The organism is Magnetospirillum molischianum DSM 120 (assembly GCF_000294655.1).
GTDB classification, from domain to species: Bacteria; Pseudomonadota; Alphaproteobacteria; order Rhodospirillales; family Magnetospirillaceae; genus Phaeospirillum; species Phaeospirillum molischianum.
On the sequence record NZ_CAHP01000012.1, the window covers coordinates 55,237 to 112,907 of the forward strand.

Genomic DNA, 57,671 nt, shown 5'->3' on the forward strand with positions numbered 1-57,671 from the left:
ACGATGGAGATCGTCATATTTGGCCTGGCTTTGTGCCTTGGCCACCAGGGCGACGCGGGCGGCGAACACCGAGTCCGGGCCAAGGATCGGATATTCCTTGTAGACGACCCGAACCTTGCCATCGGCCTTGACCGCTTCCCACAGGGCGTCGAAGGTCTGCTTGCAGAAGCCGCAATTGTAATCGAAGAACTGGACGATGGTGATGTCGCCCTTGGTGTTGCCGCTAACGGGGTCGTCGGCGCTGCGATAAACGTCGTCCTTGCGGGCTTCGAGCATTTTGTGAGCGTCGGCTTCGGCCTGGGCGCGCATCTTCTCGCGCAGAGCCTCAAGCGATTCAGCCAGAACTTCGGGGTGTTCCATCAGGTAGTCGCGGACGACCTTCTTGACCGCCTCGGCCTGCTTGGGGGTCAGCGCGCCGCTGTCCTGAGCTGTGGCCGGGGACGCGGACAAGGCGAGAGCCGACGTCAGAAGAAGGGCGGCAAGGGGCTTGGCGATCATGGGGGCTTCAACCTTCGAAACCATGAGGATGAGGGAGGCATATTGGCCGATGGCCGTCGCCGGGGCAAGCGCCCAGGCGGGAAAAAAGGCCGGACCTATTCGATGTTTTGGACCTGCTCCTTGAACTGATCGATCACGGCCTTCAGATCGAGGCCGATCCGGGTCAGTTCGACGTCGGCGGATTTAGAGCACAGCGTATTGGCTTCACGGTTGAATTCCTGGGCCAGGAAATCGAGCTTGCGCCCGACCACGCCGCCCTGGTCGAGCAGGGCGCCTGCCGCCGCGACATGGGCGGCCAGACGGTCCAGTTCCTCGCGCACATCGACCTTGACCAGCAGCAACGCCACTTCCTGGGCAACCCGTTCCTCGGTCAGGCCGGGAGCGGCGTCCAGCACTGTCGCCAATTGCTGGGAAAAACGCTCGCGGATCGCTTCGGGCCGCAGCGCGGCGCAGGCTCCGGCGCGAGCCGTCAATGCGGCGATCTCGTCAAGTTGGGACTTCAGGACGGCACCGATCCGCGCTCCTTCGTCGTGGCGCATCGCCACCAACTGGTCCAGCACGGTTTCCAGAGAGGCTTTCAGCGCGGTGATGCGGGTCTCGCGCCCGGCTTCATCCTCGGTGGCCTCTGCTTCTGTGGCGGGTTCGATCACGCCACGGAGCGCCAATAATCCGTCCAGCCGCGCCGGAGCCAGTTCGGGTCGCACCGCTTGCCAGTCCCGGCACAGATCGACCAGACGGGTCAGCAGGGCGGTGTTGATCCGCATCTCTCCGGTTTCGCTTTGACGCGACAGGGTCAGCGACAGTTGGACGTTGCCGCGTGCGATACGGCGTGCGGCCGCTTCGCGCACCGGAACGTCCAGTCCGTCGTGACCCGAGGGCAAGCGCAGGCGCAGGTCGAACCCACGGCCATTGACACTTTTGGCCTCCCACACCCAAGAGGTCAGGGAATCGCGCCCCTCGGCGCGGGCATAGCCGGTCATACTGGCGACGCTCACCATCGTTCTCCCATGCTCATCAATGTCATCGTGCCCCATCGGGCCGGGTTGTTGTGTTTCGGGTCATCGCCGTCATTATCCCTTGGCCGGAAGCCGACGGGTCAGACGGTCGGCCAGCGCATCGGGCAAAGCTGCGGCAATCCAACTCAGTGCCGCCATCGGCCAGGGAAAGGCGATGCGGCCGGTATTGGTTGCCAGCTTGCGCCGGATCAATCGGGCGGCGGCGTCGGCTTCCATCAGCAACGGCATCGTAAAGCGGTTGACGTCGGTCATCGGGGTGGCGACGAAGCCGGGGCAGATCACCGAGACGGCCAGCCCATCCGAAGCCAAGGCGCCACGGAGGGCTTCGCCCCACACCCGCACCGCCGCTTTCGAGGCGCAATAAGCCGGAGCGCCGCCAATTCCGCGAAAGCCCGCCATCGAACTCATGATCGCGATCTGGCCCCGGCGGCGTGGCCGCATCACTGCGACGGCTGGCATCACCGTGTTGACGACCCCGTTCAGATTGACGGCGAAAATCGCCCGCGTCTGGTCCACCCCCTCGGTTCCATCAGCGGTTCCGGCGGAAATGCCCGCATTGGCGATGACCAGATCGAGCGGGCGGCGACGGTCGCACGCTTCGATCCAGGCGGCAAGAGCGTCAGAATCGGTGACATCGAGCGTCTCCGCACTGACGTCCGCCCCCCGCTCGCGGCAGTCCTGCGCTACTTTGGCCAGTCTGGATTCGTCCCGTCCGGTCAGAAATAACGTGACGCCGACGCGGGCATAGCCTTGTGCCATGGCTGCGCCCAGACCCGATGAGGCGCCGGTGATCAGGATCGCGGCCGGGTCAGCGTAGGGTGATAGTGAGGGCATGGCGTTCCCCAACGATATCGAATGCGGCCTGATCGAAATCGGGTGGCCCTAGCGGCGCGCTGGCGTCGTTGGAGAACCCATAAGGCTCGGTGGGGACGCCGATCATGTTTTTGTCAAGACGGTCGTTGCCGTTGCGATCCTGGTACAGTGCGATGGCATAACGGCCGGGCGGCAGGTTGGGAAGACTCACGACGACCGTGCCATGGTCCGGGACTTGCGAGAATTTAGCGACCGGCGACTCGCGGCGGTCGAAACTGTCGGCATCGCCAAACACCATGCCTCGGACCGCGCCGTCCGCGGCGGCCCTGGTAATGGTGAGGGTCAGGTCGGCGGCCTGGGCCGCGCCCGCCGAGCATAGCATGATGAGCGACAGCAGGGCCGTCCGCATTCATGATCTCCGGGATTGTTTCTTATTAGGCGAGATTTTTCCGCCACTTAATGTCAGCGCACCCTAGACCGCCCGGCCCCGCCAGCGCAAGCCGCGTGCCCTATGCGTTGACCATGATCCTGTTGCGGCCGGTTTTTTTGGCGCTGTACATCGCCTGATCGGCCTCATCCATCACGAGGTCGAATTCGATCTCGCGTCCGCGTAAATGTGTGATCCCAATGGAAATCGTAACCCGGACTTCTGTTCCGTCTGGAGCGAAGGCCGAACACATCTCGACCCCTTCCCGCAATCTTTGCGCGATATCTATGGATTCTGATTCTTCTGTTTCGACGATCACGGCAGCGAACTCCTCTCCGCCGGTGCGGCCGAAAAGATCAACGTTGCGGAGCGTGTCATTAATGATGTTCGCGACGGTTCGCAAGACCGTGTCGCCAAAGGCATGTCCCCAGGTGTCGTTGATTGACTTGAAGTGATCGATGTCGATCATCAGAAGTGTGAACAGCCTCTGGTAGCGGATCGACCGATCCAACTCGCGCTGGGCCAGTTCAAAAAAGTGACGCCGATTGAACAGGCCGGTCAGATAGTCGGTTCTGGCCGCGGTTTCGGCCTGATTCTTCAGCTCTTTTTCTTCCAAGAGAGTGCGGTTAATCGCCATCACGGCCTGAGTCGCCTCGTGCGCTTCCCGTCGGACTTCACGCGCGCGCACGAATGATACCACAGCGAAAAGGAGTGCGATTAGGAATCCGTCAACGAATAGAACCTGGATGCTACTCCACTTCAAAATCTGGTTGTTCGGGAATAAGTAAGCTGGGATCCAGAATGCTGTATTATTTATAAATATAAACAATAACATGAATTGTATCGTTGATCTGCGTGGCGAGTGCTCTTTTCTCAATAAGAAGGATGTTACGACAAGATAGAGAAGCAAAAATTTTAGATTTATGCTGTTTATTGAATATGCAATCGGATGGTATTCTGTCGCCAGCAGAACGTAATCTAGGGCAAAAATAGATAATATCGCCCGTAATCCCCATATAATATAACGGGGTGGATCATATGGCTTGATCAATTCATGACAGAAGAAGAGGACTGTCGGGCCGATTGACAAGTACATCACGCCGGTAATGAAATCGACCAGCCAGGGGTGTTCAGCCGAGTTGAATGGTGCCAGATACCCTACGGTGGCGATGCCGAATAATGTGTAAACTAACTGATGGAATGCAAATAAAGCAAATACTTTCTGTCTGTCTAAAATGTAGGCGTGAATAGACCATAAGAAAAGGGTTGCCATCGATGTTACGAAAAAGACGATAAGGAGGTCTCTATCGTAATCTTTCTGATCGGCTTCTGCCGGTGTTAGCGCTTCAACATTAAGAACTGCGTGGCGTTCTCCTTCTATGCGCAGATAGACCGTTTCTTCTGGGCTGGCGACATCGATCAGAAAGCCCAGGGATATCTTGGGGCGGTCGCGCTCGCTAAATGGGTGGATGTTGCCGGTTGTCCGCGTTTTCCATCCGTTAGGGGCGGTGGGATCGGCCTGGTAGAGGGTGATATTGTTTATGTAGGTCGGACGGATGAACAGAACGACCTTTCCGTTCTCGTCTGGGGCTCGCACTCGTAGCCGTACCCAATGAACCGATTCGCCGATGTGAATGATCAGGGCGGACTTGAACGCCGTCGCCTCGCTTTTTGTGATGTCGTCGATGGTCAGTGTGCCGGTGAGATCCTTCACCGCCATGCGGGAAACGATGAGGTCGCCCGCAATGGCAGGAATGGCTGACAGGCATCCGAAGATCAGAACGGCAATGGCGAGAAGATGCTTCATTTATCGCTGAAACTTCTAAAAAGCGAATTTATCTATGTATTTATGTTCTGGAGGTTTTGCCTCCGTTACCTTGTGTCTCGGGGGTAGGGTGACCCATCAGTTGCCACGTGACCATGATAGCAAAAGTATTAGCATCCGGCGGGGGCATCCGGAAGCTGCATGACGATATAGCAAATTTGTCGATGCTCCAATCAACTCAGCAGCTATGAGTTGCGGCGCGGAAATGGTTCCGTCGCGGTGATGAGCGGGTGGCCGATGAGGGGCGGCAGGAGGATGTTGGTACTATTTTAGCGAGGGCTTGAGCGCCCGCTCCGGGGTGTCGTCGGCGGGCGTTCATCCATCGATCAGGTTTCGACCTGGGGCACGGTTCCCAATCGTTCGATGAAAACAGGTTCATCGTAATCCCCCATTTCCGGATCGGCGGTTTGGCGGACGACATCGACGCCGGCGACGTTGCCACTGTCCATGATCCTATGGGCGCGCAGGATCGCCTGTGCTTCGGTCGAGTAGGCGATGGGGGGCTGGGGTTTCAGCGCGCCTCTTTTGCCGAGTACGTAGGGTTGGCAAATGAACAGGGTTTCCTGGGCCATGACGAAGGTCCTGTGGACATAATGGGTGGGGCATGATTGATCTCTTTTTGTTCCAATTTCAAGTGCCATTTATTGCAGTACGATGAGTCCGTTAGGTGAACGCAGTTGCTCCTAACGCGAAGAATGCTCTTCGGCTCGGCGCGCCCGGTGGCAGCACCTCAATAGCGCGACCTTCTTTTTTGCCGCTCTTTAGGATGTATAAAAGCTGAGATTGTCAATCTTGGATTGATGCTTGCACTGCATTCTCAACTGATGACATCAGGAGATGCGAAGGTTATAATCCTGCTGGATTATCGCGAGCCTACGACGGTTAGGTCCGGCTGCGGCATCGTTTTCGGTTGGAAAACCCGTAAGGTAGCTTCGTCCCAAAGACTATAAACCAATCTATGAAAATGTGCGGCGTCATGGGGCGGGGGAAGTATGCTCAAAACATTCAATCGACCGCATCGGTCCAAGGCGGGGGCACCGGATCATGGGTGACGCATCTGGCCAGCCTTATGTCGAGGCATTAAAGAAAGCCTCGGCTAAGATCGCTGAATTGCTGGAGGAAAACCAGTCCCTGAAACATCCGGCGGCAATCGCCGTGGTTGGCATGGGGTGCCGTTTTCCCGGCGGCGGCGATCCCGATCAATTTTGGTCCCTGCTGGCTGGGGGCGGGGATGCGATCAGTGACATTCCATCCCAGCGTTGGGATGTCGGCCGTTTCTACGATTCAGATCCCGATGCGCCGGGAAAGATGTATGCCCGTAGCGGCGGCTTCGTCGGCGATGTCGCCGGGTTCGATCCTGCTTTCTTCGGCATCACTCCGCGTGAGGCCGAGGCGATGGACCCGCAGCAGCGGTTGCTGATGGAGGTCAGTTGGGAAGCGCTGGACGACGCCGCGCTGGACCGTCGCCGCCTTGCCGCTGCCCGCGCCGGTCTCTTCATCGGCCTGTCGAACTACGATTATATCCAGGCTCACGTCCATTCCGGCGCGGCCGACCGGATCACCGCCTATTCCGGCAGCGGAGTGATGTTCAGTACCGCCGCCGGGCGGCTGTCTTATTTCCACGATTTCCACGGCCCCTGCGTCACCATCGATACCGCCTGCTCGTCGTCGCTGGTTGCGCTGCATCTGGCGATTCAGAGTCTGCGTCGGGGTGAGACCGATCTGGCCCTGGCCGGAGGGGTCAGCCTGATGCTGTCGCCCGACAGTATGATCGCCTTGTGCAAGGTTAAGGCGCTGGCGGCGGATGGGCGTTGCCGTGCGTTTGACGCCGCCGCGAATGGCTATGGCCGGGGCGAGGGATGCGGGCTGCTTGTCCTTAAGCGTGTTGCCGATGCCAAGCGGGATGGAGACCGTATTCTGGCCGTTCTGGCCGGGTCCGCCGTTAATCACGATGGACGCAGCAACGGCCTGACTGCTCCGAACGGTCTGGCGCAACAGGCCGTGATTCGTGCCGCGTTGGACGATGCCGGTCTGGAACCCGAGGCGGTCGATTATGTCGAGGCTCACGGCACGGGGACCGCGCTGGGCGATCCGATCGAGGTCAATGCCCTCCAGCAGGTGTTCGGCAACCGCCCTCCGGGGCGCCCGTTGCTGCTGGGTTCGGTCAAGACCAATATCGGCCATGCCGAAGCCGCCGCTGGAATCGCCGGACTGATCAAACTGATCCTGTCGCTGCGCCACCGGACGATTCCGGCCAGCCTTCATTTCACCAATCCCAGCCCGCATATCGATTGGGCGTCGGGGACTGTCCAGGTTACCGCCGCGCCGACTCCCTGGCCCGACCAAGGGCGGTTGCGAGTTGCCGGGATCAGTTCGTTTGGATTGAGCGGCACCAACGCACATCTGATCGTTACCGCGCCGCCAACGGTTGGTTCCGCGGCTGCCGCGCCGGAACCGATCGACGATCCGGTTCATGTCTTGCCGCTTTCCGCCGCGACGCCCGAGGCGTTGGTCGCGGTTCGGCACCGCTTCGCCGCCGTTCTGGCCGGGGCGACGGACTCCGATCTGGCCGATATCTGCCATACCGCTGCGTGCCGCCAGCCGCTGCGCCATCGCGACGCGATCGTCGGCGGAACGGTGGCAGCCCTGCATGCCGGGCTGGAGAGTGCTCCTCTTCCCTTCGGCGCGGGTAAGGGCATCGGCAAGGGGATCGTGTTTCTGTTCAGCGGTCAGGGCTCCCACGATCTGGCGATGGGACGCGATCTGTATCGGCGCTATCCGGTATTCCGCGACGCATTCGACAGGTGCGGGGCGGCTCTGGGGCCAGCGTTCGGTCGTCCGCTGGTCGAGCGTCTGTATGGCGAGGGCGCGACCGAGGAAGAGCTTCGTCAGACCGAACTGGCCCAACCGGCTTTGTTTGCGGTTCAGTACGCTCTGGCCGCGCTGTGGAAGTCCTGGGGAATTGAGCCAGCCGCCGTGATCGGCCACAGTATCGGCGAATATGCCGCCGCTTGTGTCGCCGGGCTGTTCCCGCCCGAAACCGGGGTTCGGTTGGCGGCGGAACGCGGCTGCCTGATGCAGGCATTGCCGTCCGGCGGTGCGATGGCGGCGGTGTTCGCCCCTGCCGAAATCGTGGTGCCGTCGGTGATCGACCATACCCGCGAGGTGACCCTGGCGGCGATCAACCAGCCCGACGCCGTGACGATCTCGGGCAGTGAGGAGGCGGTGGCAAAGGCATTGGCCCGGCTGAGTCACGACCGGATCGACGGGCGTCGGCTGGCGGTGTCGCATGCTTTCCACTCGCCGTTGATGGAGCCGATGGTCCGCGATTTCGAGGCAGCGCTGGCTGGGATCGATTTTGCCGCCGCCACATTGCCATTCTACTCAACCGTTACCGGCGAGGCTCTGCCCCCCCGCCAGCGCTTGACCCCGGATTATTGGTCGCGTCAGATCCTCCAGCCCGTTCAGTTCCTGAGTGCCGTTCGCGCCGCTGCCCGCGACGGCTATACCGTTTTTCTGGAGATCGGCCCCAGCGATACGCTGGCGGCGTTGACCCGCTCGATTCTCGGTGCCGATGCGGCGGGGCCGGTTGTTAATTCGTTGCGTAAGGGGCGTTCGGCCTGGCCGGAAATCGCCGCCGCCGCCGCCACGCTGTTCCGCGCCGGGATTGATCTGTCCTGGCCGGGGATTAATGCACCGTTTCGCCCCCGTAAGGTCGCGTTGCCGACCTATCCATTCCAGCGCCAGCCTTTTTGGATGGACGTTGCCCCCGTGCGGGCCGGAGACGGCGCAATACCGCCCAATCCCGCCCCCAGTCCAACCCAGCCCGAAATATCGCATGTCTCGCCGACAAGGACGGAAACGATGGAGAGGTTGACTGAGCTCGCCGACGAACTGGCCTCGATCCTGGCCGAGATCAGCGGATTCGATGCCACGACGATTGACCGCGCCCAGCATCTGACCGACATGGGGTTGGATTCGCTGATGCTGCTGAAGCTGGGCCAGACGGTCGAACACCGCTTTGGCCTTGAACTGCGGATGAGCCAGCTCTTCGAGGAAATCGGCACTGTCAACGACCTTGCCGCCTATATCCAGCGCCACGCAACGGCAGCTCCGGCTCCGGTTCCTGCCCCCGCGCCCGTCATCCAGACCGCCCCGCCATCGGTTCCGGTCATGCCGGTCGCTCCGGTCGCTCTCCCGCCGATGGACGGGGCCGGTATCGCCCCGGTGCTGCAATTCCAATTGCAATTGCTGTCACAGGTCGCGGCGCAGAATCTCAGCAGTGTCACCGAACTGGCGCGGCAGCAAATGGCATGGTTGGGGCAGGGCGGCCTTCCCGCCGCGCCGCCTGCTGCTCCATCCCTGGCGGAGGCGGCGCCGGTCGTTCCGGCTGCGCCGCCGACTTCCCCGTCCGTGGTGCCGTCCACGAAAGTGAAACCACCGGCCAGTTCGATTGCCAAGATCCGCAACATCAATCTGGCGGGCAGCGGGCCGCTATCGGAGCAGCAGCGCACCTTTGTCTCCGGGCTGGTCGAGCGTCATGTCGTACGGACCCATTCCTCGAAGGAGTTAACCCAGGATTCTCGCGCCGTGCTGGCTGACTGGAAGCACACGCTGTCGTTCTGGGGGCAGCTTAAAGAGGCGAAATATCCGATTGTCTCGGCCCGATCCGAAGGGGCGCGTTTCTGGGATGTCGATGGCAACGAATATATCGATGTCGCGATGGGGATGGGCGTTCACTTCTTTGGCCACAAGCCTGCCCCGATCCATGACGCTCTGATCCGCGAGATCGAACACGGGTTGGAATTGGGGACCCAATCGGCTCTGACGGGTCAGGCTGCTCTACTGATCCGCGATCTGACCGGGGTCGAGCGGGTCGCCTTTGGCAATACCGGGTCCGAAGCGGTGATGGTCGCGTTGCGGCTGGCCCGCGCCGTTACTGGTCGCGACCGGATCGTGATCTTCAAGAATGGCTATCACGGCATTTTCGACGGAGTGCTGGCCTTCGACCAGGACGGCGAGATCGTGCCGGTCGGGCTTGGCACGCCTGCCGGAATGATCCGCGACGTGACGGTGCTCGATTACGGGTCGCCGGAGGCACTCGACATCATCGCCGCCCAGGCTGACAGTCTGGCCGCCGTGCTGATGGAGCCGGTCCAGAGCCGCAATCCCGATCTCCAGCCGCAGGCGTTCCTCAGTCGTCTGCGCCGTCTGACCGAACAGCACGGCATCGCTCTGATTTTCGACGAGATGATCAACGGCTTCCGCATTCATCCCGGCGGGGCACAGGCATGGTTCGGCGTTCAGGCCGATATCGTCACGTATGGCAAGATCGTTGGCGGCGGCCTGCCGATCGGCGTGATCGCCGGTAAGGCCCGCTTCATCGATTATATCGACGGTGGTGCGTGGCAGTACGGCGATCGCTCCGGGCCACAATCGGCGATGATCTATTTCGGCGGCACCTTCTGCCGCAATCCGGCGACGATGGCGACGACCCTTGCCGCGCTGACGGTGATGAAGGAAGCGGGGCCGACGTTGCAGGAGCGGGTAACGGCGCGAACCGTTGCGTTCTGCGACGCTCTCAATCTGTGGTTCGAACGCGAATTGGTGCCGTTGCGCGCCAAGCATTTTTCGTCGCAATGGCGTCTGGTGCCGTTGGGCGAGTCCGATTTCCAGCCGCTGGAGATCGAGCTGCTCTATCTGCTGATGATCGAGCGCGGTGTTTATACTTGGGAACGCCGGATCAATTTTTTCTCGGTCGCCCATGACGATGACGACGTAGCCCGCGTTCTGGAGGTGATCAAAACCTGCATCATCGATATCCGCGCCGCTGGATTCGCGTTCTCGCTCGATGCTTACCCCGACCCGCAATTTGGCCTTCCGTCCTCGGCCCAGCGTCGTCTTTATGCGCTCAGTCAGCGCCCCGGCGGACAATTACCCTATCACCTGCCGCAAGCGTTCTGGATCGACGGTCCGTTGGACATCGACCGGCTGGAAGACAGCTTCCGTATTATCATCCAGCGCCACGAAAGCCTGCGCACCGGCTTTAAGCTGATCGACGGTGAATTGGTGACCAGCCGCTTGGCCGAGCCGCGTTTCTCGGTCGAACGCCACCAGGCCGATTCGGCAGGGGCCGAACGGATCGCACACGATTTCCTTCGCCCGTTCGATCTTGCCGTCGCGCCGCTGCTGCGGGTCGCAATCGTTACGCTGACCGATAACCGTCACCTTCTGTTGGCCGATGCTCATCACATCGCGGTTGACGGTATTTCCTTTAATATCATCGCCGCCGAACTGATGGCGTTGTACCAGGGAACGGCGTTAACTCCGGTGGAGTACGATCTGAGGGGATGCCTGCGGCTTCAGGCCGATGCCGACCGGGACCGGCAGGGCGGACGAGACGAAGACTTCTGGCGTGAGACCCTGGCGGGCGATCTGCCACTCCTCGATCTGCCGCTTGATTTCCCGCGTCCGACCGAACCCGATTTCGCGGGCGATAATGTCGTTCTGACCTTGGATGCGGCGGTGACGCGACGGCTGAAGGAGCTGTCGCGGGCGACCGGAACATCGCTCTATATCGTGCTGCTGGCGGCCTATCAGGTGCTGTTGCACCGTCTGTCGGGACAGGATGACATTCTGGTCGCGGGCGCGGTGTCGGGGCGGCAAAAGGCTGATCTGGCCGCCGCGGTCGGGATGTTCGTCAATACTGTCGTTTTCCGTGGCCATCCTTCGGCAGAGCAGCCGTTCCGGCGCTTTCTCGATGAGGTCAGGCAGGTCTGCCTCGCCGTCTACGATCACCAGGATTACCCGTTCGAACGGATGACGACGCTGAACGGGACTAGGCCGCCCGACCGCAACGCTTTGTTCGACACGATGCTGTCCTACGAGAATGCGGGGGAACGGGCCTTCCGCATCACCGATCTGCAATTCACCCGCCGCGACATTCACCCGCCTGCCGCGATGTTCGACTTCAACCTCGACATCATCGAGGAGAACGAGGTTCTGACCCTGCGGTTCTGCTACGCGACGGCGCTGTTCCGGCGCGAGACGGTGGTACGCTGGGCTGGATATTTCGAACGGATCGTTTCCGACATCCTCGACGATCCCGACCGTCCGTTGGGTCGGCTTGAGATCGTGGGTGAGGCCGAAGCCGCGTTTCTGGCCACCTGGAACGATACTGCCGCCACCTATCCCGTCGATGCCACTCTGATCGGTTTGTTCGAAGAGCAGGTCGAAGCGCATTCGGATCGTATCGCCTTGGTCATGGGTGACGAGACGGTGACCTATCGGGCGCTGTCGGATCGGGTGAATCGTCTGGCCCGGCGTCTGCGCACCCGGCCTGCCATCGAGCCGGGCGCTTCCGTCGCGATCTATCTCGACCGCTCGATTGCCTTCGTCGTCAGCCTGCTCGCCATTCAGAAAGTCGGGGCGGCCTATGTCCCGCTCGACATCGATTACCCCGCCGAGTTGCTGAATGTCATCGTGACCGACAGCGGCAGTACGGCCGTGATTACACGGGCGGCGCTGGTCGGGGGACTGCCGTCTTCGGGTCAGGCGATCGCCCTTGATTTCGACGCGCTCGAACAGCCGGGCGACGACGAGACGACCGACGAAACCGCACCGGGGCCGTCACCCGACAGCATCGCCTATATCATCTACACCTCGGGTTCGACCGGGCGGCCGAAAGGGTGCCTTGTCACTCATCGCAATGTCGTCCGGTTGATGCGGAACGACCGCCACGATTTCGATTTCGGCCCCGACGATGTTTGGGTGACGACGCATTCGTTCTGCTTCGATTTCTCGGTGTGGGAACTCTATGGCGCGTTGCTGAACGGCGGGTCGGTGGTAATCGCCGCCCGCGAGACGATGCGCGATCCCGACGCGCTGCTTGATCTGATCCGCCACCATCGCGTCACCGTGCTGAATCAGACCCCGCCGGCGTTCCTGGGGCTGGTTCAGGCCGAATTGGCCTGCTCGACCCATTCGCTGGGCGAACATCTGCGGATGGTGATCTTCGGTGGCGACCGGCTGGAGCCGTCCGACCTCCGCCGCTGGATCACGTTGTATCCGCCCGAGCGGATCGCGCTGATCAATATGTATGGCATCACCGAGACCACCGTTCATGTCACCTATGATCGCTTGAGCGGTGCCGATATCGAGGGACGTCCAGGGATTAGCCCGATCGGGCGTCCGTTGCCCGAGACCAATGTTTATATCTGCGACCCGGTCCTGCGGCCTCAGCCGCTCGGTGTCGTCGGCGAACTTTATGTCGGCGGCAGCGGGGTTTGCGCCGGTTACCTCAACCGCCCTGAACTGACGGCGGAACGCTTCGTCACCGTCCCCGACGGGCCGTTGTCCGGTCTGCGTCTGTATCGCACTGGCGATCTGGGGCGGTTGCGGCCCGATGGGCGGCTGGTCTATCTCGGGCGTAACGACGCCCAAGTTCAGGTGCGTGGTCACCGGGTCGAAACCGGGGCCATCGTCCAAACCCTGCTCGCTTATCCCGGTATTGAAAAGGCGCTGGTGATCGACCGCGCCGTCTCGGACGACCGGCCCGGTCTGCGCGAACTGATTGCCTACGTGATCGGAGCAGCCGACCTGACCGCGACGTCGTTGCGCAATCATCTGGCGCTCAGTCTGCCCGATTACATGATTCCATCGGCTTTTGTCCGCCTCGAAGCCTTTCCTCTGACCGCCAACGGTAAGATCGACCGCGCCGCCTTGCCGTCTCCCGAAACGGCGCGGCTGGAATCCGGCAACGCCTATCGCGCCCCTCGTGATGCGGTCGAAACCGCGATCGCTGAGGTCTGGGCCGAAGTGCTTGACGTGCCCCGTGTCGGGATCGAGGACAATTACTTTGCGCTGGGTGGCGATTCGATCAAGGCGTTGCAGATCGTCAGCCGGCTGCACCGAGTCGGGATCAAGCTTGGCCTGGGGGCGATCTTCGCTGCCAAAACGGTTGCCGCCCTGGCTCCGCTGGCAGCGCATCCCGCCGCCGCTCTCTCCGAAGAGCCAGCATCGGACCCCGTCCGCAGTGCTCCACTGACGGCGATTCAGCGCTGGTTCGTCGCCGAGCATCCCCATGACCGCGCCCATTTTAACAATGCGGTGTTGCTGCGGGCGGTGCGGCGGCTTGAACCTGATTCGATCCGCCGCGCCGTCAACGCGCTGTGGTCGCATCACGACGCCCTGCGGCTGGTGCTGACCAAGCGGGGCGAGGCGGTAGAGCAGACGGTTCGGCCGGACTCGGCGCTGGCGCTTGACATTGTTGACCTGCGTGCCGATCCAGTCCCGCTTTCGGCCCTGACCAAGCATGCCGAGACGCTTCAGCGCGGGTTCGACCTGTCGGTGGGGCCGTTGCTGCGCGCCGTTCTGTATCGGCTGCCCGATGGCGACCGGGTGCTGCTGTTATGCCACCATCTGGTCGTCGATGGTTTTTCGTGGCGGATTTTGTTGGAGGATTTTGCGACCGCTTACGATCAGGCGGATACCCTGGAGGCCGAGCCGATCCGTTTGCCGCCGGTCAGTGATTCCTATCTCGATTGGGCCGAGATTCAAACGGCCCATGCCGCCAGTCCCGAATTGCTGGCCGAAATCCCATTCTGGGCCGGGATCGAGGCGGCCGACGTCGCGCCCCTGCCCGTTGATTTCGACGATCCGCGCCAGGGTGCGGGCGAGTTCCGTCAGGTTTCTCTCTCGCTTGATCCTGACGAGACCCGAATTTTGCTGACCGGCCTGAATCGCACGATGAAGTGCGAGATCAACGACATTCTGCTGACCGCGTTGGCCCTGGCGTTTCAGGACCAGTTCGGCGCGGCCCGGATCAAGGTCCAACTTGAAGGCCATGGCCGCGAAGAAATCGCGCCGGGTCATGACGTGACCCGCACGGTCGGCTGGTTCACCACGATCTATCCGGTTGTGCTCGATCTGGGCGAAGAGGCGGCATCGTCCCCTGCCGAAGTGGTCGAGCGGATCGCTGCGCAAGTACGCCAAGTCCCGCGCAAGGGAATCGGCTATGGATTGCTGAAATATCTGACGCCGCCGTCATTGCGAGAGGCGATTGCGTTCGGTCCTCCGCCTGAGATCAATTTCAATTATCTTGGGCAGTTCAACAGCGATCCCCATCCGCTGTTCGCCCTGACCGACGATCCGGTTGGTCCGATCTTGGGTGAACGGCTGGAGCGGCCTCAGGCGATCGATATCGAAGCGATCTCGATCGGCGGTACGCTGACGGTAACCGTCTCCTATAATCATCGTCTGTACCGTCGCGAAACCGTTACCGCGCTGGCTGAAGGCTATCGTGATCGGTTGCGGGCGCTGATTGCGTTGGGCGATGGTGGTGGACCGGGCGGGAAAGGGAACAAGGAAGAGGACGAAGACGGGGCGGTTCTGGAACGCCTGGGACTCGAAGACTCGACGATCGAGGCGTTGGTTCCGCTGTCGTCGTTGCAGGAAGGGATGCTATTCCACGCTCTGTCGGGGGATCGGCAGGTCTATTTCGAGCAATTCACCTATCGCCTGCACGGTCCTCTCGATCTGGCTTGCTTCGAGGCCGGATGGCACGATCTGGCCCGCCGTCACGACATCCTGCGCGCCGCTATCGTCGCGATTCCAGGACGGCGGCCCTTTCAGGCGATCTTGAAAAGCCGTTCCGTCGAGTTCCATCATGTCGATCTGCGCGGGCAGACTTCGGATGCGTTTGAAGCCGCTGTCGCCACTTTCCAGCGGGCCGACCGTAACCGTGGTTTCGACCTGGGCCGCGATCCGCTGATGCGCGTCACCGTTCTACAACGGGACGAGACCGAGTTTGATGTGGTGTGGAGCCATCACCACATCATCCTTGACGGCTGGTCGCTGGGAATTCTTCAGCCTGAACTGATGGAAATTTATGGCGCGCTGCGGAGTGGGCGTGCGCCATCTTTGCCGCCCGCGCCGTCCTATCGCTCTTATATCGAGTGGCTGGAGGGGCGTGACGACGATTTGGCGCGGTCCTATTGGAGCCGAGTGCTGGCCGACGCCCCACCGCCATCGGGGATTCCCGGCATCGATCCGGCGGGACGGAGCCGGGGCCATGAGATGGCCGAGTATGCCGTGCCGCTGGACCCGGTGACGAGTCAGTCCCTGGCCGCGCTCGCCGCCCGTCTTGAGGTCACCCTCAATAGTGTGGTTCAGGCAATATGGGCGGTGTTGCTCGCCACCTATAACAACCGGCCCGAGGTGATCTTCGGCGCGGTGGTGTCGGGCCGCCCGCCCGAACTGCCCGAAGTCGAGCGGATCGTGGGCTTGTTCTTGCGCACCGTTCCTGTCCGTGTCGCGGTCGATCGCGAGCGGAGCTTCGCCGTCCTGGCGCGGTCGATCGCGGATCAGGCCATCGCCAGCGAGCCACACCATTTCCTGCCTCTGGCCGAGATGCAGCGCCTTTCAGGTGTCCGCCAGACTCTGTTCGATCACGTTCTGGTCTTCGAGAATTATCCGCAGGCCGTCGCCGCGCCGGACCAGGGATTGCAGGTCGATAACGTCCGCGCCTTCGAACAGATGCATTACGATTTCAGCATCGTCGTTCATCCCGCGATCACGCCGGAGGATTCGACTGAAATCAAGTTCACCTTCAACCGAAACGTCGTCGATCCGGCTGGGATCGAACGCATTGCCGGTCATGTCAGGGTGCTGATTGCGGCAGTGCTGGCCGAGCCGGAATCTCCGTTGTCCGCCTTCGATCTGCGTGGCGACGACGACCGCAGGGAGATTGTTGCCGGGGATGCCGACGAGGCGGTTCCCGTTCCCGGACTGGTCCTCGACCTGTTCGAGGCCCAGGCAGCCCAGACTCCCGATGCCATCGCGATCGAGGCCGGATCGGATACGGTATCCTATCGCGACCTTGACGCGCGCGCTGAAGCGTTGGCCGCCGCGTCGCGCCAGCAAGGGCTTCAGCCCGGCCAAACCGTTGGCCTGTTCCTCGGCAACGGTATCGATTATGTCGCCTCCATCCTGGGGGTGCACAAAGCGGGCGGTATCTTTGTCCCGTTTGACCTCGAACAGCCGCCGTTGCGTCTGCGCCAACTGCTGACCCGCCTTGCCCCCCACCTGATCGTCACCGCCGAAGCCGATGTCGTGGCCGTGCGCGCCATTTTGGCCGGGCTGGACGGTGCGGGCGGACTTCACCGTCTGCTTGCCTGGACCTCCGAGGGTGGGCTGCGTCATGGCAAACCGATCAAAGGCGCGTTGGAAACGGTGGCACCACGGCCTGCCGGAACCGAGCCGGATCGTTCGGGCCGCCCCATGCCGGGGGACGGTGCCTATGTGATGTTCACGTCAGGCTCGACCGGCGAGCCGAAGGCGATCCTGTCCAGTCATCAGGGGTTGCATCATTTCATCGCCTGGGAGCGGCGGGAAGTGGCCGCCGATGCCTCGCTGCGGACCAGCAATCTGGCCCGGACCACCTTCGACGTCAGCCTGCGCGACATTTTCCTGCCGCTGATCGTCGGTGGCACGGTCTGCATCCCCGATTCCGACCTCCGAATGGACAGTGTTCGCCTGTTGCGCTGGCTGGCCGATGCTCAGGTTACCCTGATCCATATCGTGCCGACCCTGTTCCGGCTGTTGGCCAAGGAGTTGGAGCGCGATCCAGCCGCGGGCGTGGCCCTGCCCGCGTTGCGAACTGTTCTGTTCGCGGGTGAAAGTCTTTATGGCGGCGATATCGAACGGGCGCGACGCGGCTTTGGTCCAGCGGTGGCCCTGATCAACCTGTATGGCCCGACCGAGACGACGCTCGCCAAATTTTTCCACCGGGTTGATGGCGCAATAGCGGAAAGCGGACGGCCAGTTCCTGTCGGTCGCCCGATTGCGGGGACACGGGCCGTGATCCTGAAAGGAACGAAACCGCTTCCGGTCGGTGCGATTGGCGAAATCCTGATCCGGCCACCGTTTCCCTGCCTGGGCTATTTCGGCGATCCGGCCCTGACGGCGGATCGCTTTGTTCCCGATCCGACCGGAGAAGACGACAGCGGTCTGACATATTATCGCACTGGTGATCTGGGGCGGTTTCTGCCCGATGGTAGCGTCGAGTTCTGCGGTCGGATCGACGGTCAGGTCAAGGTCAGCGGGATTCGGATTGAACTCGCCGAGATCGAGCAGGCGGTGATGTCGTCCAGCCCCGAGATCGATCAGGCTGTCGCCGCCGTTCATCGCCGCGAGGACGGCGACAACGCGTTGACCTGCTATTACACCGAGAAGCAGCCGCTCGATCCCTCGGACCTGCGCCGTCGCCTCGGCGAGACCCTGCCCAAACCGATCATCCCAAGCTATCTGATTCCGCTCGACAGCTTCGTGATGAATTTGAACGGTAAAGTTGACCGCCGTGCGTTGCCCAAGCCCGAGGAATTGATTGGCGACCGGATTCAGTTCGAGCCGCCCGCCACCCCGGTCGAAGCGCGGCTGGCGGAGATCTGGGCCGAAATCCTGGGGCTGAAGCGGGTCGGCGTCGTCTCGCCCTTCTTCGAGATCGGAGGCGATTCGCTGCGGGCGATCCGGGTGATCTCGCGGATCAACCAAGCGTTCGACGCCACCATTACCATCGGTCTGTTCTTCGAGCGCCCGACGATCCGCCTGCTGGCCGAAAGCCTGAGCGCGGGAGCGGCGTCCGGTTCCGGCCCGATTCCTACCGTGCCGGAAGCTCCCGATTATCCGGTGTCATACGCCCAACGACGGTTGTGGATTCTCGATCAGCTCTGGACCAGTGGAGCGGCCTATAACCTGTCCGCGGCCTATCTGTTGAGCGGTTCGTTCGACGTCGCGGCGTTCGAACGGGCCTTTGCCGCTTTGGTGCGGCGGCATGAAGCGTTGCGAACCGTCTTCGTGGCCGCCGGGGACGACGGAGACGCGGGGCAGACGGTGCGCCAGAAGGTTCTGGCCGACCCTGTGACCTCGGTCGGCCTGACCGACCTGCGGGACGAGTCCGACCCTGAGGCGGCGGCGCGTTTGCTGGCCGAACGAGACGCCGAGACTCCGTTCGATCTGGCCACCGGGCCGCTGCTGCGTGCCCAGGTGCTGGTGGTGGGACACGACCGTCATGTTCTGCTCGTCTCGATTCACCACATCGTTTCCGACGCGGCTTCAGTCGCGATCATGGTCGATGAAGTGCTGACGTTGTACCGGGCCGAGACCGAAGCCGGTGGGGTCGATCCGTTGCCGCCGCTGCGGATTCACTACAAGGACTATGCCGCCTGGGACAATGCCCGGATCGCTGGGGCGGAGGCGCAGCGCGATCTGGAGTATTGGCGGACCCAGTTGGCCGGGCCGCTGGTGCCGCTCGATCTCCCGCTCGATCATCCCCGCCCGGCCTTGCCGCAGTTTCGCGGCGGTCGGGTGACCCGTCCGCTCGATCCCAGGCTGGTTGAGGCATTGCGTCAATTTGTCCGCGTTCGCCAGGGGACGTTGTTCATGGTCGCGGTGGCCCTGGTCAAGACGCTGCTGTTCCGCATCACCGGCCAGACCGACATCATTGTCGGCAGCCCGATTGCCAGCCGCGACCGTGAGGAACTGCGCGATCAGATCGGCTTCTACGTCAACACGCTGGCTTTGCGCGACCGGGTTACGGCCGAGGACGGTTTCGCCCCGCTGTTCGAACGGGTCAAGGCGACGATTGCCGCCGCGCTGGAACACCGGGCGTATCCGTTCGATCGGTTGGTCGAGGAATTGGGCTTGCCGCGTGACCTCAGCCGCACGCCGGTTTTCGATGTCGCCGTGGTGTTGCAGGACGGTATTCAGCGCGGCCTGACCCTGAGCGGCCTTGCCGTCGAGGACTTCCACGAGCAGCGCAGCATCAGCAAGTTCAGCCTGGCTTTCGAATTCGTTGAGACCGAAGGCGGTGGGCTGACGCTGGGGTTGGAATATGACAGCGATCTGTTCGACCGGAGCCATATCGAGCGTCTGGTCGGTCATTTTATCGAACTGAGCGCACAGGCGGTAGCCGACCCGCTTCGCAGTCTGGCCGCGCTTCCCATCGTGCCTGAGGCGGAGCGTCAGATCCTGGCCGGTCGGACTCCCGGTCCAGAGATCCCGGCTGAGATCACCCTGATCTCGCTGTTCGATGCCGCTGTCGCCGCTTTTCCGAACCGGCCTGCCGTGGCGATTGAGGACCGCTCCTTTGATTACGCGACCCTTGGCCGGATGGTCGAGGCGGTGGCGCGCGCGCTGGCCGCGACCGGAACGGTCGGTCGGGGCGATCGCGTCGGTCTGTTGCTGGAACGAAACGAATGGTGGGTAGTGGCCTTTCTGGCGACGATGCGGCTGGGGGCCGCCGCCGTTCCGCTCGATCCTTCCTATCCGCGTTCGCGGCTTGATTTCATGCGGGACGATGCCGGATGCGCCGCAATCCTGAGCCAGTCGCCTTATCTCGAATCGGCGGGCGAGGGGACCTCGCCGGTGTTTGACATCGATGCCCTGGTTGAGACTGCGCCCCAATCTCCGCTATCGGTGACGGTGGCGGCCGATGATGTTGCTTATGTGATTTATACCTCCGGCTCGACCGGGCGGCCCAAGGGGGTGCTGCTCAGTCATCGCGGCGCGGTCAATCTGGCCTTCGCCCATCGCGACAGTTTGTGCATTCTGCCCCGTCACCGCGTGTTGCAATTCGCTCCCACCTCGTTCGATGCCTCGGTCTGGGAAGTGCTGATGGCGCTGATGCAGGGGGCTTGCCTGGTGATCGCCGGACCGGAGCGGATTCGCGATCCTCAGGATTTCGCCGCTTATCTAAAGCAACAGCAGGTCACGGTCGCAACTCTGCCGCCGTCTTATCTGGCACAGCTTGATCCCGACGATCTGGCCCCGCTCCAGCTTCTGGTTTCGGCCGGAGAACCGCCCGATCCAGATCAGGCAAGGCTGCTGGCCGGGCGTCTGTGCTTCGTTAACGCTTATGGTCCGACCGAGGCGACGGTGTGCGCGACGTGGTATCAGGTCGATCCCGAGCGCGACCGGGGGAAGGCGATCCCGATCGGTCGGGCGCTGCCGAACACCGAGGTGGTCGTGCTCGACCATTTCGGGGCGCTGGCTCCGGTCGGGGTGTGCGGGGAAATCCATATCGGCGGTCCCGGTCTGGCGCTCGGTTATCTGGGCCAGCCCGATCTGACCGCCCGCGCTTTCATCGACCATCCGTTTCGTCCCGGCGAGCGGCTTTATCGCACGGGCGATCTCGGCGTGGTCCAGGCGGACGGCAACATCGTTTATCGTGGCCGGATTGATGCCCAGGTTAAGATTCGCGGCCACCGCGTCGAACCGGGCGAGATCGAGTATCTGATCCGGCGTCATCCCCAGGTCCGCGAGGCAATCGTTACCGTTCGTCCAGCGGCGGCGGGTGGGGCCGATCTGGTTGCCCATGTCGTGCTGGAAGCGGGGACAACGATCGATCCGGTTCGCCGCGAGGTTGAGGCGGAATTGCCGTCCTTCCTGAATCCATCGGCCTGGGTGCTGGTGGATTCGCTGCCGCTGCTGCCCAATGGAAAAGTCGATGTGGCGTCGCTGCCCGATCCGGCCTCGGTTTCACCCTTGTCGGTGGAGACGGGGGACGATCTGGTTGCCCGCATCGCCCAGGTGTGGCGCGAGGTTCTGGGCTGCGACGGTTTGTCTCCGGCCGATCGCTTCTTTGAAGTCGGTGGCGACTCGATCAAGGCGATCCAGGTCGTTAGCCGGTTGCGGCGTCAGGGGCTGAGCCTGTCGATGCGCGACTTCTTGACCGATCCGACCATCGCCGGTCTGGCGCGGCGGCTGGAGGCGACCGACCCGCCGCCCGATCAGCCTGTCCGTCTCGCCGCTCCCGCCGCACTCAATCAGGCCGGATTGTCGAACCATGAACTCGAAGAATTGTTCGGCGATGAATAGTCGATCCGGCCCAGGACGACGACCCGCCCGCGATGATGTAGAGGCGATTTATCCGTTGTTGCCGCTGCAACAGGGGATGCTGTTCCACGATTTGCTGACGCCCGCAGACCAGCCCTATTTCCGTCAGGTTTCGTTTCGGATCGAATCGAATGCCGAAGAGGACGGCCTCGATCCCGCTCTTTGCCGCACGGCGTGGGGCGCGCTGATCGCCCGTCACGAGGCGCTGCGTTCAGTGTTCGATTTCGAGAACACGGCGCGGCTGCTGCAATTGGTGCTGAAGCGGGGGGAAACCGCGTTCGACGAGGAGGATCTTGACGGAGTGGACGAGGCTGCTCAGGCGGAGCGGATCGCAGCCTTTCGTACCCAGGATAGGTCACGCGGCTTCGATTTGCGCGGTGGCCCCTTGCTTCGGGTCAAGCTGTTCCGTCTGGGCGAACGGCGGTTCGAAATGATCTGGAGCCACGCCCACATCGTGCTCGACGGCTGGTCGGGAAGTTTGCTGCTGGCCGAATTCGCTGAAATCTATGCCGCGCTGCGTCAAGGCCGCTCCCCCGATCTGCCGCCGTCTCCGCCCATCCGCCTCTATCTTGACCGGATTGCGGCGCGGGATGCCGAGGCGTCGCGTCGGTTCTGGGCCGAATTGCTGGAGGGATACGACAGCTTGGCCGGTCTCCCCCGCCTGGGGCCGGGTCAGCCCGGTGCGGCTTATCGGGCGCGCGACTTTGCCGTTGTGCTATCGCCCGAGCGGCATGCGGCCCTGGAACGGCTGGCCGTCCATACGGGGGTGACGCTCAACACGGTGTTGGTGGCGCTGTGGGGGATTCTGCTCGGTCGCTATGCCGACAGCGGCGACGTCGTGTTCGGCAGCGTCGTATCGGGGCGGACTCTCGATGTCGATGGAATCGAGCGGTTGGTCGGGGCCTTCATCAACACGATTCCGGTGCGGGTCACGGTCCAGAGCGGCGAGGGGATTGCGGCACTGCTTCGCCGTCTTCAGGCTCAGGCGATTGACAGCCTTCACCATGATCATCTTCCGTTGACTGAGATCCAGGCGCACTCGAGTCTGCCGAACGGCCTGCTCGACCATTTGCTGGTGTTCGAAAATTATCCTCAGGCCGAGTCCGCCGAGGATTCGTCGTTGGGATTTCGTGTGGTCGCGGCTCATGCCGACGAACGGGCCAACTACGATTTCGGCCTTGTCGTTCAACCCGGCCCACCGTTGCGAATTGTCTTCAATTATAACGCCGAAGCCCATTCCGAGGCGCAGATGCGCCGCTTGGGCGATCAGATCACGACTCTGATCGATGCCCTGTCCGCCGACCCGGACCAACCCATCGAGCAGGTGGATATCCTGGGCGCGGGCGAGCAGGCGGAACTGGCCGCCTTTTCGGCTGGAGCGCGGCGGGCGCCCCCGCCGGACGAAACCATTGTCGCATTGTGGCGGGCTCAGGTTGCCCGGACGCCGGAACGAACGGCGCTGGTGTGGGACGATGCCCGGATGTCATATCGGGATCTGGACGCCCGCAGCGACCGCCTTGCCGTCGCACTTCGTCGTCTGCCCGGTTTCGGCGCGGAGCAACCGATCGGGGTGCTGGCCGGTCGGGGGGGACGGCGGATCGTCGCTCTGCTCGGGATTTTGAAGGCCGGAGCGGCCTATCTTCCCCTCAGCCCGGCTCTGCCCGACGAGCGCCTGAGCTTTATTCTTGACGATACCGACTGCCGTATCGTGTTGACCGACAAATCCGGTCAAGTCCGGTTGGGTAGCCTGCATCCGGGAATCGGAACAGAGATCGACGGGGTGGATGAACCGGGCGATGCCGATGCGGTGGTCTCGCCGGGCGATCTGGCTTATCTCCTCTATACGTCTGGCTCGACGGGTCAGCCAAAGGGGGTGATGGTCGAGCATCGCGGTTTCGTCAACATGATCCTGGGCCAGATCGAGGGATTCGGCCTTGGCCCCGACGATCGGGTTCTGCAAGTCTCGTCTTGCTCGTTCGATGCCTCGCTGTCGGAAATTTTCATGGCGCTGCTGTCGGGCGCGACCCTGGTTCTGGCGGGATCTGACACGATCCTCGACCGCAACCGGCTGCTGTCGGCAATCCCCGAGCATGGGATTACCGTTACGGGTCTGTCGCCGTCGTTGTTGTCGGCGCTCGATTTCGCCGAGTTCCCCGGTCTTCGGGTGTTGATTTCGGCGGGCGAGGCGGTCGATCCAGCCTCGGCTCGCCATTACGCGGCTCGGTTACGCTTTATCAACGCCTATGGCCCGACCGAGGCGTCGGTTTGCGCCAGCTTCCACGAAGTCCGGGCCGACAGTCCCTATCTCGCTGGAATTCCGATTGGCAGACCGTTGCCCAATACCGCGATTCGGATCCTCGATCGCTTTTCTCGCCCGGTCCCGATTGGCGCGGTCGGCGAGATTTGCTTGTCCGGTCCAGGGCTGGCGCGAGGCTATCGCAATAGCCCGGAGCTGACCCGGAGTAAATTCGTCGGTGAGAGAGGGCGGCAGGTCTATCGAACCGGTGATCTCGGTTTATGGCTCGAAGATGGCGAGATCGTCTATCGCGGGCGGCGCGATGGACAGGTCAAGCTAAACGGACGGCGCGTCGAACTGGGCGAGATCGAGGCGGCGCTGCGGACAGTACCGGAGATCGGGCAGGCCGCCGTGATCGTGACCGGAGCGGGGCGTCTGGTCGCCTATGTCGTTGCCGCCGTTCCGCTCGACCCGGATCAGCTTCGCCGCCGCCTTGCCGCTCTTCTGCCGTCCTACATGATCCCGTCCGCCGTGGTGACGCTGCCGGAACTGCCTTTGACGATTGCGGGGAAGCTTGACCGCAAGGCACTCCCCCCGCCACCGGCTGTCGCCACCGCTGCGGACGATCCGCCCGCAACCCCGGCTGAACAGGCGGTCGCGGCGGCCTTCGAAACCGTGTTGGGGCGGGCGGCTGTCGGTCGGGCCGAGACGTTTCAGGCGCTGGGTGGGGATTCTCTGGCGGCGATCCGGGTGGTCGGGCGGCTGTACAAGCTGGGCTTCGATCTCAGCCTTGCCGATCTGCTCGGACGGCAAAGCGTCGCGGCTGTCGCCGCCGCCCTGATACCACGCCGTTCCGCTCCGGTATCCACTCCCGAGCCATCGGGAGAGGCTCCGCTTACCCCAATCCAGGCGGCGTTCTTCGCCCATCACCATCGTGACCGCGCCCACTTCAACCATTCCGTTTTGTTGAGGGCGGCGGAGCGGATCGACGACGCGGCGTTGCGCCAGGCTGTGGCGGCGCTGTGGCGGCATCACGATGCGTTGCGGCTGCGCTTTCACCTCGGGGACGGGGGCGGCGTAACCCAGTCCGTCGCCGATCCGCAGGTTCCCCCCGCGCCCATTCTGATCGATCTCGGTTCCGTTACCGATCCCTGGCCGGTCCTCAAAGCTGACGTTGCCACCCGGCATCGCGGGTTCGACCTGACCCGCGGTCCTCTGCTGGCGGTACTCCGCTATCGGCTGGACGAAGCTGATTTCCTGGTGCTTCTGGCGCATCATCTGGTGACCGATGCCCTGTCATGGCGATTTTTGCTTGATGATCTCGCCACCGCTTACCGCCAGTCTCTNGGGGGGCGGACAATCGAGCTTCCGCCGGTGGGCGTGTCCTATTTGGAGTGGGCGCGGGCGCTTCAGTCCTATGGGCGCGGCACTCTCCTTGCCGCTCGGCGCTCCTACTGGGATGGGATCGATGCCACCCCTGTCCGTCCGCTGGCGACCGACTATCCAATGGTGCCGCATGGTTATGAAGACACGGATATTGTGTCGGCGGACCTGCCCGCCGAGCCGGGCTTGTCCGACAGCGCAGTTCAGGCTCGGCTGTTAACCGCTCTGGCCCGCGCCCTGGCGGTGTGGGACCGCCCCGGCCCGACCAGAATTCAGCTTTCCAGTCATGGTCGCCTGCCGATTCCCGGCGCTCCGCTTGATGTTGGCCGCACTGTCGGCTGGTTCACCGCCGAATATCCCGTCCTGTTGACCGAGACAGGACTTGATCCCGACCGAATTGGGGCCGGGGCGTTGGAGTACGGCGTGCTGCGTTATCTTGGTTCCGCAGACGAGGCACTGCGCCTGCCCCAAGCCGACATTGCGTTCAATTACCTGGGCCGGATCGATTTCGCTTCTGAGCCGGATGGGCCGTTCATACTGACATCCGGGCTGGAACCGGCTTCGGTGGGGCAACTGAATCGTGTCGTGCCGCTAGAGATCGGCGCATCGCGCACGGCGGAGCGGATTGACTTAATTGTACGTTACTGCGGGCGGGTTCATCGACTTGAGACGATCAGGCGTCTGGTGGCAGGCATAGAGAATGCGTGGTGCCATCAGCCATAAGTTCGAACTTTATCCCAAAGAGCTATCGAAAATGTAGGGTGTCTTCTCCGTAATCAGGGAGGTTGGCCATGCTGGGATACTCTTTTCGCTCGGGCGGTATATTTCTAACCTCGGGAGCCATGGCGGTGTTCGTCGCTGCTGCTGCCGTGGCGCAGACGGCACCCGTTCCCCAGACCCAGCCCGCGCCGACGGCGCAGGCATGCCCGATCGCGGCACCCGATACTCCGCCTCCGTCCACACCTCCGTCGAACGCTTTGCCCTACCGGGCGTTTCCGCCTGCGTGGCAAGCCAAGCTCGATCAGCTTGTCGCCGCCAATGTGATTCCGGGTGCGGTGGTGATCGTGAAATCGCCGATCTGGGGCGTGCGTGTCGGCACCGCCGGATATACCAATATTCCCGAGAAAATTAAGCTGAGTCCCGCCCAGCAATTCCGCGTCGGTAGCGTCAGCAAGATGTTTCTCGGGCAGGCGTTCCTTCAGCTTGAACAGGAAGGGAAGGTTAAGCTGTCCGATCCTGTCCTGAAGTACCTTGCCAACGAGCCGACTGTAGCCGCGATCCCCCACATCGAGCGGGTCACGATTGCCGATTTGTTGCAGATGACGTCGGGTATTACAAACTATCTCGGCAATCCGTCGATTTCGGGCGAGATCTATACCAACCCATCAAGGCAGTATTTGCCGCGCGATCTGATGGCGGTTCTCGACCCGAAGGCGACGCCGGTGTTGCCGCCGGATTTCGCGCCAGGAGCGACCTATCCCAATCCCTATTGGGTTACGCTCGGACAATCGGCCCCGCCCGCTCCGGCTCCCTTTCCATTCTGGTATTACAGTAATTCAAACTACATCCTGCTAGGGATGGTTGCCGAAAAAATCACCGGGACAAGCTCTACCGAATTTCTCCGCAAATATATTACTGAGAAGATCGGTCTGAAAGACACCTTCTTGGCGGAGTCAGAGAAAAGACTTCCGTACATGCATGGCTATACACAGTACAACCCGGAGTTGTCGCAGAAAGTCTATCAGACTTGGTGTGATGTGACGGCGATCAATCCATCTTATGCTGGAACGGCGGGCGCGATGATCTCGACACCGTGGGATCTGTTGCACTTCCTTGAAACGGCGCTGAAGACCGATCGGTTCCTTAACGCAGGAACCAAGCAAAAGTGGCTGTCATTCGCCTCCGCCGACATCCATTACGGCTGGGAGCCGATGGAATATGCTGTCGGCGCGCTGATGCAGCCGCACCGTTCCTATGGCGATGCCAGGGGTCATGGCGGTGCCTTCCCCGGCTATAAGACTCTGGCCTATTACTTCTTCGATTCCGATACCTCGTTCGTCCTTGCCAGCAATACCTGGGACGGATCGGCCGAAGTCACGATGCTGGACGAATTGATGCCGCTGGTGACTTCGGAGGTAACGACGCCCAAACCGGCTCGGAAGACTCTCGTTTCGCTGGCTGGTGGGTCTACCCTGCCGGTGTCGTGGCAGGCCGGGCGTGTCGATGCCCTCAGCTATCATGTCTATTCCGGCACCGACGCCGATAAGGTCGATGCCGCGACGGCGGAAAATCACGAGGGTGTGCAGTTCCAGACGGTTTCGCAGGTCAATGCGGTGTTGGGTGGTCTGAAGCCAGCGACAGCCTATTACTGGCGGGTCGATATCGTCGGTCCGACCGGCATCGTTCCCGGTGCCCTGTGGTCGTTCAATACCACCAAGGCTGCGCGGGCGACGAAAAAGGCGGTTCCGGTTCCTGCTCCAGCCCTGGCTCCAGCTCAGTGACTCTAAAGTGAAAAGTGTAATTGCCGCTCCACTTCCGGGCGTGTAGTCTGTATCTGCTAACGATGAGGCAGGAAAACGATGTGCGGCATCGCTGGAGTCTTTTCTTCGAGTAAGGATTTCCGGGTCGATGAATCGACGCTTCATTCGATGGCGCGTCGGCTTGTTCATCGCGGCCCGGACGAGTCTGGAGACTTCATTGATGCCGGCATCGGGTTTGGTTTTACCCGTTTAGCGATTATTGATCTGGCGACGGGAAACCAGCCCCACAGCAATGAAGATGGGTCGGTCGTTTCGATCTGCAACGGCGAGATCTACAATTTCAAGGAACTGCGCGAGGATCTCGAACAACGCGGTCACCGCTTTCGCACCCGCTGCGACGTCGAAATCATTGTGCACCTCTATGAGGAATACGGTCCCGGTTGCGTCAGCCGCCTCAACGGTCAGTTCGCGATCGCATTGTATGATCGTACCCGCCATGCCTTGCTGCTGGCGCGCGATCATGTCGGCATCGCGCCGCTGTTTCATACCCGGATTGAGGGGGCGGTGCTGTTCGCCTCGGAGATCAAGGCGTTGCTGGCCCATCCGGCAGTCCGGCCCACGATCGATCCGGCCGGTCTCGACCAGATCTTGACCTTTCCGGGGCTGGTCAGCCCGACGACGATGTTCGCTGGAATCGAGGCGTTGCCGCCCGGTCATTACCTTTATGTCGAGGCGGGGCGTCCGGCGATTCCGACCTGCTATTGGGATCTCGATTATCCCGAATTGGGCGAGGCCGATCCGGTCCGGCCCGATTCTTACTACAGCGAGCGGGTCGAGGATCTTTTATTGACCGCAGTGCGCCGCCGCCTCAATGCCGACGTTCCGGTCGGCTTTTATCTTAGCGGTGGACTGGATTCGAGTTTGATCGGTGCGATGACGCGGGTGGTCCAACCGCAACAGCGCCTCCATTCTTTCTCGATCACGTTCCCAGAGGCCGATATCGACGAACGGCGGTATCAGAGGGCGATGGCCGACCATCTGGGCAGTCTTCATCACGAGGCCGAATTTACGCCCGACGAGATCGCAGACCGTTTGCGCCGCGCCGTCATCTGCGCCGAGACGCCGCTAAAGGAATCCTACAACACCTGTTCGCTGGCGCTGTCGGCCCTCGCCCGCGAGAGTGGGCATAAGGTGATTTTGACCGGCGAAGGGGCGGACGAATTGTTCGCGGGCTATGTCGGCTATCGCCTCGATGCCACCGGAGCGAGAAGCGGTGGTGCGCCTGACGACATCGAGACCATGCTGGAGGACGAGCTTCGTCAGCATTTGTGGGGCCAGAGCGATTTCTTTTATGACCGCGACTACCTACCGCTGCGCGAGGTGAAAGCCAGTCTGTATTCCGAGGCGCTGGCGGTCCGCCAATCCGATTTCGAAGCCACTCGTCAGCCGGTGATCGATACCGCCCGGCTGCGCAACCGGCATCCGCTGCACCAGCGCTCTTATGTCGATTTCAAGCTGAGGCTGTCCGATCATTTGTTGGCGGATCATGGTGACCGGGTGACCTATGCTAATTCGATCGAAGCGCGCTATCCCTTTCTCGATATCGATCTGATTGCGTTTGCCCGCACCATTCCCCCCGAGTTGCTGATCCGCAATTCGACCGAAAAGTATGTGCTGCGGCAGGTCGCAGGCAAATACCTGCCGGATACGGTGGCGAAGCGTGAAAAATTCGGCTTCGTTGCTCCTGGATCGCCCTATCTACTGGCTCGGAATATCGATTGGATTAACGACATCCTCGATCCATCAAGGATAAAGCGGCAAAATTACTTTAATCCAGAGGCGGTTGAGCGGCTTCGCTCTCGTTTTAATACGAATGGAGCGAGAATAAACACGACATTTGAGTCTGATTTTTTAATGATTATCATTACGTTTGGTATTTTGTTGGATGAGTTTTCTGTGCCTGATTTTTCTTCTTAGAATTTTTATTTTTAATTTTAGATTTTGATCTGTTTCTGACGTCGATCCTGACGTGTTTCGTCAACTTTAGATGATATTTTAATCAAAAAATCTCGCAGAGGGTTTAAAAGTGCTATCTTAGACCCGTTTTCGCTGTGCTCGTTTCGTATTCCGTCCAATGGGGGCTTCCATTTCCGAGATCGCTCAGCACCGTGCCGATGACCCGGTTTGCATCGTGGGACTTGGCTGCCGCTTACCGCCGGATACCGAGTCAGCCGAGGCGTTCTGGCGCTTCCTCCGTCAGGGCGGTTGCGCCGTCCGTCCGGTTCCGCCAGAACGCTGGACCGCCGCCGACTATGCCGCTAACGGCCCGGCGCGGCCAGGGACCAGTGTGTCGCGGTGGGGCGGCTTTCTCGACGGATCGTTCCCCGCCGGGTTCGATGCCGGGTTCTTCGACATTGCCCCGGCCGAGGCTCAGGGACTCGACCCGCAGCAGCGCTTGCTGCTCGAAGTCGCATGGTCCGCGCTCGAAGATGCCGGACTGACGCCCGAGCGTGTCGCGGACGATGGTAACGTCGGAATTTATGTCGCCATCAGCACCTCGGACTATCAGGGGGCGCGGATCTGGAATTCCGATTTAGCCGGAATCGATGCTTTTGCCGCGACCGGGGCTGCTTTCGCCGCCGCCGCCGGGCGGCTGTCCTACACGCTGGGATTCGAAGGCCCATGCATGGCGATCGACAGCGCCTGCTCGTCCTCGCTAGTGGCCTTTCATCAGGCCTGCCAGGCGATCCGCGCCGGAGAGTGCGACGCCGCCCTGGTCGCCGGGGTTAACGCCCTGTTGGCTCCCAATCTATTCGTCGGCCTGACCCAGTTGGGCGTGCTGTCGGCGGATGGGCGGTGCAAAGCGTTCGATGCCGGTGGAGACGGCTATGTCCGGGCCGAAGGGGCGGGGGCTTTGCTGCTGATGACCCTATCGCGGGCCAGAGCGCGGGGGTGCCGCGTTCTGGGGCTGGTGCGTGGATCGGCGGTTAATCAGGATGGCAAGAGCAACGGCCTCACCGCACCGCGCCGTTCCGCGCAGGAAGCGGTGATCCGCCGCGCCATTGCCCGTTCCGGTTTGTCATTTGCCGATATCGGTTATATCGAAGCCCACGGCACCGGAACCCCGCTGGGCGATGTCGTTGAAATGGCCGCGCTGGCCGCGACCTATGGGGTTGGACGCGATCCCGCCGATCCGCTGCTGATCGGTTCGGTCAAGACGAACATTGGCCATCTTGAGGCCGGTGCTGGGATCGCAGGTCTGATCAAGGCGCTTCTGTGCCTGCGCCATGGCGAGATTCCGCCGCATCTGCATTTGTCGTCGCCCAGCCCGCATATTCCGTGGGAGCAGTACCCGTTCCGGGTGCCGACGGTTCTGACGCCGTGGCCCGCCGGAGATAAGCCGCGTCGGGCTGGGGTCAGTTCGTTCGGTTTCAGCGGCACCAATGCGCATGTCATTCTGGAAGAAGCCCCGGCGGAAAGCGCCCGCGCCGATGGCCCGACCGCGCCCGATCCGCAGGTTCTGCCGCTGTCGGCGCGCAGCCCGGACGCGCTGCGCGCTCTGACGGAACGCTTCGCCGACTATCTGGAGAGCACGACGGCTCCGTTGAGCGATATCGCTCATATGGCCGGGGTAGGGCGGAGCCATTTCGGCTTCCGTCTGGCGGCGGTGGGATCGAGCGGGGCCGAGATCGCCTCGGGCCTGCGCCAGTCTCTGGCCGGAGCCGCGCCGCGTTCTGTGTCGGTCGGATCGAAGAGCGAGCGGCCCCGTATCGCGTTTCTGTTCACCGGCCAAGGGTCGCAATATGTCGGGATGGGCCGCAGCCTGTACCGCGATCAGCCGGTCTTCCGCGCCGCGCTCGATGCTTGCGATGCGATTTTGCGTGGACGGCTGGGCGAGTCGTTGCTGGACCTTCTGTATGGACCGCAGGCCGATAACGAACGGCTGCAACAGACCCGCTTTGCCCAGCCCGCGATCTTCGCGGTCGAATATGCTCTGGCGGAATTGTGGCGGAGTTGGGGGGTAACCCCTGACATCGTTGCCGGGCACAGCATCGGCGAGTTCGTCGCGGCCCATGTCGCCGGAGTGATCGGGCTGGAGGATGCCTTGACCCTGGTGGCGGAACGGGGGCGTCTGATGCAGAGCCTGCCGTCCGGTGGGGCGATGGCCTCTGTCGCCGCGCCCGAAGGGGTGGTCTCCGCCGCCATTGCAGAGGCGGTGAAGGCCGGAGCGCTGGTGTCGGTCGCGGCGATCAACACGCCCGAGGATATCGTGATCGCCGGTCCGGCCGATAGGGTGGCGGATTTGCGGCGCGGGTTCGAGGCCCAGGGCTACCGGACGCAGGAATTACGGGTTTCGCATGCCTTCCACTCGCCGCTGATGCGGCCGATGGTGGATGTCTTCGCCGAGGTGGCGGCGGGAGTAAGCTATCGTCCGGCTCATCTGCCGATGGTTTCGACGGTGAGCGGTCGTAAGGCCGAGGCGGGAGATTTGTCGAGCGCGGGCTATTGGTCGGCTCAGGTCGAAGCGCCGGTGCGTTTCGCCTCTGCGGCCCGAACCTTGGCCGAGGATGGGGTGACCCTATTCCTGGAAATCGGTGCCGCCCCGATCCTGACGGCGCTGGCGCGGACAAATGTCGAGTCGGACAAACGGGTGTTCCTGCCGTCGCTGATGCGCCCCTCGGGTGCGAATCCCGATGCGACTACCGATCATCGGACTCTGGCGGCGGCGGTGGCGGCGCTGTATGCCCAGGGGGCCGAGATCGATTGGGATGGGCGCGATAAGCCGTTCGATCTGCGCAAGGTCGCGATCCCCGGCTATCCTTTCCAGCGCAAAAGCTATTACGTCTCGCCGGTGCGCGGGGGGGTGACGGTTTCAGTTCCGACTGCGGCGGCGATCGATCCCGTTCCGCGTGTGCCGTCCGATCCGGTGCGTCCGGTTGTGCCAGGAGGGGGCCGCGACGGGCTGATCCGCACCATTGACGAGATCGCCCGTCGAGTCTTGAGCGACCAGCCGCTTCCGCCGCTCGATTCCGACCGCGCTCTGGGCGAGCAGGGCTTTACCTCGCTGATGGCGCTGGAATTACGACGGCAGCTTGACCTTGCCTTTCAGTCCCGGTTGCCCGCGACGTTCTTCTTCAATTATCCGTCGATCTGCCGGATGGCGGATTATTTCCTGGCGCACGACGACCCGCCCCCGCCGCCCCCCGTCGGCTCCACGCCGCACGCCGCTCCACCCGACGCTTTCCCCGATTCTTCGGGGTTCAGGTTTCTGGACGACCTGTCCCCCAGCGAACTGGAACAGCTCATCGAACGCGAGGTGAACCTGCTATGAACGACGTGACGAGCCCCGACCACATCACTCCCGACGGCACGGCGGACGTTCTTAAAAAGACGTTCATCGCGCTTAAAAAGACACAAAACCAGTTGCGCGAGATCGAGGCCGCCCGTAGCGAGCCGATTGCGGTGGTCGGGATGGCCTGCCGTCTTCCCGGTGGGGCCAACGATCCCGAGGCGTTGTGGCAAATGTTGCGCCGGGGCGACAATACCAGCGCGCCGATTCCAGCCGAGCGATGGGATTCCGAGGCTTTTTATCATCCGTCGCCCGACGCGCCCGGCACCACCCATGCCTTGCGGGCCAATTTCATCGATCGGCCGATTGACCAGTTCGATGCGCCGTTTTTTGGGATTTCGTCGAAGGAAGCCATCAGTCTCGACCCGCAGCAGCGCTTGCTGCTCGAAGTCGCGTGGGAGGCAATCGAGGATGCCGGCCTCAACCCGATTTCGTTGCGCGGCAGCCGAACCGGCGTCTATGTCGGTATTTCCAGCGATGATTATACCCAGGCTCACCGCCATTCCGGGCGGCTCGACCTGATCGACGGCTATGCCCTGACTGGAACCTGCTTCGCTCCGGCGTCGGGTCGGATTTCCTACACGCTGGGATTCGAAGGCCCCAGCATGGCGGTCGATACCGCCTGCTCGTCCTCGCTGGTGGCGGTCCATCTGGCTTGCCAGGGGTTGCGCGACGGCGAAAGCGACATGGCGCTGGCCGCCGGGATCAATTTGATCCTGTCGCCGATTTTCCATATCGCGTCGTCGAAGTTGGGAACGATCTCGCCGGATGGTATGTGCAAGACCTTCGATTCCTCCGCCGATGGCTATGGGCGTGGCGAAGGGTGCGGGGTGATCGTGCTGAAGCGTCTGTCCGATGCTATCGCCGCCAAAGACCGAATCCTCGGTCTGATTCGCGGATCGGCGGTTAATCAGGATGGCAAGAGCAACGGTCTCACCGCTCCCAACGGTCTGGCCCAGGAAAAGGTGATCCAGCGCGCGTTGCAGACGGCGGGATTGTCGCCCGCCGATATTGGCTATATCGAGGCCCACGGCACCGGAACCCCGCTGGGCGATCCGATCGAGGTCGAGGCGATCGGCCGGATCATGCAGAAGGTGCGCGGCGCAGACGATCCGGTTTGGATCAGCACCATCAAGACGAATATCGGCCATCTTGAGGCCGGTGCTGGGATCGCGGGTCTGATCAAGGCGCTTCTGTGCCTGCGCCATGGCGAGATTCCGCCGCATCTGCATTTGTCGTCGCCCAGCCCGCATATTCCGTGGGAGCAGTACCCGTTCCGGGTGCCGACGGTTTTGACGCCGTGGCCCGCCGGAGATAAGCCGCGTCGGGCTGGGGTCAGTTCGTTCGGTTTCAGCGGCACCAATGCGCATGTCATTCTGGAAGAAGCCCCGGCGGAAAGCGCCCGCGCCGATGGCCCGACCGCGCCCGATCCGCAGGTTCTGCCGCTGTCGGCGCGCAGCCCGGACGCGCTGCGCGCTCTGACGGAACGCTTCGCCGACTATCTGGAGAGCACGACGGCTCCGTTGAGCGATATCGCTCATATGGCCGGGGCAGGGCGGAGCCATTTCGGCTTCCGTCTGGCGGCGGTGGGATCGAGCGGGGCCGAGATCGCCTCGGGCCTGCGCCAGTCTCTGGCCGGAGCCGCGCCGCGTTCTGTGTCGGTCGGATCGAAGAGCGAGCGGCCCCGTATCGCGTTTCTGTTCACCGGCCAAGGGTCGCAATATGTCGGGATGGGTCGCAGCCTGTACCGCGATCAGCCGGTCTTCCGCGCCGCGCTCGATGCTTGCGATGCGATTTTGCGTGGACGGCTGGGCGAGTCGTTGCTGGACCTTCTGTATGGACCGCAGGCCGATAACGAACGGCTGCAACAGACCCGCTTTGCCCAGCCCGCGATCTTCGCGGTCGAATATGCTCTGGCGGAATTGTGGCGGAGTTGGGGGGTAACCCCTGACATCGTTGCCGGGCACAGCATCGGCGAGTTCGTCGCGGCCCATGTCGCCGGAGTGATCGGGCTGGAGGATGCCTTGACCCTGGTGGCGGAACGGGGGCGTCTGATGCAGAGCCTGCCGTCCGGTGGGGCGATGGCCTCTGTCGCCGCGCCCGAAGGGGTGGTCTCCGCCGCCATTGCAGAGGCGGTGAAGGCCGGAGCGCTGGTGTCGGTCGCGGCGATCAACACGCCCGAGGATATCGTGATCGCCGGTCCGGCCGATAGGGTGGCGGATTTGCGGCGCGGGTTCGAGGCCCAGGGCTACCGGACGCAGGAATTACGGGTTTCGCATGCCTTCCACTCGCCGCTGATGCGGCCGATGGTGGATGTCTTCGCCGAGGTGGCGGCGGGAGTAAGCTATCGTCCGGCTCATCTGCCGATGGTTTCGACGGTGAGCGGTCGTAAGGCCGAGGCGGGGGATTTGTCGAGCGCGGGCTATTGGTCGGCTCAGGTCGAAGCGCCGGTGCGTTTCGCCTCTGCGGCCCGGACCTTGGCCGAGGATGGGGTGACTCTATTCCTGGAAATCGGTGCCGCCCCGATCCTGACGGCGCTGGCGCGGACAAATGTCGAGTCGGACAAACGGGTGTTCCTGCCGTCGCTGATGCGCCCCTCGGGTGCGAATCCCGATGCGACCGCCGATCATCGGACTCTGGCGGCGGCGGTGGCGGCGCTGTATGCCCAGGGGGCCGAGATCGATTGGGATGGGCGCGATAAGCCGTTCGATCTGCGCAAGGTCGCGATCCCCGGCTATCCTTTCCAGCGCAAAAGCTATTACTTGCCCCCGCTGCCCGATTCAGGTGGAGGGGCCGTTGCTGGACGCGGCCACGCCTGGTTGGGACAGAAAATCGTTTCGCCGCTGTTCGCGCGCGGCACCGTGCTCTATCAGGCTCATTTTACCGCCGAACAGCCGTCATTCCTGCGTGAGCATAAGATTTTCGGTCGGATCATCTCGCCCGCCGCCGCGCATCTGTCGATGGCGTTCGGGGCGATGCGCGATCTGACCGGAGCGGGTGCGAGCCAGCTTGACGACGTTTCTTTTACCGCGCCGCTGGTCGTTGATGACGATGAGCCTCGCACGGTGCAGATGATCGTTGAGGGCGAGCCGGGCGTCGGACGTGGTTTCCGGCTGGTCAGCCGGGCCGCCGAAGCGGATGATGCTGCATGGCTAACCCATTGCGCGGGGCGGATCTCAACCGAGCCACCCAAGGCACGCGCCGCTGCGGGGGCCGATTTCGCCGCGCTGGCCGCACGTAGTCCCGGACGGATGGAGCATGACGCTTTTTATGCCCTGATCGAGACGGTTGGCTACAGTACGGGACCGAATTTCCGTTGCCTGCGTGAGATTGGCCAGGGCGAGGACGAGTCCTGGTGCCGTCTGGAAGCCACCGGCCGGATTGATGATAACGCGATCCATCCCGGACTGATCGATTCGATCCTTCAGACTGTTCTGCCCGCTTGCGACAAATCCGCGTCCGAGATGTTGGTGGGCGATAGCGTCTTGATTCCGTTGCATATGGGAAGCGTCCGTTTGCTCGGGTCGCTGACTGGGCCGCTTTACTGCCATACCCGGATCGCGGTATCGCCGGGATTGGTCAAGGCGACGGTTACCGCCTATGCCGCCGATGGCGCTCCGGCTCTGGAAATCGACGATTTCCTCTTGAAGCAAACCGACCGCGACACCCTCTATCAGCAGATGCGCCGAGACGACCGGGGACTGGTTCATACCTTGTCCTGGCATGAGGTGGCGACGGCGGCGCATCCGGCTCCTTCGCTTGCGGCGGCAACCGGATGGGTTGTCGTGCGCGGTGCGGGCCGTTGGGGCGATGGCGTGATCGCCCGCTTGCGTACCCAGGGACTCGACCCTCTCGACCTGTGCCAGGGCGATGTGTCCGATTTTGGCGGGAGGGTAACGAAATGGGCGGCCGAGGGGCTGTTCGTCTCGATCCGGGTGGTGCTGGACACGACCGGGGCAGGCGGGCAGGGCGACGAGTCCACCGCCGACAGTCTGGACGCCGACCATCAGAAATGGGTTGGCGGTCTGCTCGATATCGTTCAAGGACTGGGCCGCACACCCCTGCCGCAGCCGACCCGGCTGTGGATCGTGACAAGCCAAGCGCAATCGGTCATTCGCGAGGATAAATCGATCCGGCCCGCGAGCTTGGTTGGTGGAGCGCTGTGGGCGTTCGGTCGTACCATCTCGCACGAATTCCCCGAGATGTGGGGCGGTCTGATCGATGTCGAGGCCAAAGTCAGCGCCGAGGGGATCGCCGCCCTGACGACGATCCTCGATGGTAGCGCCCCAGAATCCGTTGTGGGCGAGGATCACCTTGCCTTGCGTCGGGGCGGCCATATTTTCGCGGCTCGTCTGCTTGCCGCACCCGCGACCAAAGCCGCGACCGCTGGGGCGGTGCCCGCGATCAGCGCAGCCGAAGCCTATTACCTTGACGTTGGCCCCCGGCATACCCTTGACGATCTGACCTTCAAGACCCGGCCCCGCCGTGCGCCACAAGAGAACGAGGTCGAGGTCGCGATTGTTGCCGCCGGTCTTAATTTCCGCGATGTGCTGAACGCGCTCGGGCAGTATCCCGGCGAGGCCGGTCTGCTCGGCTTCGAGGCGACCGGAACCGTGGTTCGACGTGGGACTGCGGTGACCGACCTGCGCGACGGCGAGGCGGTTATCGTTCTTGCCTCGCCCGGTTGCATCGGCAGCCATGTCACCGTTACCCGTGCCCAGGTTGTGCCGAAGCCGAAGCGGTTGAGCTTCGCCGAGGCAACGACGCTGCCCGCCACCTTCCTGACGGCTCATTATGCCCTGTCCGTGCTGGCGAAGATGACACGGGGCGACCGTGTTCTGATCCATGCAGGGGCGGGCGGTGTCGGGATGGCGGCGGTGCAACTGGCGCTCCGGGCCGGAGCCGAGGTGTTCGCCACCGTTGGCTCGCAGGATAAGCGTGACGCCCTGACCGCGATGGGCGTCACTCATCTGTTCAGTTCGCGTAACACCGACTTCGCCCCGCAGATCAAGGCGCTTACCGATGGTCAGGGAGTCGATATCGTCCTTAACTCGCTGAACGGCGACTTCATCCCCGCCAGTTTTTCGGTGCTGGCGAAGGGCGGTCGTTTCCTGGAAATGGGGAAGATCGGGATCTGGGACGCGGCGCGGGTCGCGGCGTTGGACCCCACGATTTTTTATCGCCCGTTCGATCTGGCTGCCGTGTCGCGTGACGATCCGGCGACGATCGCGGCGATGGTCGCCGAGTTGTTCCCTCTGTTCGAAACCGGAGAACTGCGTCCGCTGCCGGTCACGGTGTTTCCGTTGCATCAGGCCGAGGACGGGTTCCGCTACATGGCGCAGGCCCGCCATATCGGCAAGATCGTTCTGTCGCGTGACGGCGAGGACCGCAAGGTTCTGATGCGCGAGCGCGGGCCTGTCGTTGCCGAGGCGACCTATCTGGTTACCGGCGGGTTGGGGGCGTTGGGTCTGCGGGTGGCGCAATGGCTGGCGGACGAGGGTGCCCGCCATCTGGTTCTGACCGGCCGCAATGCCCCGAACCCGACTGCCGAAGCGGCAATCGCTCATTTGCGCGAAGCAGGAGTCGCGGTCGAAATCGTGGCTGCCGATGTCGCGCAAAGCGACGATGTGGGGCGCATCGTCGCTCATATCGATACGACGATGCCGCCGCTGAAAGGCGTTGTTCATGCGGCGGGCTTGCTTGCCGATGGCATGATTGCCGATCTGACCTGGCCGCGCTTCCGTACCGTGATGGCTCCCAAGCTCCGGGGAGCCTGGAACCTTCACCTCGCCACCCGCGACCGGCCGCTTGATTTCTTCGTCCTGTTCTCGTCGGTCGCGGCGGTGATTGGCAATCTCGGCCAGGGTAATTACGCCGCGGCCAACGGCTTCATGGATGGCCTGGCAGCCTATCGCCGCCTGTTATCGCTGCCCGCGACCAGCGTCAATTGGGGTCCGTGGGCGGAAGCCGGGATGGCCGCCGCTCTGTCCGGCGATCGCTTCTCGGCAATGGGGATCCGGGGACTCAATCCCGATCAGGCGCTGCGGGTTCTGAAGCACGTCCTGAAAGAGGATCTTTCCCAACCCGGTATTGTCGATGCCGATTGGCGGGCTTTTGTCGCCAGTCAGGGATTGGATGCCAAACGCGGCCTGTATGCGGCTTTGGCTTCGGCGGGGGGAGCGGTCGAGCAGACCGATACCGTCGCCTCGTCCGGGCGGAATATCGTCGAGGAACTGCGGGCTGTCCTGGCCGTCGAGCGGCCCGGTCTGCTGCGGTCTTACCTTCAGGAACTGGCTCGCCATACTCTGGGCTATGCCGAGGGTGAGCCAATCGCTCTCGACCAGCCCTTGGTGGCTCAGGGGTTCGACTCGCTGATGTCGGTCGATATGCGTAACCGGCTGAACCGCAGCCTGGGTAAGACGTTGCCCGCGTCGCTGCTGTTCGATTACCCCACCCTCGATAAGATCGCGACCTTCCTGTTGAACGACGTCATCCAACTGGAAGAGGAGTCCGCTGCGGCGGGGGCGGCCGCACCCGCCCAGTCGGCGCAGGCACTCCTGCGCGAACTGGAGTCTCTGATCGCGGGATAGCGGCAGGCCCCGTGTTCCGGGCCTGCCGCATGCGCGGTTAGGCCCGGACCGGCTGGACCCGGCTGGCGGCCAGTTTGGCCCGTTCGATCGCTTCGTCTACCGTGGGAGCCGAAGCAACCGCCACTCCCATCCGGCGCTTCTGATAGCTCTCCGGTTTGCCAAACAGGCGCAGGTCGCTGCCCGGCACCTGCAATGCCTCGGCCAGTCCCTCGAACGCGATTCCGGTTGCGTTCATTCCGCCGTAGATCACCGCCGAAGCGCCGGGCGAGCGCAGGGTAACATCGACTGGCAGGCCCAGGATGGCGCGGGCGTGGAGGTCGAATTCGGATAGGCGCTGGGTACACAGAGTTACCAGACCAGTATCGTGGGGGCGTGGGCTGACCTCTGAGAACCAGACCTGATCGCCCTTCACGAACAACTCGACACCAAAGATGCCCCGTCCGCCCAGATCGCCGGTGATCCGCCCGGCAATTGCGCGTGCCGCCTCCAGGGCTGCCGGACTCATCGCCTGGGGTTGCCACGACAGGACGTAATCGCCATCGACCTGATGATGCCCGATCGGGTCACAGAAATAGGTTTCGACCTGTCCCGACGCCCCGACCGCCCGCACCGTGAGCTGGGTAATCTCGTAATCGAAATCAATGAAGCCTTCGACGATGACGCGGGTTCGCGCCACGCGGCCGGCCTGGAGGGCGTGTACCCACGCGACTTCGACGTCCGAGGCGGATTTTAGAACGGTCTGGCCTTTGCCCGATGACGACATCACCGGCTTGACCACGCACGGATAGCCGATACCGTTGTCGATTGCCGCCCGCAATTCCTCAAGCGATTCGGCGAAGGCATAAGGCGAGGTCGGCAGGCCCAGAGTCTCGGCGGCAAGACGGCGAATGCCCTCACGGTCCATCGTCAGCCGGGTGGCGCGAGCGGTCGGGATGATCTCGGCCAGCTTTTCCCGCTCGATCTCAAGCAGAAGATCGGTGGCGATTGCCTCGATTTCCGGGACCACCATATGCGGCTTTTCCGCCTCGATCACCCGGCGCAGGGCATCGGCATCGGTCATGGTGACGACGTGGGAGCGGTGTGCCACCTGCATCCCCGGTGCATTGTCATAGCGATCAACCGCGATCACTTCGACGCCTAGCCGTTGTAAGGCGATGACCAGTTCCTTGCCCAACTCGCCAGCGCCCAACAGCATGACCCGCGTGGCGGACGTGCTTAACGGCGTTCCGATGCTCATGTCGTCTTCTCTCCAGAAGAGGGGGGTCGCTCCCCGAAATAACGTGTCCCCACCGGATCATAGCGGTTGGGTTGGAGTTCGGTATGATAGAATATTTCCGATTCTACCAAGCCCAAACTGTTGAGAGCAACCGAGGATTCGACAGGACGCCGATGACAATCCAGACCTGTATCCCCGCTGCCGCCGAAGCGGCCTTGCCCCATATTGGTTATACTTATCATCGTGGAGCTCTGGACGAATCCGGTCCGGCGGTGCTTCTGATCCACGGTCTGGCCGGAACGCCCAACGAGATGCGCTCGGTCGCCCGTTGCCTCTCCGCCTCGGGGTTCGTCGTCTATGCCGTGCGGCTGGCTGGACATTGCGGTAGCGAGGCCGATCTGTTGAAGACCGGCTGGCGAGACTGGTACGGCAGCGTCGAGACGGTTTATGCCGATGCGGCCCAGCGCCATCAAACCGTCTTCGTTGCCGGGCTGTGCCTGGGGGCGTTGCTGGCGTTGCATCTTGCCGCACAGCACAAGGACAATGTTGCCGGTCTCGCGCTGTATTCCCTGCCCTTGTGGTATGACGGCTGGTCGATGCCCCGGCTGTCTTTTCTGCTGCCGTGGTTTTTAAAGACGGAGCGGGGGCTGTCCTATCGCTTTGTCGGCAGCGATCCCTTCAGCATTAAGGATGAACGTCTGCGTCGTCCTGTTGCCGCCGCGAAGATGAATGGAAACACCACCGCTGCCGGGGCGATAGGGATCTCCGGCCGGTCGCTGCGCGAGATGGGGGAATTTGTCGAACTGCTGAAGCCGGAACTGCCAACGATTAATGTGCCGACCCTGATCGTTCACGCTGTTGAGGACGATATCTGTGGTCTGCGCAATCCTCGTTATGTCGCTCGCCGTCTGAGAGGTCCGGTCCGCACGGTTCTGTTAGGAGATTGCTACCACCTGATCACGGTCGATCGCCAACGTGCCCAGGTCGCGGGCGAGACAGCCGAGTTTTTCGGTGCGTTGGCGGGGGTTACCCCGCCGAGGCGATGAGCGGTCTTTCCGTCCGGGGAGATCCGGTTGTTCCGGCTCCGGCCAGGGCGATCAGGGCGTCGCAGGCATTGGCGGTGCCGGTTTCCGCGCTGATCTGGACGCCGATTTCAGCGGCCCGACGGCGGCAGGTGGACGAGTCGAGCAGTGCCCCCAGTGCGTTGGCGGCGCGGCTGGCAGTATAGCGCCCAATCGGAAGCGAACGGCCGATCCCCAGTCGGGTGACGCGGGCGGCGTTGTCGGGCTGGTCATAGCCGAACGGAACCACCAGCATCGGACGGCCTGCCCGCATTGCCTGGCCGGTGGTGCCGACACCGCCATGATGGACGATGGCGGCGGCGCGGGGAAACAGTTCGGAGAACGGGGCATAGGCGACGGCGATTGCGGAATCGGACAATGGGCCGAGTGGCAGTGGCGAATTGCCGCCGACCATCAGCACGGCCCGTCGGCGCAGTCGCTGCGCGGCCTTCAGACTGTCTTCAAAGAAGCTGCCGGGGTTGCGTACCATCGCGGTGCCAAGGGTGAAAACCAGCGGTGGCGGTCCGCTTTCCAGGAACGCGGTCAGATCGGGCGGCAATCCCCCCACAGCGCCGTCGTCGTAAAAGGCAAAGCCGGTGGCGATACTGTTTTGCGGCCAGTCGGGCTGGGGCGCTCCCAGCAGCGGGGAAAACAAACCGAGCGCCAGATCCGGCGCGTGTTGCCCGCTGAATAGCGGGTCGTTCGCTGCGGGCGGCAGACCAAGCTCGGCGCGGAAGGTATGCCAGGGCGCGCTCCAATCATGGGCGCGGATCATCACGTGGCGGTAAATTTCGCGGAAAAGGGACGGTCCAAACGGGCGCAACAGGTTCAGGAATGGAATTTCGGCCATCACCGAAGGGTCGTGGGCCGACAGGGCGGTGAAGGGGGCGAGGAAGGTCGAGGCCCAGCGTTGCCCCTGAGTTTCCGCTACTAGCCGCGCGGTAAAAGCCAGTGGGTGCGAGACCAGCAGGTCTGACCCTTCGGCGGCGGTGGACAGGTCGGCGAAGGACTCGCGCAGACTTGGCATCATCACGGAGCGGATCAGGGTTTCCGCGCCGGTACGGGGATGCAGAATCTGCTCGATCAATCCGGGTACGGCCCGAATTCGATTGAAATCAGGGCTGAGTGGGTAAAAGTCGATCCCCAGCGCCTGGATTTTGTCGCGATAGATTTCGCTGCCAGCAATCGCGGCGCGGTGGCCGCGCCGGTTCAGCTCAAGCGCCAAGGCGATGTATGGGTGAAGATCGCCGAACGAGCCGATCGTGGCGAAAACGATCCGCAGACTTTTCCCGCTTCCCGCCCCCGCCATGGAATCGAAGTCCCTTCGCACCGGTCTCAGTTCTTGGCGAGAGCCGGCAAATCCTCTTCGAGGATGGAGATGTTCAGCGAGTACGAGACTTCGCCTTCATCTTCGTCACGATGCAGAACGCCGATGAATTCATCGCCGATGCTGACTTCGACTGGAGCGCTGGACTTCTTGGGCGGTTCGATCCGAATGCGGTCGTTGCCGAAGGTCGCACGCAGATATGCCTCAACGCGGGCGATTTCGCTCGGTTTCATGGTTGCAAGCTCATGAAAAGTGGACGTTTGGATCGTAAACAAGCAGAGCAGCGGTTGGCCGTCACGGGGACGGCCAACCACATCTCAGGCTTTAGAGGGCCTTCAGATTGACCGCAGAGGTCTTGCCCTTACGCGGATCGCGCTCTTCCTCGAAGGAAACCTTCTGGCCATCATTGAGGCCGTTGAGGCCGGCGCGCTCGACCGCGGAGATGTGCACGAACACATCCGGGCCGCCGTTGTCCGGAGCAATAAAGCCAAAACCCTTGGTGCTGTTGAACCACTTGACGGTGCCGTTCGGCATATTGAGGTCTCCAAGAATGAGATTCACGCGACGCGACTTCGCGAAGCGGATCAAGTGCCGAGCGACTCTGGTCGTTTCTCAGGGCAGAATTGATGAACACAGTGTTGATCGTTCGGCGGCTAATAGCAAGGTCCAACTGGCTTGAAAGTCGATTTCGACGCGTTATTCCGCATTACGGGTAGTTTCCGAACCCCCGTAAAAACACGTGAACGCTCTTGTTCATTCTCATATTCTTCCCATCTATCAACAGCTTGAACCCTGTATCGGAAGGATCGGGATCATGAGGCTGTCGGACGTGGGAAACGGGTTGGCCGTTGCCGGTTCATTCGCACTTTTGTCGGCCTGTACGGTGGTCGGGATCCGATCTGGCACCGAACAGCCGGTTTACGAGGTGGTCGCCACCTTGGCGGACGATATCGAAATTCGTCATTACGGGCCTCGCATCGCCGCTGAGACGGATGTCGATGGCACCGAATCAGAAGCCCGCAATCAGGCGTTCCGAATTTTGGCTGGGTATATCTTCGGTGGTAATCGTGACCGCCAGAAGGTTGCGATGACGGCCCCGGTCGAAACCGAAAGGTCGCGGTCCATCGCGATGACCACCCCGGTCGAAGGAAGCGAATCGGGCGGGCGGAAGACGATGCGGTTTTTCATGCCGTCTTCCTTCACAATGGAGACGCTGCCGGTTCCCGATGACGACCGTGTTCGTCTGGTCGAGATTCCCGCTCAGACCCTGGCCGTTCTCCGCTTCACTGGCTGGCGTGACAGTGAGGCGATCGCCCAGCATCAGGGGGAATTATTGACCCGCCTGGACGGGACGGCATGGCTACCGCAGGGGGCGCCCACGTCCTTTCTATACGATCCGCCCTGGACATTGCCGTTCCTGCGCCGCAACGAAGCGGCGGTCGCGGTTGTGCGCCGTGACGGGTAGGCCCAGGTTGTCGCTCCGCAAGAGATCGCTTAGTCTATACCCGAGGCGCTTGCGCCGAATGAGTGTTTTTTCTCGGGGTGGTCTGAGCAATGATAAGCGTGGTGATATCCCTTATCGCGGCAATCATCTATTTCCGTTCGGCTCGGTCCCGCCGTCTCAAGGCCTTTGTGTGGGCGCTGATCGGCGCGGCCTGCGTCTTGTGTCCTGGATTATTGCTGGGGGCTGCGTGGAAGCTGCTGATTCTACCCGCTTTGCCGGAAACCGGATTTGTGATCGAGCATTTCACGCTGACCAATCTGCTCTATTCAAGCCTGACGTTGGTGGTCGAACTCGTCATCGTGTTCCGGGTGCATAACCACTATCTTCGCGTTGTGCCCGCCCCCGAGACGAAGGCCTGATCCCACACGGTACGCATAACGACAAGGGGAAGGTGCCATGAAGCTGTATTACAAGGCGGGGGCCTGTTCGCTGGCGTCCCATATCGCTCTGATCGAGGCAGGCTTCGACTTCACTGTCGAGGCGGTCGATCTTGCCACCAAGAAAACCGATGGTGGGGCCGATTTCCTGGCGATCAACCCGAAGGGGTATATTCCGGCGCTGGTGCTGGATGACGGTCAGGTGCTGACCGAGGGGGTCGCGATCCTGCTCTATCTTGCGTCGCAGGCTCCCGATTTGTCCCTTGCCCCGGCAGAGGGCACCGCCGATCATATCCGGCTGGTCGAGTGGCTGGTGTTTATCGCCACCGAATTGCACAAAGCGACGGCGGGCCTATTCAATCCGGCGCTTCCCGCCGAAGCCAAGGAGATATCCAAGGCCACGTTGCGCCGTCGTCTCGACTTCACCGATCAGGCGTTGGTCAAGAGTTCTTATCTGGTGGGCGTGACGCCGACTGTCGCGGATTTCTATCTGTTCACCGTCGTGTCGTGGCTGCCTCGGGTCGGTATCGACGTATCGGACTGGCCGTCCCTGGCCGCCCATTCCGTTCGGATTGCCGCGCTGCCATCGGTGCAAGAGGCATTGAAGGCCGAAAAACTCTTATAGGGTCGGCCGTTTGGATGGTTTCGCGGCGTCTGTTTGTTCTTGGGCTTGGGTCGGTTGCGGCTGCTTCCATCCTCTCTCCGTCTCTTCCGTCTCCAGGAAGGGGCGGGGAGGAGGATGACGTTCTTGCCATTGATCCACGGATGGAGGGGCGGACCCGAGGCTTTGCCCTCCAGTGCGACCGCTCCCCCTGGGTCGAGGAAACGGGACGGACCTGCGGACGAGTCATCACCTATCGTGCCGGAGTAGAGGGCAGGGGGTCTTGTGTCCTGCTCGACCGCTTCGGCACCGTCGCGCTAACGACACATCAGGTCGAGGATTGGTTGTCCAGCGACGGGACGCGGACGGTCGAGGCGGTCGTGCGCTTTTCCCCTCGTCCCGGCGAGATCGTCGAGACCAAGGGGCTGAGCGATATTCGGCTGCACGAAGGACTCGATCTGGCCTTCGCTAGCATCGATCCCGCCTTCGTCGCTTCCGCGGATCTGATGCCGGTGGTGTGGGGCGCCATCCCGAACGTCGTCGTCGAAACCGAAATCGTCGCGGTTGGGTGGGCGTTGGGTCGCGACCGGCTTCATGCGGCTCAAGGCGTGTGCCGTCGTTTCCACGATATCGACGAGCAAAGATATACCTCGCTCGGCAAGTCCGGTTCATCGGGCCGGTTCTTCTGCAAGATCGAAGCCCGGCTTGGCGCGTATCCCGGTATGTCGGGCGGGGCGGTGTTCTCGGGCGGGGCCTTGGTCGGAATCGACAATGCCAACAGCCCCGCCGACGATATCCCCGATCTGCGCTTCACCCCGTCCTGGGCTGTCTGGGATGGCTATCGCAAGCTTTATCCCGACCGCGCCGCCGAAGCGGTTTTTGCGCCCGGCCTGCGGCTTGACCGCCAGCCCATGCCGCTCTCTTGTGTGGCCGACCCACGGGCATTTTCGCGATAGGCGCCAAACCGCCCGAATCAGGCGGAGAAGACCTCGCGGGCGCGCTGAGCCAGACCGCTTGCCACCGAGATGAATTCGCCGCCTGCGCTGATCTTGTCCTCGCCAAAGCGGCGGGCAAAAATCGCCCGCACCGATGGCACCAGCGACGATCCGCCGGTCAGGAAGACGCGGTCGATCCGTTCGGCTGGAATCGCTGTGGTGTCGAGCAGTCCTTCGACGCACTCCTCGATCGCGGTCAGCTCCTTGCCGATCCAGGTCTCGAACTCGCTGCGAGCGATCCGCCGTTCAACCAGAACCGGAGCGTGATCGAAGCGGAACAGGGTTTCCTCTCCCCGCGACAGATCCAGCTTGGCCCGCTCGACCGCACGGTAGAGGTGATAGCCGAGATTGTGCTCGATCAGCGCCAGCAATTGCTCGATCGGGTCGGGGTCTTCGACATGACGCTGGAGGTCGCGCAGCAGCCGAAGCGTCTTTGGCGTGTTGAGAAAGGCGACATGATGCCAGCGTTCCAGCTTGGCATAAATCCAGGCGGGCATTGGCAACGACTTGCCATCGCTGAGATAGGTATCGTTTTTGCCGAAATGTGCGGAGAGGCCGTGTTCGACGATGCGGCGGTCAAAAGCGTCACCGGCGATGCCGACACCGGCCGTACCGATGATCGCGTCTTCGGGTCGGGCCAGTTTCGCGCGTCCCGGTCCCAGTCGGATCAAGCAGAAATCGCTGGTGCCGCCGCCGAAATCGGCGACCAGGACAGTCTGATCCTCGGTCAGCCCGCTTTCGTAATAATAAGCGGCGGCGATCGGCTCGTACTCGAATACCACGTCGCTGATTCCGGCCTTGGCAAAGGCTTCGACCAGCCGCCCGGTGGCGTAATCGTCCTCGGTCTCGCCACCCTCGGCAACGAAGCGCACCGGCCGCCCAGCCACCACTCGCTCTACGCGTGTTCCCTGAGCCTCGGCGGCACGGCGAAGATGGGCGACGATCAGCGCCACCAGATCTTCCAGACTGTAGGTTCGGCCGAGGATCGAGGTGCCCGTGAACAACCGGCTGGTTAGATAGGATTTGAACGATTGCAGAAAACGGCACTCGCCGTCGCCGTGCAGATAGGCGTCGATCGCGTCGTGGCCGACCAATGGCACGATGTTGTGATGGGCGTCGCGGCGGGCGGCATCGAAGGCCAGGACCGAGCGCAAGGTCTGTGCCGGTCCTGCCGAGGTGGCGAAATGGACGACTTCCGCCGCCTGATCCCGCCCGGCGATCGCCACGGCGCTGTTGGTGGTGCCAAAGTCCATTCCGACGAACATGAGACCTCCTCGATGGGTAACGATAAAGACGGAGGCTCAGGCGAATTGACCGGCGACCCAGCCGCTGGCCCAGGCCCAGTGGAAGTTATAACCGCCCAGCCAGCCGGCGACATCGGCGGCCTCGCCCACCACGAACAGGCCGGGGTGGGCCTTGACCTCCATCGTCTTGGACGACAGGGCCGCAGTGTCGATTCCGCCCACGGTGACCTCGGCGGTGCGCCAACCTTCGGTGCCGGTGGGAGTCAGGCTCCAGTTTTTGACCTCGGCGGCGAGCGCGGTCAGCGCGGCATGAGTCGTCTGACCGATCGGGCGGCCGTCACATCCGGCCCGGACGGTCAACGCCTCGGCTAGGCGGGCGGGCAGATGCTCGGCCAGTACCGTCCGCACCTCCGCCTTGGGCCGTTCGGTCTTGCGCCCCAGGAGATACGCGGCGGCGTCGAGATCGGGCAACCAGTCGATCGCGATCGACTCGCCCTGTTGCCAGTAGGATGAGGCTTGCAGCACAGCCGGCCCCGACAGGCCGCGATGGGTGAGCAGAACCGCCTCACGGAACCGGGCGCGCCCGACCGAAACGATTGCCTCGACCGCGATCCCGGCCAGGGGGCGAATCAGGGCCAGATCGGTTTCGGCGAAGGTCAGTGGCACCAATCCGGGACGCGGCGTCACCACCGGGATATCGTAGCGGCGGGCGACGGCATGGGCAAAGCCGCTGGCTCCGATCTTGGGGATCGATAGCCCCCCGGTCGCCAGTACCACCGAAGCGGCGGTGAGTCCTCCCGCGCCGGTTGCCACGGTAAAGGGGCCATCGCCGCTGACCGCGCCAGCTTTCAGCCCGTAGCGCAGGTCAACCCCGGCGGCGGCGCATTCGGCGAGGAGCATCGTCACGATGTCTTCGGCCGAACGGTCGCAGAACAATTCGCCATGGCTGCGTTCGTGCCAGGGAATCCGATGCTGTCGCAGCAGGTCGAGAAAGTCGGTCGGGCGATAGCGCTTTAGCGCCGAGGTGCAGAAATGCGGATTGCCAGACAGATAGCGGTCGGGGGCAACTCCCAGATTGGTGAAGTTGCAGCGTCCACCGCCCGAGATCAAAATCTTGCGGCCCGGCTGGTCATTATGGTCGAGCACCAGCACCCGCCGCCCGCGCCGACCGGCAGCAGCAGCGCACATCAATCCGGCGGCACCGGCACCGATGACGATAACGTCGAAATTCATCGGTGGGGTTCTAGCCCGGATTTTGCCGTCTGTCACGGTCGGGTGGATCACATGGGGCGGATCATGGCGCAAACGCAGGGACGCTGCGATCCCAAAGCGGGGGTTTGCATAAGGGATATTTCAACCATGATCTCGGGTCCATCCCGCGTTACCAGAGGTAAAGCGGGGTGTTTGCGGCCCATCCGAATGACCTGATCCTCACCCATCGTCAGTGCGTTGCGCCATTCGACGTGTTGGGCACGAAGCGGCGCCGGGAGCAGTTTTTCGATGTTCTCCCCCAGCAACTCGTCGAGTGAATAGCCGCTTAAATGTTCGATTTCGGGATTGGACAGGATGATGCGTCCAGAGGAATCGACCACCAGAAGCCCAACCGGCATTCCATCGAGAATGGTGCGGAACCAATCCTCGGTCTGTTGGCTGAGATCCTGTTGGAGTCGGACCGATTCGGTCAGGCGGTTCACCTCGGCCAGATGATCGCGGGCCTGCCGTGTTGCCCGCAAAAAGTCGATCTGGACCGCCAGAGTCGGCAGGATCGTTTCGACCGTCGCCCGATTCTCGGCAAGCGCAGGAGAGAGCGAAGCCAGTTCAAGCACGCCCAGCACGCGACCATCGTGGACGAGCGGCAACAGCAGCAGGACGCGCGGCGATGCTTCGCCAGGGCCAGGGCCTGGGCGAAGCCGCCAGACTCCAGCCGGAGGATCTTCGAAACAAAGCGTCCGGCTCTGTCGGGCGCACTCTCCGATCATGCCGTCGCTCGTCCCGATTTGCTCTGGCGCTCTGCCGTTGCCATGAAATCCGGCCAGATGGAATCGTTGCCCGTCATCGTCGCTCACATACAGGCTACCCTGGTGCAGAGGCAGGTCGCGCCCCAGACCGGAGAAGAGTTCCTGAGCCATTTCGGTAAGGTTCGTGGTCTGGTGCAGACGGGCAATCAGGTCGAATTGCCGGTTCTGCCTTTCGGTGATGGCGATCTGTTGCCGTGCCTCGGCGTCTTGGATGCTTTGTTCCTGGCGCTGACGAGCCACCGCGTCGCGCCGACTCAGTGCCAGCAAGCCGAAACAGGCCGTTCCCAATGTCGCCAGGGCACCGATACCGGCACGGAGCGCCATCGGTGCCGCCGAGGCCAGATCGGTGAGAAGCACCAGCGACCAATCACCGCCTGGATCGTTCCATTTCAGCGGCAGCCGCGCCGCCATGTAACGGGTCTGGTCGATCTGCACGGTGGTTGAGTTGGGATCGAACGGCAGTGTTCTGATCCGATGCGGGCTATCGAAGGCGGCCCCGAACTGCCGCAGGGCGGCGATGGCGCGGATGCGGTCGTGGGAGGCGTCTCCGACAAGGGACAGAAGCCAGTCTCGTCGTGAACTTGCAAAGACCACTCCATGGGGGGACACCAGCAGGGCGATGTCGCTTCCATTCCGTAGGGATCGTTCAATCACGTCTATCCCGACTCGTCCCACCAAGGCACCGACCACGGCTTTTTGTTCGTTCTGGCTTGCCCAGACCGGCGCGGCAAGGAACAAGGCCCGTTCCCCGGTCGATATCCCCACTGCGGCATAGACGGTTTCGGTCCCATCGAGCGCGCTTTGGACGAAGGGTCTGAATCCGACGTCGGTGCCGATCCGTATTCGTCCCATGGCATCCCACGAGGCGACGATGATACCGGCGCGATTGACGACAAAGGTGCCCTCGCCGTTGATTTCGCGTCCAAGGGTTTCAAGGCTCCGAGCGGCGTTGTCGCCATCTGTTCGCCGGGCCGGGTCGCGGCCGGTCGCCGCGGCGCGAAGCGACGGATCGGTTTCGCCGGAAAAAACGACCGCCCCCATTGCCCGACCGCCCAGGGTTCGTTCGAGTAAGGCCGTAGCCTCGCGTTCCGCCCAATTGTCGAAGGCGACGCGGTTGTTGGCTTCCAGCGTTAGTCGGAACAACTCCGTTGTCCCAAGCCCGGCCAATAGCGCCAGCGTCAGGGTAAGAATAATATGCCGGGAGGTGATCAGGCGCATGATCAGGCGTTTCGGTTCGCGCCCGAACCGAGTCGTGGGGTTACATCCGCCTAGTGTCGGATCGGTCGAATCTCTGTTGTGTCTGTCGTCCATCACGCTGAAATCACCCCCGCGACCCCACTCCTTAGCAATAACACGTTCCGGTGTAGAAAGATGGCGATCGACGTAAGCGGCACGTCGTGGCGCTCCATTCCGAAAACGCAGGAATCTGCGTCTGTCTGCGTGTCGGTCTTTGGGGTATGCTGAATCGGAGTCAGCGTTTTGATCTCGCCGGGCGTGGGATGGGCGGATTTTTGGGCCACAAGCAGGGTGAGTCATGACCGGAAAAGCGTGGAATGTCGTCTTTCTGGCCGTTGGACTCGCGGCCTGTTCCGGCTCGGGCGATCCTGGCGGGGCGTCTCGATCCGGTTCGCAGCACGCCCCTAGCCTTAGTCCCAATGCCGAGCCGCTGACCGGCGGCGCGCTGGGATGGCGCGGATGCGAGGCGGCACTTGACGATTGGGCTGTCCGGGTCGATTCAGTTCATCGCGGTACGGTCTCGCGCCAAGACTTCCTGGCCGACGCCCGTGCGCAGTTTGCCCGGATGGACAGCGATGGCGATGGATTCATCACCGCCGATGAATTGTCAGTCTATCGCGCTCCGTTTCGTCCCGAAGCTCCTCCCAAACCACCCCATATCCGGCGCGACGAGCGGGACGAAGACGACGGATCGGTAAGCGGCCGTGTCGGCTTTCCCGGCGGCGGATGGGGCGGGCGGAGTGGTGGCCGTGATGGCGATGGTGGCCGTGAGCGACCCAATCCGGCCAACGGGATCGATCCGGTGATGTCGGCGGACACCAATCTCGATTTCAAGGTCAGCCTGGACGAGTTTCTGCATCAGGCTAACCTGATCTTCGACTCGCTCGATCTCAATCATAATGGTGTACTCGATCAGGCGGAATTGCGGCGGTTCTGCCTGTCTCCGTCGAAGTGATGGCGAGCTTAAATACCGCCGTTCAGCCGAACGTGAACGCGAACGCCTGGGCGCCGGGGCTAAGGAACTCGATCTCGAAGGTCCGGTCGCGGCTGGAATCGGTCTGTCGGATCAGCTGATAGAGCCGCCGTCCGGTGATCGTCCCCATTCCCTCGGCATTGATATCGAGACCATGATCGACGCCGGGGGCGGCACCGTCAAGCCGGACCCGGAACCGTACCGGAGCGTCGTTCTCGTCCGGTCCCAGCACCAGATGCAGGTCTCGGGCATGGAAACGAAACAGGATGCGGTCGCCGACTGCGGTGGCAATCGCCCGTTCGGATTCGATTTTCCACTCTCCCGCCAAGGCCCACTCATTGCGGCGCAGCTTTGCCGGGGCGGTATAAGGAGAGGTCCGGTCTGGGACAATGCCTCCGGGCGAACGGAAATTCTCAGCCCGGTCATGACCGAGATAGGTTTCGGGCGAGCCAAGCGTGGCGAAGTCTGCGGGGGCATGAACGCCCTGTGTCTCGACCGCGTTCTTGTCCGTCTCTGCGGGAAGTGTCCGTCCGGCCTCGGTCAGCAATTGGCGAATCACTTGTTCAGTGTGCTCGTAGCCACCTTCGCCGAAATGGTGGAACCGGATGCGGCCCTGCGGGTCGATGGCATAATGCGCGGGCCAGTAATGATTGTTGAACCCGCGCCACAGAGCATAATCGTTATCGATCGCAACCGGATACGTCACATTCAGGTCGCGTACCGCTCCAGTTACGTTCGGGATCGATTTCTCGAAGGCGAATTCAGGGGCGTGGATACCCAACACCACCAATCCCGCCTCGCGGTACTTGTCGGCCCAGGCGCGGACGTAGGGCAGGGTGCGCAGGCAGTTGATGCAGGAATAGGTCCAGAAATCGACCAGAACAACCTTCCCGCGCAGGTCGTCGGTGCTGAGGGGCGGTCCGTTCAGCCACGCCGTCGCCCCGCTCAACGAGGGCAGGATTCCTTCGATCGGAAGGCTCCCCTCGGATGCCGCCATCGCCGCCAGCATGTTCGGTGTCGGTTCAAGCTGGTCAAGTAGCCTCTGTTCAACGGCGACGGTGCTGGGCAACGACACTCGGCTGAGTACTCCGGTATCGAGTCCGAGGCCGATGACGGCAACTCCGATCAGAACCGCCGCGCCCAGGCCACGCCTGACCCATTCGCCGACACCAAGGCTCCGTTTCATCGCCGCGAACATTCGGCGCCCCAGCAGCAACGCCGCCGCCAATGACGTGGCCGCTCCGGCGGCATAGGCCACCAGCAGCAGCGTTGTGTGAATACTGGCTCCATCCAGCGCGGCGGCGGTCAGGATCACCCCCAGGATTGGTCCGGCACACGGAGCCCAGACCAATCCGGTGGCGATGCCGAGCAGAACCGGAGGCCAAACCGACCAAGTGGCTCCGTCAGATTCGCCGCGTTCCGCCAATTGGGACAGCCGACCGCCCAGTGTGACAAGGGGATGGCTGATTCGTTCGGCCAGACCGGGCCACAGCAGGGCCAATCCGAACAGCGCGAGCAGCACCAGAGCGATCCATCGCCCGGCTTGATTTGCTTCGACCGCCCAGCCGCCGCCCACCGCCGCCAGGGTCGCGATCAGGGCGAAGGTCAGTGCCATCCCGACCAGCATCGGCAACCCGCTTCGCAGGAAGGGACGCTCGGCTCCGGCAAACACGAACGGCAGAACCGGCAGGATACAGGGGCTGAGGACGGTCAGCCCTCCGGCGAGATAGGCGATGGCGAACAACAGCATCGGACGACCTCTCGATTCATGCCTAAACGGAACGGATCGCCACGCCTCGAAACGAAGATCAGGAGGTCTTGGGCGTGAATGTTAACGCTGTTCCGTTCATGCAATAGCGCAACCCGGTCGGTGCCGGTCCATCGTTGAAGACGTGGCCGAGGTGCCCCCCGCACTTGCTGCAATGAACCTCTGTCCGGGCCACGCCGATCTTATGGTCGGTCGAGGTGGCAACCGCCTTATCCTTCGGAGCCCAGAAGCTGGGCCAGCCGCTGCCGCTGTCGTACTTCGTGTTCGAGTCGAACAAAGGCTGTCCGCAGCCGACACAGGAAAACTCTCCGGCGCGGTGCTCATTGTTAAGAGGACTGGAAAACGGCCGCTCGGTCGCTTCCTCGCGCAGAACCGCAAACTGTTCCGGCGTCAGCATGCTGCGCCACTCCTTTGTTGTGTGAACCAGGGGGAAGTCTTCGCCTGCACGGGCGCGGGACGTGAAGAATGCGTTGGAGAGACCAAGAAGCGCGAGGCCGCTCGATCCTGACAAAAGGAAATGTCGTCGCGTCAACATGTCCGTGCTCCCGCAAGAAACCTTACTCTTGGCATGGTTTTCGTTTCGATGCGTCTGTCCGCATCTATCGATAGATTGGGGGCGAGGCGTGTGATGACAAGACGGGCGTCGCCGTCCTTTCGTCGGGCGACGGTCAGGGCGCGATCAGGCTGCGACCGTTCCATCGCCGCGCCAGCGGCCACGCCATCAGTGCCGCTGCGGCGGAAAGGCCCGCCATCACCCAGAAGGCTTCGCCATCCAGGCGCTCGTAGAGCGGTCCGGCGGCGGCGATGACCAGACCAGGGGCAAGCCCGACCGACAGAGCGGTGAAAAGTCCCTGGGCTCGCACCGACAGCGACGGCGGAACCGCCTGCTGGATGAAATGCATTGCTCCCAGATGGGCGCAGCCGAAGGTCGCGGCGTGCAGGATCTGAACCAGCGCGAGCAGGGCCGGTTCAGTGGTCGCGCCTAGCACGAACCAGCGGACGATCCCACATAAACCCGCCGACAGGATCAGTCCTGCCGGTCCTAGCCATGCCACCACCCGACCGCTGAGGGAGAACAGAACGATCTCGGCAACGACGCCTTCTGACCACAATAATCCGATCGTCGCATCGGACAGCCCCGCCGCTTTCCAATGCAAGGTCGCGAAGCCGTAATAAACGGTGTGGGCGGTCTGGTTCAGCGCGGTCGCGCCCAGGAACAATAGGAAGAGTCCCGATCCCAGCAGGGGCCGCAGCGGTGGCGGCGGGTGGTCGCGTAACTGGACGCGGGCATCGGGTAGCGCCGTGCAGGAAAGGGTCAGGCAGAACAGGATCGCACAAAACAGCCAGGGTAGATTGGTCACCGGCCACTCGGCCAAAGCGCGTCCAACCAGCGAGGCTGTCGCGACGAAAGCCAGCGATCCCCACAGTCGTATCCTGCCGTAATCAAGCTTTTCGCGGGCGGCGACCATCAGCACCAGACTGTCGCCAACCGGCATGAGTCCATTGAACGGCAGGAAGACCAGCAGCGTTACGATTAGGATCGGCCAGAATCCCCAGGCGAAGGGGAAGAGCAGGCAGAATATTGTTGCCGCTGCCGCCAGGATCAGAATCGGTCGTTTGCGGTCGCCGCGATGATCGACCCAATGTCCGACCAATGGATTGGCGACCAGCCGGGTGAGGTAGGTGAAGGCGATCAGAATGCCGATCTCGGACGGACTTAACCCCCGCGATGACAGCCAAAGCGGCCAGAACGGTGCAAGAATCCCGATGATCGAGAAGAGAGCCGAGTAATAGATGGCCAGTCGCATGGCCTTTCCCGTGCTGCTCATGCGCGCGGGAGTGGTGCCAGAACCAGACCTCGGCGGGTCAGAGAGGCGGCCATCTCGTCGGAAGCGAGGAATGCGTATTCGACCTTGCGCTGGTCCGTCAGCGTCTCGCAGGCTCGTAACGGCTCATCGACCTCGCCGGGATGACACATCACCAGGGTGCCGGGGCCGGGGAGGTCGGTAAATCGTTCGAATAATGCCGAATACGGGGTGCGACCGGAAAAGTCGTACACGCCGCGAAAGCGGAGATTGTGGGCGATCCCGGCCCGATGCAGATGGCGGCGCAATACGATTCCCAGAGCGGCAATCAATCCGGCGCGGGCCGGGTCGATTCCACGTCCCAGGATTGCCAGCGGATTATCCCAGCAGGACCGCACCCATCCACCGGGGGCCAGTCGGCGTGCGGCCAGATCGAGCACGATGTCACGCACCACCGGCAATTGATGGACATGATGGTGTCCGTCGAGGAAATCAGGTGCCCGCCCCATCGCCGCTTCGAACGAATCGACTTGCCGCTCTAATTCCGCAGCGATCTCGGCACGGTCGAGACGATGCAGCATCGCCCGTTTCAATAGCTTCCCCAGCGGGGGAAAGCGGCCATCTGGAGCCAGATCCGGCATCGTTCCCAATGGCGAATGATCGGTCAGGGTCAGATGAACGCCAAACTCGGCCCGCCTCGACAGCGGGCGTAGCAGCGCGGCTTCGGACGGCCAGAACGGTCCGGCGGTCATGCATCCGGTTGCCTGAAGGCGTCCCGCCTCGATCAGAGCGCGGATCGCACGTCCAATTCCAGGAGCAAGGCCGTAATCGTCGGCGCAGAGGGTCAGGGAGGGACTGGTCATCGGCTCAGGATAAAGGGGGGGCCAGTGTCGGCGCCAGTCTTAAAGACGCATTCCTGCCGTCTATCCCAGCGCTTGTTCCAGGTCGGCGATGATGTCCGCCGGGTCTTCGATTCCGACCGACAGACGGAAGGTGCCGTCGCCGGTCCAGTCGCGGTAGCTTTGCGCGGCTGCGGCGTTCAGGCGGAAAGACGAGCGGATGATGTCGTCCGACGGGATGTAAAACAAAAGGCTGCGGGTCTTGCCCAGGGATACGGCATAGGCCACCAGCTTCAGCCGTTCGGCGAAGCGGCGCGCCAAAGCCGGGCCATCATCGGCGGTGAACGACACCATGCCGGAGAAATTGCGCATCTGCCGCCGCGCCAGTTCGTGCTGGGGATGGGTGGGCGAACCCGGCCATATGACCCGCCCGACGCGGGGATGGTTGGACAGGAATTCGGTTACCGCGGCCGCGTTGGCTTGATGCGCCGCCATCCGCATTGGCAGGGTCTCAAGTCCGCGCAGGATCAGCCAGGCGGCAAAAGGATTGATCGCACCGCCAAAATGGATCAACGCCTCTTTGCGTAGACTGGCCAGCGCCTGGTGTTTCCCGATCACGGCCCCGCCCAGAGCATCGCCATGGCCGCAAGCATATTTGGTCAGGGAGTGAACGACGAAATCGGCTCCAAACTCCAGCGGGCGGGTCGCGATCGGCGTTGCCATCGTCGCATCGACCGACAGTTTAACGCCCTGCGGGCGGGCGATTTCAGCGATTGCGGAAATATCCGCCAGCCGCAGGATCGGGTTGGCGGGCGTTTCGATATGGACCAGTCGGGTTGATGGGCGGATTGCATCGGCGACGGCCTGAGGCGAAGAGGTGTCAACCTTCGTGACGTCGATGCCCCATTCCGGCAAGGTCTCGTGTGCCAGTTCGGCCACGCCAGCATAGCAGACGTCGGACAGGATCAAATGATCCCCAGCCTTCAGCATGTGGAAGAACAGACCGCTGATTGCCGCCATTCCGCTGGCGAAGGTCAGCGCCGCCTCGCCGCCATCAAGCGCGGCCAGACGTTGTTCCAGCGTTTCGGCGGTCGGATTGCTCCAGCGCGAATAAAAGTGAGGTGTCTGATCGCCCATATCGTTGGCGGAAAAGCCAATCGCATCCGGGTCGGCGAAGAAGCTGGTGGCGGGAACCA

30 protein-coding genes (2 of these 30 only partly in view) are annotated in these 57,671 nt (G+C 62.5%); 12 read left to right on the forward strand and 18 right to left on the reverse strand.

The features are described 5' to 3' along the window. The 6 genes from PHAMO_RS03790 to PHAMO_RS03815 form a co-directional block, all read right to left on the reverse strand. On the reverse strand, positions 1-498 hold the 5' portion of the coding sequence (locus PHAMO_RS03790) for a DsbA family protein (RefSeq protein ID WP_002726602.1). Its footprint begins 273 nt before the window's first position; 498 of the gene's 771 nt are visible here — the first part of the coding sequence; its start codon is at positions 496-498; the stop codon falls past the left edge of the window. A gap of 95 nt (positions 499-593) precedes the next feature. Further along, complete coding sequence (locus tag PHAMO_RS03795; RefSeq protein WP_002726604.1) at positions 594-1,496, reverse strand: YicC/YloC family endoribonuclease; 903 nt, start codon at positions 1,494-1,496, stop codon at positions 594-596. A gap of 72 nt (positions 1,497-1,568) precedes the next feature. After that, a complete protein-coding gene (locus PHAMO_RS03800; protein WP_002726606.1) occupies positions 1,569-2,348 on the reverse strand; it encodes an SDR family NAD(P)-dependent oxidoreductase in 780 nt (259 codons plus the stop codon). Next, positions 2,323-2,736, reverse strand: coding sequence for a DUF2141 domain-containing protein (locus PHAMO_RS03805; protein ID WP_002726608.1), 414 nt, complete (start codon positions 2,734-2,736; stop codon positions 2,323-2,325). Before PHAMO_RS03805 ends, PHAMO_RS03800 begins: the two co-directional genes overlap by 26 nt. A gap of 100 nt (positions 2,737-2,836) precedes the next feature. Further along, positions 2,837-4,561 (reverse strand): sensor domain-containing diguanylate cyclase, encoded by a 1,725-nt coding sequence (locus tag PHAMO_RS03810; protein WP_002726610.1) that lies wholly within the window; start codon positions 4,559-4,561, stop codon positions 2,837-2,839. 344 nt (positions 4,562-4,905) lie between these two features. Beyond that, complete coding sequence (locus PHAMO_RS03815) at positions 4,906-5,151, reverse strand: hypothetical protein (protein WP_002726612.1); 246 nt, start codon at positions 5,149-5,151, stop codon at positions 4,906-4,908. A gap of 472 nt (positions 5,152-5,623) precedes the next feature. Here PHAMO_RS03815 and PHAMO_RS03820 point away from each other — a divergent pair, with 472 nt between their 5' ends. The 6 genes from PHAMO_RS03820 (at position 5,624) to PHAMO_RS18310 (ending at position 39,511) form a co-directional block, all read left to right on the forward strand. After that, positions 5,624-21,454: a type I polyketide synthase gene (locus tag PHAMO_RS03820; protein ID WP_002726614.1), complete on the forward strand. Its 15,831-nt coding sequence runs from the start codon at positions 5,624-5,626 to the stop codon at positions 21,452-21,454. Then, entirely contained in the window at positions 21,447-25,814 is a 4,368-nt protein-coding gene (locus PHAMO_RS03825; protein ID WP_040566151.1) for a non-ribosomal peptide synthetase, read from the forward strand. The genes PHAMO_RS03820 and PHAMO_RS03825 overlap by 8 nt, the downstream gene beginning before the upstream one ends. A gap of 68 nt (positions 25,815-25,882) precedes the next feature. Next, positions 25,883-27,592: a serine hydrolase domain-containing protein gene (locus PHAMO_RS03830; protein ID WP_002726616.1), complete on the forward strand. Its 1,710-nt coding sequence runs from the start codon at positions 25,883-25,885 to the stop codon at positions 27,590-27,592. 78 nt (positions 27,593-27,670) lie between these two features. Beyond that, positions 27,671-29,548: an asparagine synthase (glutamine-hydrolyzing) gene (gene asnB, locus PHAMO_RS03835; RefSeq protein WP_002726618.1), complete on the forward strand. Its 1,878-nt coding sequence runs from the start codon at positions 27,671-27,673 to the stop codon at positions 29,546-29,548. Between the two features lie 157 nt (positions 29,549-29,705). Further along, complete coding sequence (locus PHAMO_RS03840; RefSeq protein WP_002726620.1) at positions 29,706-32,903, forward strand: type I polyketide synthase; 3,198 nt, start codon at positions 29,706-29,708, stop codon at positions 32,901-32,903. Then, on the forward strand, positions 32,900-39,511 hold the full coding sequence (locus PHAMO_RS18310; protein ID WP_002726622.1) for a type I polyketide synthase: 6,612 nt from the start codon (positions 32,900-32,902) through the stop codon (positions 39,509-39,511). Before PHAMO_RS03840 ends, PHAMO_RS18310 begins: the two co-directional genes overlap by 4 nt. 37 nt (positions 39,512-39,548) lie before the next feature. On the opposite strand, the gene purT is transcribed toward PHAMO_RS18310, so the two are convergent. Beyond that, positions 39,549-40,748, reverse strand: a complete 1,200-nt coding sequence (purT, locus tag PHAMO_RS03850; RefSeq protein WP_002726624.1) for a formate-dependent phosphoribosylglycinamide formyltransferase — start codon at positions 40,746-40,748, stop codon at positions 39,549-39,551. Between the two features lie 152 nt (positions 40,749-40,900). Here purT and PHAMO_RS03855 point away from each other — a divergent pair, with 152 nt between their 5' ends. After that, the gene (locus PHAMO_RS03855; protein ID WP_002726626.1) at positions 40,901-41,773 is read left to right on the forward strand and encodes an alpha/beta hydrolase; all 873 of its coding nucleotides are present in this window, start codon (positions 40,901-40,903) and stop codon (positions 41,771-41,773) included. Here PHAMO_RS03855 and PHAMO_RS03860 read toward each other — a convergent pair. From PHAMO_RS03860 to PHAMO_RS03870, 3 genes are all read right to left on the reverse strand, one after another. Further along, positions 41,754-43,097: a glycosyltransferase gene (locus tag PHAMO_RS03860; protein WP_002726627.1), complete on the reverse strand. Its 1,344-nt coding sequence runs from the start codon at positions 43,095-43,097 to the stop codon at positions 41,754-41,756. The genes PHAMO_RS03855 and PHAMO_RS03860 overlap by 20 nt on opposite strands. Positions 43,098-43,123: 26 nt before the next feature. After that, a complete protein-coding gene (locus tag PHAMO_RS03865) occupies positions 43,124-43,348 on the reverse strand; it encodes a DUF3126 family protein (protein WP_002726629.1) in 225 nt (74 codons plus the stop codon). A gap of 91 nt (positions 43,349-43,439) precedes the next feature. Then, complete coding sequence (locus tag PHAMO_RS03870) at positions 43,440-43,649, reverse strand: cold-shock protein (protein WP_002726631.1); 210 nt, start codon at positions 43,647-43,649, stop codon at positions 43,440-43,442. Positions 43,650-43,929: 280 nt separating this feature from the next. Between PHAMO_RS03870 and PHAMO_RS03875 the strand changes: the two genes are divergently transcribed. The 4 genes from PHAMO_RS03875 to PHAMO_RS03890 all read left to right on the forward strand — a co-directional run bounded on the left by PHAMO_RS03875 (position 43,930) and on the right by PHAMO_RS03890 (position 46,553). Further along, positions 43,930-44,580 (forward strand): SOUL family heme-binding protein, encoded by a 651-nt coding sequence (locus PHAMO_RS03875; RefSeq protein ID WP_002726633.1) that lies wholly within the window; start codon positions 43,930-43,932, stop codon positions 44,578-44,580. 98 nt (positions 44,581-44,678) lie between these two features. After that, positions 44,679-44,978, forward strand: coding sequence for a hypothetical protein (locus tag PHAMO_RS03880; protein ID WP_155801533.1), 300 nt, complete (start codon positions 44,679-44,681; stop codon positions 44,976-44,978). Between the two features lie 37 nt (positions 44,979-45,015). Continuing rightward, entirely contained in the window at positions 45,016-45,621 is a 606-nt protein-coding gene (gene gstA / locus PHAMO_RS03885) for a glutathione transferase GstA (protein ID WP_002726638.1), read from the forward strand. Positions 45,622-45,635: 14 nt separating this feature from the next. Continuing rightward, complete coding sequence (locus PHAMO_RS03890; protein ID WP_002726640.1) at positions 45,636-46,553, forward strand: S1 family peptidase; 918 nt, start codon at positions 45,636-45,638, stop codon at positions 46,551-46,553. 17 nt (positions 46,554-46,570) lie between these two features. On the opposite strand, the gene PHAMO_RS03895 is transcribed toward PHAMO_RS03890, so the two are convergent. From PHAMO_RS03895 to PHAMO_RS03905, 3 genes are read right to left on the reverse strand one after another with little or no spacing between them, the layout of a single operon-like run. Continuing rightward, a complete protein-coding gene (locus PHAMO_RS03895) occupies positions 46,571-47,857 on the reverse strand; it encodes an Hsp70 family protein (RefSeq protein ID WP_002726642.1) in 1,287 nt (428 codons plus the stop codon). Positions 47,858-47,893: 36 nt separating this feature from the next. Further along, the gene (locus tag PHAMO_RS03900; RefSeq protein WP_002726644.1) at positions 47,894-49,069 is read right to left on the reverse strand and encodes a BaiN/RdsA family NAD(P)/FAD-dependent oxidoreductase; all 1,176 of its coding nucleotides are present in this window, start codon (positions 49,067-49,069) and stop codon (positions 47,894-47,896) included. 47 nt (positions 49,070-49,116) lie between these two features. Beyond that, positions 49,117-51,072: a PAS domain S-box protein gene (locus tag PHAMO_RS03905; protein WP_162136939.1), complete on the reverse strand. Its 1,956-nt coding sequence runs from the start codon at positions 51,070-51,072 to the stop codon at positions 49,117-49,119. A gap of 316 nt (positions 51,073-51,388) precedes the next feature. On the opposite strand from PHAMO_RS03905, the gene PHAMO_RS03910 reads away from it, so the two are divergent. Next, entirely contained in the window at positions 51,389-52,045 is a 657-nt protein-coding gene (locus PHAMO_RS03910) for an EF-hand domain-containing protein (protein WP_002726650.1), read from the forward strand. Between the two features lie 22 nt (positions 52,046-52,067). On the opposite strand, the gene PHAMO_RS03915 is transcribed toward PHAMO_RS03910, so the two are convergent. The 5 genes from PHAMO_RS03915 to PHAMO_RS03935 all read right to left on the reverse strand — a co-directional run. Then, the gene (locus tag PHAMO_RS03915; protein ID WP_002726652.1) at positions 52,068-53,813 is read right to left on the reverse strand and encodes a cytochrome c biogenesis protein DipZ; all 1,746 of its coding nucleotides are present in this window, start codon (positions 53,811-53,813) and stop codon (positions 52,068-52,070) included. A 58-nt stretch (positions 53,814-53,871) separates the two neighbouring features. Next, entirely contained in the window at positions 53,872-54,258 is a 387-nt protein-coding gene (gene msrB / locus PHAMO_RS03920; protein WP_456085322.1) for a peptide-methionine (R)-S-oxide reductase MsrB, read from the reverse strand. A gap of 241 nt (positions 54,259-54,499) precedes the next feature. Further along, positions 54,500-55,639 (reverse strand): 3-phenylpropionate MFS transporter, encoded by a 1,140-nt coding sequence (locus PHAMO_RS03925; protein WP_235720785.1) that lies wholly within the window; start codon positions 55,637-55,639, stop codon positions 54,500-54,502. Positions 55,640-55,656: 17 nt separating this feature from the next. Then, positions 55,657-56,499: a ChbG/HpnK family deacetylase gene (locus tag PHAMO_RS03930; protein WP_002726660.1), complete on the reverse strand. Its 843-nt coding sequence runs from the start codon at positions 56,497-56,499 to the stop codon at positions 55,657-55,659. A 60-nt stretch (positions 56,500-56,559) separates the two neighbouring features. After that, positions 56,560-57,671, reverse strand: partial view of a trans-sulfuration enzyme family protein gene (locus PHAMO_RS03935; RefSeq protein WP_002726661.1) — the 3' portion only. It continues 73 nt past the right edge of the window; the window shows 1,112 of its 1,185 coding nt (coding positions 74-1,185); its start codon lies off the right edge, out of view — the gene reads right to left on this strand; the stop codon is at positions 56,560-56,562.

Coding starts and splice junctions, on each gene's coding strand:
- PHAMO_RS03795 (WP_002726604.1), bottom strand. CDS start 1,496: ATGGTGAGCGTCGCCAGTATGACCGGCTATGCCCGCGCCGAGGGGCGC.
- PHAMO_RS03800 (WP_002726606.1), bottom strand. CDS start 2,348: ATGCCCTCACTATCACCCTACGCTGACCCGGCCGCGATCCTGATCACC.
- PHAMO_RS03805 (WP_002726608.1), bottom strand. CDS start 2,736: ATGCGGACGGCCCTGCTGTCGCTCATCATGCTATGCTCGGCGGGCGCG.
- PHAMO_RS03810 (WP_002726610.1), bottom strand. CDS start 4,561: ATGAAGCATCTTCTCGCCATTGCCGTTCTGATCTTCGGATGCCTGTCA.
- PHAMO_RS03815 (WP_002726612.1), bottom strand. CDS start 5,151: ATGGCCCAGGAAACCCTGTTCATTTGCCAACCCTACGTACTCGGCAAA.
- PHAMO_RS03820 (WP_002726614.1), top strand. CDS start 5,624: ATGGGTGACGCATCTGGCCAGCCTTATGTCGAGGCATTAAAGAAAGCC.
- PHAMO_RS03830 (WP_002726616.1), top strand. CDS start 25,883: ATGCTGGGATACTCTTTTCGCTCGGGCGGTATATTTCTAACCTCGGGA.
- asnB (WP_002726618.1), top strand. CDS start 27,671: ATGTGCGGCATCGCTGGAGTCTTTTCTTCGAGTAAGGATTTCCGGGTC.
- PHAMO_RS03840 (WP_002726620.1), top strand. CDS start 29,706: ATGGGGGCTTCCATTTCCGAGATCGCTCAGCACCGTGCCGATGACCCG.
- PHAMO_RS18310 (WP_002726622.1), top strand. CDS start 32,900: ATGAACGACGTGACGAGCCCCGACCACATCACTCCCGACGGCACGGCG.
- purT (WP_002726624.1), bottom strand. CDS start 40,748: ATGAGCATCGGAACGCCGTTAAGCACGTCCGCCACGCGGGTCATGCTG.
- PHAMO_RS03855 (WP_002726626.1), top strand. CDS start 40,901: ATGACAATCCAGACCTGTATCCCCGCTGCCGCCGAAGCGGCCTTGCCC.
- PHAMO_RS03860 (WP_002726627.1), bottom strand. CDS start 43,097: ATGGCGGGGGCGGGAAGCGGGAAAAGTCTGCGGATCGTTTTCGCCACG.
- PHAMO_RS03865 (WP_002726629.1), bottom strand. CDS start 43,348: ATGAAACCGAGCGAAATCGCCCGCGTTGAGGCATATCTGCGTGCGACC.
- PHAMO_RS03870 (WP_002726631.1), bottom strand. CDS start 43,649: ATGCCGAACGGCACCGTCAAGTGGTTCAACAGCACCAAGGGTTTTGGC.
- PHAMO_RS03875 (WP_002726633.1), top strand. CDS start 43,930: ATGAGGCTGTCGGACGTGGGAAACGGGTTGGCCGTTGCCGGTTCATTC.
- gstA (WP_002726638.1), top strand. CDS start 45,016: ATGAAGCTGTATTACAAGGCGGGGGCCTGTTCGCTGGCGTCCCATATC.
- PHAMO_RS03890 (WP_002726640.1), top strand. CDS start 45,636: ATGGTTTCGCGGCGTCTGTTTGTTCTTGGGCTTGGGTCGGTTGCGGCT.
- PHAMO_RS03895 (WP_002726642.1), bottom strand. CDS start 47,857: ATGTTCGTCGGAATGGACTTTGGCACCACCAACAGCGCCGTGGCGATC.
- PHAMO_RS03900 (WP_002726644.1), bottom strand. CDS start 49,069: ATGAATTTCGACGTTATCGTCATCGGTGCCGGTGCCGCCGGATTGATG.
- PHAMO_RS03905 (WP_162136939.1), bottom strand. CDS start 51,072: ATGCGCCTGATCACCTCCCGGCATATTATTCTTACCCTGACGCTGGCG.
- PHAMO_RS03910 (WP_002726650.1), top strand. CDS start 51,389: ATGACCGGAAAAGCGTGGAATGTCGTCTTTCTGGCCGTTGGACTCGCG.
- PHAMO_RS03915 (WP_002726652.1), bottom strand. CDS start 53,813: ATGCTGTTGTTCGCCATCGCCTATCTCGCCGGAGGGCTGACCGTCCTC.
- PHAMO_RS03925 (WP_235720785.1), bottom strand. CDS start 55,639: ATGCGACTGGCCATCTATTACTCGGCTCTCTTCTCGATCATCGGGATT.
- PHAMO_RS03930 (WP_002726660.1), bottom strand. CDS start 56,499: ATGACCAGTCCCTCCCTGACCCTCTGCGCCGACGATTACGGCCTTGCT.